Source organism: Staphylococcus sp. HMSC071G07, from assembly GCF_001811435.1.
Taxonomy (GTDB): Bacteria; Bacillota; Bacilli; order Staphylococcales; family Staphylococcaceae; genus Staphylococcus; species Staphylococcus pettenkoferi.
Map to the genome: position 1 here is coordinate 29,284 of NZ_KV804783.1, position 57,671 is coordinate 86,954.

The 57,671-nt window shown below is 39.8% G+C and carries 55 protein-coding genes (1 of these 55 running past the window's edge); 36 read left to right on the plus strand and 19 right to left on the minus strand.

Translation table 11 applies throughout. The features are described 5' to 3' along the window. Nucleotides 1-143 precede the first annotated feature (143 nt). The 4 genes from lrgB to HMPREF2802_RS08945 all read right to left on the minus strand — a co-directional run bounded on the left by lrgB (nt 144) and on the right by HMPREF2802_RS08945 (nt 3,953). A complete protein-coding gene (gene lrgB / locus HMPREF2802_RS08930; RefSeq protein ID WP_002471025.1) occupies nt 144-851 on the minus strand; it encodes an antiholin-like protein LrgB in 708 nt (235 codons plus the stop codon). Further along, nucleotides 851-1,309 (minus strand): antiholin-like murein hydrolase modulator LrgA, encoded by a 459-nt coding sequence (lrgA, locus tag HMPREF2802_RS08935; protein WP_002471031.1) that lies wholly within the window; start codon nt 1,307-1,309, stop codon nt 851-853. Before lrgA ends, lrgB begins: the two co-directional genes overlap by 1 nt. 120 nt (nt 1,310-1,429) lie before the next feature. Beyond that, nucleotides 1,430-2,197 (minus strand): response regulator transcription factor LytR, encoded by a 768-nt coding sequence (locus HMPREF2802_RS08940; protein ID WP_070503780.1) that lies wholly within the window; start codon nt 2,195-2,197, stop codon nt 1,430-1,432. Further along, complete coding sequence (locus HMPREF2802_RS08945; RefSeq protein ID WP_070503948.1) at nt 2,178-3,953, minus strand: sensor histidine kinase; 1,776 nt, start codon at nt 3,951-3,953, stop codon at nt 2,178-2,180. The genes HMPREF2802_RS08940 and HMPREF2802_RS08945 overlap by 20 nt, the downstream gene beginning before the upstream one ends. A 419-nt stretch (nt 3,954-4,372) precedes the next feature. Between HMPREF2802_RS08945 and HMPREF2802_RS08950 the strand changes: the two genes are divergently transcribed. The 3 genes from HMPREF2802_RS08950 to HMPREF2802_RS08960 all read left to right on the plus strand — a co-directional run bounded on the left by HMPREF2802_RS08950 (nt 4,373) and on the right by HMPREF2802_RS08960 (nt 6,886). Beyond that, the gene (locus tag HMPREF2802_RS08950) at nt 4,373-5,764 is read left to right on the plus strand and encodes an MFS transporter (RefSeq protein WP_070503782.1); all 1,392 of its coding nucleotides are present in this window, start codon (nt 4,373-4,375) and stop codon (nt 5,762-5,764) included. Between the two features lie 113 nt (nt 5,765-5,877). Beyond that, on the plus strand, nt 5,878-6,318 hold the full coding sequence (locus HMPREF2802_RS08955; RefSeq protein ID WP_070503785.1) for a DUF805 domain-containing protein: 441 nt from the start codon (nt 5,878-5,880) through the stop codon (nt 6,316-6,318). Nucleotides 6,319-6,403: 85 nt separating this feature from the next. Then, nucleotides 6,404-6,886, plus strand: coding sequence for a DUF1440 domain-containing protein (locus tag HMPREF2802_RS08960; RefSeq protein ID WP_070503787.1), 483 nt, complete (start codon nt 6,404-6,406; stop codon nt 6,884-6,886). Nucleotides 6,887-6,993: 107 nt separating this feature from the next. Here the strand turns inward: HMPREF2802_RS08960 and yidC are convergent, their stop codons facing one another. Continuing rightward, the gene (gene yidC, locus HMPREF2802_RS08965) at nt 6,994-7,815 is read right to left on the minus strand and encodes a membrane protein insertase YidC (RefSeq protein WP_002471015.1); all 822 of its coding nucleotides are present in this window, start codon (nt 7,813-7,815) and stop codon (nt 6,994-6,996) included. Nucleotides 7,816-8,789: 974 nt separating this feature from the next. Then, nucleotides 8,790-10,814 (minus strand): cation:proton antiporter, encoded by a 2,025-nt coding sequence (locus tag HMPREF2802_RS08970; RefSeq protein WP_070503790.1) that lies wholly within the window; start codon nt 10,812-10,814, stop codon nt 8,790-8,792. A gap of 246 nt (nt 10,815-11,060) precedes the next feature. On the opposite strand from HMPREF2802_RS08970, the gene HMPREF2802_RS08975 reads away from it, so the two are divergent. Continuing rightward, nucleotides 11,061-11,870 carry a metallophosphoesterase gene (locus HMPREF2802_RS08975; RefSeq protein WP_070503792.1) on the plus strand — a complete coding sequence of 270 codons (810 nt, stop codon included), beginning with the start codon at nt 11,061-11,063 and terminating at the stop codon, nt 11,868-11,870. 33 nt (nt 11,871-11,903) lie between these two features. Here the strand turns inward: HMPREF2802_RS08975 and HMPREF2802_RS08980 are convergent, their stop codons facing one another. From HMPREF2802_RS08980 to HMPREF2802_RS08995, 3 genes are all read right to left on the minus strand, one after another. Then, complete coding sequence (locus tag HMPREF2802_RS08980; RefSeq protein ID WP_070503795.1) at nt 11,904-12,518, minus strand: C39 family peptidase; 615 nt, start codon at nt 12,516-12,518, stop codon at nt 11,904-11,906. 859 nt (nt 12,519-13,377) lie between these two features. After that, on the minus strand, nt 13,378-14,577 hold the full coding sequence (locus HMPREF2802_RS08990; RefSeq protein ID WP_002471386.1) for a putative multidrug effflux MFS transporter TcaB: 1,200 nt from the start codon (nt 14,575-14,577) through the stop codon (nt 13,378-13,380). A gap of 42 nt (nt 14,578-14,619) precedes the next feature. Then, entirely contained in the window at nt 14,620-15,780 is a 1,161-nt protein-coding gene (locus HMPREF2802_RS08995; protein WP_070503801.1) for a glycerate kinase, read from the minus strand. Between the two features lie 271 nt (nt 15,781-16,051). Between HMPREF2802_RS08995 and HMPREF2802_RS09000 the strand changes: the two genes are divergently transcribed. Further along, nucleotides 16,052-16,435 carry a GtrA family protein gene (locus HMPREF2802_RS09000; protein WP_002471385.1) on the plus strand — a complete coding sequence of 128 codons (384 nt, stop codon included), beginning with the start codon at nt 16,052-16,054 and terminating at the stop codon, nt 16,433-16,435. 199 nt (nt 16,436-16,634) lie between these two features. Next, the gene (locus tag HMPREF2802_RS09005; RefSeq protein WP_049409790.1) at nt 16,635-17,507 is read left to right on the plus strand and encodes a cation diffusion facilitator family transporter; all 873 of its coding nucleotides are present in this window, start codon (nt 16,635-16,637) and stop codon (nt 17,505-17,507) included. Between the two features lie 118 nt (nt 17,508-17,625). Here HMPREF2802_RS09005 and HMPREF2802_RS09010 read toward each other — a convergent pair whose 3' ends face one another. Next, on the minus strand, nt 17,626-17,991 hold the full coding sequence (locus HMPREF2802_RS09010) for an aggregation-promoting factor C-terminal-like domain-containing protein (protein ID WP_070503804.1): 366 nt from the start codon (nt 17,989-17,991) through the stop codon (nt 17,626-17,628). 336 nt (nt 17,992-18,327) lie between these two features. Here HMPREF2802_RS09010 and HMPREF2802_RS09015 point away from each other — a divergent pair, with 336 nt between their 5' ends. The 3 genes from HMPREF2802_RS09015 to HMPREF2802_RS09025 all read left to right on the plus strand — a co-directional run bounded on the left by HMPREF2802_RS09015 (nt 18,328) and on the right by HMPREF2802_RS09025 (nt 21,130). Then, nucleotides 18,328-19,014: a 2,3-diphosphoglycerate-dependent phosphoglycerate mutase gene (locus HMPREF2802_RS09015; protein ID WP_070503807.1), complete on the plus strand. Its 687-nt coding sequence runs from the start codon at nt 18,328-18,330 to the stop codon at nt 19,012-19,014. A 237-nt stretch (nt 19,015-19,251) separates the two neighbouring features. Beyond that, nucleotides 19,252-20,712: an MDR family MFS transporter gene (locus HMPREF2802_RS09020; RefSeq protein WP_070503810.1), complete on the plus strand. Its 1,461-nt coding sequence runs from the start codon at nt 19,252-19,254 to the stop codon at nt 20,710-20,712. A gap of 73 nt (nt 20,713-20,785) precedes the next feature. Then, nucleotides 20,786-21,130 (plus strand): ASCH domain-containing protein, encoded by a 345-nt coding sequence (locus tag HMPREF2802_RS09025; protein WP_070503813.1) that lies wholly within the window; start codon nt 20,786-20,788, stop codon nt 21,128-21,130. 112 nt (nt 21,131-21,242) lie between these two features. On the opposite strand, the gene HMPREF2802_RS09030 is transcribed toward HMPREF2802_RS09025, so the two are convergent. Continuing rightward, on the minus strand, nt 21,243-22,487 hold the full coding sequence (locus HMPREF2802_RS09030; protein ID WP_070503816.1) for an aminoacyltransferase: 1,245 nt from the start codon (nt 22,485-22,487) through the stop codon (nt 21,243-21,245). Nucleotides 22,488-22,759: 272 nt separating this feature from the next. On the opposite strand from HMPREF2802_RS09030, the gene HMPREF2802_RS09035 reads away from it, so the two are divergent. The 3 genes from HMPREF2802_RS09035 (at nt 22,760) to HMPREF2802_RS09045 (ending at nt 24,544) form a co-directional block, all read left to right on the plus strand. Next, nucleotides 22,760-23,134, plus strand: a complete 375-nt coding sequence (locus HMPREF2802_RS09035) for a cystatin-like fold lipoprotein (protein ID WP_049407873.1) — start codon at nt 22,760-22,762, stop codon at nt 23,132-23,134. A gap of 18 nt (nt 23,135-23,152) precedes the next feature. Further along, nucleotides 23,153-23,776 carry a DsbA family protein gene (locus tag HMPREF2802_RS09040; protein ID WP_070503819.1) on the plus strand — a complete coding sequence of 208 codons (624 nt, stop codon included), beginning with the start codon at nt 23,153-23,155 and terminating at the stop codon, nt 23,774-23,776. 252 nt (nt 23,777-24,028) lie between these two features. Further along, complete coding sequence (locus HMPREF2802_RS09045; RefSeq protein WP_070503822.1) at nt 24,029-24,544, plus strand: YceI family protein; 516 nt, start codon at nt 24,029-24,031, stop codon at nt 24,542-24,544. Nucleotides 24,545-24,607: 63 nt separating this feature from the next. Here HMPREF2802_RS09045 and HMPREF2802_RS09050 read toward each other — a convergent pair whose 3' ends face one another. Both HMPREF2802_RS09050 and HMPREF2802_RS09055 read right to left on the minus strand, forming a co-directional pair. Then, the gene (locus tag HMPREF2802_RS09050) at nt 24,608-25,360 is read right to left on the minus strand and encodes a hypothetical protein (protein WP_070503825.1); all 753 of its coding nucleotides are present in this window, start codon (nt 25,358-25,360) and stop codon (nt 24,608-24,610) included. Continuing rightward, nucleotides 25,353-25,691, minus strand: coding sequence for a PadR family transcriptional regulator (locus tag HMPREF2802_RS09055; RefSeq protein WP_070503827.1), 339 nt, complete (start codon nt 25,689-25,691; stop codon nt 25,353-25,355). Before HMPREF2802_RS09055 ends, HMPREF2802_RS09050 begins: the two co-directional genes overlap by 8 nt. Before the next feature lie 310 nt (nt 25,692-26,001). On the opposite strand from HMPREF2802_RS09055, the gene HMPREF2802_RS12375 reads away from it, so the two are divergent. From HMPREF2802_RS12375 to HMPREF2802_RS09135, 18 genes are all read left to right on the plus strand, one after another. Further along, entirely contained in the window at nt 26,002-26,106 is a 105-nt protein-coding gene (locus HMPREF2802_RS12375) for a putative holin-like toxin (RefSeq protein ID WP_371091356.1), read from the plus strand. A 479-nt stretch (nt 26,107-26,585) separates the two neighbouring features. Next, a complete protein-coding gene (locus tag HMPREF2802_RS12380) occupies nt 26,586-26,666 on the plus strand; it encodes a putative holin-like toxin (protein WP_219716237.1) in 81 nt (26 codons plus the stop codon). Nucleotides 26,667-27,035: 369 nt separating this feature from the next. Then, a complete protein-coding gene (locus tag HMPREF2802_RS09060; RefSeq protein WP_070503829.1) occupies nt 27,036-27,515 on the plus strand; it encodes an SRPBCC family protein in 480 nt (159 codons plus the stop codon). A gap of 71 nt (nt 27,516-27,586) precedes the next feature. Further along, entirely contained in the window at nt 27,587-27,769 is a 183-nt protein-coding gene (locus HMPREF2802_RS12175; protein WP_308409853.1) for a hypothetical protein, read from the plus strand. A gap of 228 nt (nt 27,770-27,997) precedes the next feature. After that, nucleotides 27,998-28,816 (plus strand): formate/nitrite transporter family protein, encoded by an 819-nt coding sequence (locus tag HMPREF2802_RS09065; RefSeq protein WP_070503950.1) that lies wholly within the window; start codon nt 27,998-28,000, stop codon nt 28,814-28,816. A 687-nt stretch (nt 28,817-29,503) separates the two neighbouring features. Continuing rightward, nucleotides 29,504-30,034, plus strand: coding sequence for a GNAT family N-acetyltransferase (locus tag HMPREF2802_RS09075; RefSeq protein WP_070503834.1), 531 nt, complete (start codon nt 29,504-29,506; stop codon nt 30,032-30,034). Nucleotides 30,035-30,197: 163 nt separating this feature from the next. Next, nucleotides 30,198-30,899: a sirohydrochlorin chelatase gene (locus HMPREF2802_RS09080; RefSeq protein WP_070503838.1), complete on the plus strand. Its 702-nt coding sequence runs from the start codon at nt 30,198-30,200 to the stop codon at nt 30,897-30,899. A gap of 89 nt (nt 30,900-30,988) precedes the next feature. Further along, a complete protein-coding gene (gene nirB, locus HMPREF2802_RS09085) occupies nt 30,989-33,391 on the plus strand; it encodes a nitrite reductase large subunit NirB (RefSeq protein WP_070503841.1) in 2,403 nt (800 codons plus the stop codon). 1 nt (nt 33,392) lies between these two features. After that, nucleotides 33,393-33,707 carry a nitrite reductase small subunit NirD gene (gene nirD, locus HMPREF2802_RS09090; RefSeq protein WP_070503844.1) on the plus strand — a complete coding sequence of 105 codons (315 nt, stop codon included), beginning with the start codon at nt 33,393-33,395 and terminating at the stop codon, nt 33,705-33,707. Beyond that, on the plus strand, nt 33,698-34,591 hold the full coding sequence (gene cobA / locus HMPREF2802_RS09095) for a uroporphyrinogen-III C-methyltransferase (protein WP_070503846.1): 894 nt from the start codon (nt 33,698-33,700) through the stop codon (nt 34,589-34,591). The genes nirD and cobA overlap by 10 nt, the downstream gene beginning before the upstream one ends. 301 nt (nt 34,592-34,892) lie before the next feature. Further along, nucleotides 34,893-38,576 carry a nitrate reductase subunit alpha gene (locus HMPREF2802_RS09100; RefSeq protein ID WP_070503848.1) on the plus strand — a complete coding sequence of 1,228 codons (3,684 nt, stop codon included), beginning with the start codon at nt 34,893-34,895 and terminating at the stop codon, nt 38,574-38,576. After that, the gene (narH, locus tag HMPREF2802_RS09105) at nt 38,566-40,134 is read left to right on the plus strand and encodes a nitrate reductase subunit beta (protein WP_002471444.1); all 1,569 of its coding nucleotides are present in this window, start codon (nt 38,566-38,568) and stop codon (nt 40,132-40,134) included. The genes HMPREF2802_RS09100 and narH overlap by 11 nt, the downstream gene beginning before the upstream one ends. Then, a complete protein-coding gene (gene narJ / locus HMPREF2802_RS09110) occupies nt 40,127-40,693 on the plus strand; it encodes a nitrate reductase molybdenum cofactor assembly chaperone (protein WP_070503850.1) in 567 nt (188 codons plus the stop codon). The genes narH and narJ overlap by 8 nt, the downstream gene beginning before the upstream one ends. A gap of 1 nt (nt 40,694) precedes the next feature. After that, nucleotides 40,695-41,372: a respiratory nitrate reductase subunit gamma gene (narI, locus tag HMPREF2802_RS09115; RefSeq protein WP_070503853.1), complete on the plus strand. Its 678-nt coding sequence runs from the start codon at nt 40,695-40,697 to the stop codon at nt 41,370-41,372. A 14-nt stretch (nt 41,373-41,386) separates the two neighbouring features. Further along, nucleotides 41,387-41,839: a nitrate respiration regulation accessory nitrate sensor NreA gene (nreA, locus tag HMPREF2802_RS09120; RefSeq protein ID WP_002471452.1), complete on the plus strand. Its 453-nt coding sequence runs from the start codon at nt 41,387-41,389 to the stop codon at nt 41,837-41,839. A gap of 8 nt (nt 41,840-41,847) precedes the next feature. Further along, complete coding sequence (locus HMPREF2802_RS09125; protein ID WP_049409822.1) at nt 41,848-42,882, plus strand: sensor histidine kinase; 1,035 nt, start codon at nt 41,848-41,850, stop codon at nt 42,880-42,882. Between the two features lie 24 nt (nt 42,883-42,906). Next, nucleotides 42,907-43,560, plus strand: coding sequence for a nitrate respiration regulation response regulator NreC (nreC, locus tag HMPREF2802_RS09130; RefSeq protein WP_002471448.1), 654 nt, complete (start codon nt 42,907-42,909; stop codon nt 43,558-43,560). Between the two features lie 405 nt (nt 43,561-43,965). Then, nucleotides 43,966-45,135, plus strand: a complete 1,170-nt coding sequence (locus HMPREF2802_RS09135; RefSeq protein WP_002470973.1) for a nitrate/nitrite transporter — start codon at nt 43,966-43,968, stop codon at nt 45,133-45,135. A gap of 164 nt (nt 45,136-45,299) precedes the next feature. Here HMPREF2802_RS09135 and HMPREF2802_RS09140 read toward each other — a convergent pair whose 3' ends face one another. Then, nucleotides 45,300-45,722: an Hsp20/alpha crystallin family protein gene (locus HMPREF2802_RS09140; RefSeq protein WP_002470977.1), complete on the minus strand. Its 423-nt coding sequence runs from the start codon at nt 45,720-45,722 to the stop codon at nt 45,300-45,302. A gap of 127 nt (nt 45,723-45,849) precedes the next feature. Next, the gene (locus tag HMPREF2802_RS09145) at nt 45,850-46,215 is read right to left on the minus strand and encodes an Hsp20/alpha crystallin family protein (protein WP_070503858.1); all 366 of its coding nucleotides are present in this window, start codon (nt 46,213-46,215) and stop codon (nt 45,850-45,852) included. Between the two features lie 353 nt (nt 46,216-46,568). Between HMPREF2802_RS09145 and HMPREF2802_RS09150 the strand changes: the two genes are divergently transcribed. The 4 genes from HMPREF2802_RS09150 to HMPREF2802_RS09165 all read left to right on the plus strand — a co-directional run bounded on the left by HMPREF2802_RS09150 (nt 46,569) and on the right by HMPREF2802_RS09165 (nt 50,454). After that, entirely contained in the window at nt 46,569-47,198 is a 630-nt protein-coding gene (locus tag HMPREF2802_RS09150) for a nitroreductase family protein (RefSeq protein WP_049409829.1), read from the plus strand. A gap of 153 nt (nt 47,199-47,351) precedes the next feature. Beyond that, a complete protein-coding gene (locus tag HMPREF2802_RS09155; RefSeq protein WP_002470972.1) occupies nt 47,352-47,702 on the plus strand; it encodes a DUF3139 domain-containing protein in 351 nt (116 codons plus the stop codon). Nucleotides 47,703-47,996: 294 nt separating this feature from the next. Continuing rightward, nucleotides 47,997-48,893, plus strand: a complete 897-nt coding sequence (locus HMPREF2802_RS09160; protein ID WP_083307619.1) for an EamA family transporter — start codon at nt 47,997-47,999, stop codon at nt 48,891-48,893. A gap of 280 nt (nt 48,894-49,173) precedes the next feature. Beyond that, nucleotides 49,174-50,454, plus strand: coding sequence for a dicarboxylate/amino acid:cation symporter (locus tag HMPREF2802_RS09165; RefSeq protein WP_049409831.1), 1,281 nt, complete (start codon nt 49,174-49,176; stop codon nt 50,452-50,454). A 373-nt stretch (nt 50,455-50,827) separates the two neighbouring features. On the opposite strand, the gene HMPREF2802_RS09170 is transcribed toward HMPREF2802_RS09165, so the two are convergent. Together HMPREF2802_RS09170 and rsp are read right to left on the minus strand one after the other, a co-directional pair. Further along, nucleotides 50,828-51,169 carry a DUF4889 domain-containing protein gene (locus HMPREF2802_RS09170; RefSeq protein ID WP_002472710.1) on the minus strand — a complete coding sequence of 114 codons (342 nt, stop codon included), beginning with the start codon at nt 51,167-51,169 and terminating at the stop codon, nt 50,828-50,830. A 255-nt stretch (nt 51,170-51,424) separates the two neighbouring features. Beyond that, the gene (rsp, locus tag HMPREF2802_RS09175; protein ID WP_070503861.1) at nt 51,425-53,530 is read right to left on the minus strand and encodes an AraC family transcriptional regulator Rsp; all 2,106 of its coding nucleotides are present in this window, start codon (nt 53,528-53,530) and stop codon (nt 51,425-51,427) included. A 354-nt stretch (nt 53,531-53,884) separates the two neighbouring features. Between rsp and HMPREF2802_RS09180 the strand changes: the two genes are divergently transcribed. After that, complete coding sequence (locus HMPREF2802_RS09180) at nt 53,885-55,324, plus strand: sucrose-specific PTS transporter subunit IIBC (protein WP_070503863.1); 1,440 nt, start codon at nt 53,885-53,887, stop codon at nt 55,322-55,324. A 132-nt stretch (nt 55,325-55,456) separates the two neighbouring features. Here HMPREF2802_RS09180 and HMPREF2802_RS09185 read toward each other — a convergent pair whose 3' ends face one another. Together HMPREF2802_RS09185 and HMPREF2802_RS09190 are read right to left on the minus strand one after the other, a co-directional pair. Next, on the minus strand, nt 55,457-56,398 hold the full coding sequence (locus tag HMPREF2802_RS09185) for a magnesium transporter CorA family protein (protein ID WP_070503867.1): 942 nt from the start codon (nt 56,396-56,398) through the stop codon (nt 55,457-55,459). A 68-nt stretch (nt 56,399-56,466) separates the two neighbouring features. Next, nucleotides 56,467-57,072 carry a TetR/AcrR family transcriptional regulator gene (locus tag HMPREF2802_RS09190; RefSeq protein WP_070503870.1) on the minus strand — a complete coding sequence of 202 codons (606 nt, stop codon included), beginning with the start codon at nt 57,070-57,072 and terminating at the stop codon, nt 56,467-56,469. A 170-nt stretch (nt 57,073-57,242) separates the two neighbouring features. Between HMPREF2802_RS09190 and HMPREF2802_RS09195 the strand changes: the two genes are divergently transcribed. After that, a protein-coding gene (locus HMPREF2802_RS09195) for a YhgE/Pip domain-containing protein (protein ID WP_070503872.1) crosses the window boundary here: on the plus strand, nt 57,243-57,671 show its start. 861 nt of this gene lie beyond the right edge of the window; the window shows 429 of its 1,290 coding nt (coding positions 1-429); it begins with the start codon at nt 57,243-57,245; the stop codon falls past the right edge of the window.

Here is a 57,671-nt window from a genome sequence, read left to right on the forward strand (position 1 = left end):
AATACGCAGTATTGCAAATTAGTAGTAAACATCACATTCCATCGAATGCAAATTAGTACAATACCCCATATTCCAACGACACAAAAAAGCCCCAGGATGACACACATCCCAGAGCCAAACATAATACCATACAACTAGCCGACTCAGACCAAGAACTGAGACAAGATCGGCGCCACAACAACAACTACAACACCCACAAGCACAAGCGCGATACTCGCCATAGACTCCTCAGTCTGACCAAAGTCCTGCGCAGCCGCCACACCTAAAGAGTGACCACTCGTACCCATAGCCAAACCTCTCGCAATCGGGTTCGTAATTCTGAAGAAACGAATCATCTTCGTACCCAACGCATAGATGATAACCCCATTCAAAATACATGCAAGAGAAGTCAATTCCTTAATACCATGGATGCCATCAGACACCGGTAACGCCACTGCAGTAGTAGCCGCTTGCGGTAACATAGAGTTGATGATTTGATCAGAGAACAACGCAATCTTACCAATCAAGATGATCAATACTAATGCGACCGTTGTACCCACAACCAAACTACCAAAGATTTGGAACCAATATTTTTTCAAGACGTCACGTTTTTTATACAGTGGGATTGCGAAACACATCGTTGCTGGTTCTAAGAAGAAGTTAACGATGTCCCCACCAATTTTATAGTTTTCATAACTAATACCTGTAATCTTCAAGAATGCGATACCTACAACCATGCCGACGAATAATGGAGCTAATAAGAAGAAACCATTCGTCTTTTTAAAGAAATACGCGGCAATCGTAAAAGGTACGACTGATAACAAGATACCAAAGTACGGTGTATGTACGATTAAATCAAGAATGTGTGCCATTATTTGTCATCCTCCTCACTCTTAGCTGCTTCCAACGTATCATCTGACTTTCTTGAGAACTTCATCAAGAGTTGAGAAGTGAAACCTGTACATAATAAGAGTAATAATGTTGAAATGATAATCAGTAATATGATTAAAATCGGTTTCGAACTAATTACACCGAGTGAGTTAATTACAGAGATACCGGCTGGAACGAAGAATAGTCCGATGTTATTCGTGAGTGCCGTACCTACTGTTTCAACTTGTCCTAATTTCACTATGCCAGTACATAAAGCGATGAAGAGTAATACCAAACCAACAACTGAGCCTGGCATCGGCACTGGGGAAATGCCTTCGATCACTTTAGAGATAAGCAAGATGATTCCTAGGACAGTAACTTGGTGTAAGAAAGTGTAAGTCTTACTTTCCTTATTTCGTGATGTTTGTGCTGTGTTATTATGAGATTTTGCAGTTGCCATCCATAACATCCTCCCTTTACTATTTCACTTCTATTATAAAAGACAAAGTGCGTTTTCAAGGGCTTTTCAGACTGAAATGCAATAACTATGAGCCGAGTTGCATTAAACGCCTTGTGACTGTCAGTCCAGTCCGAATTGCTGTTTGAATCGCTTCATATAGGAGCGGCTAACTTGGAATTTCAAGTCTCGCATCATCGTCAATTGGTACGTGTAATTAAACCAATGATCGATAGTTTGAATATAGTTTCGGTTAATAATCGTCGCACGATGAATACGGATAAAACGCTTGTCGTTCAGCCGTTGTTCGTAATGACTTAAAGGTTGATTCGTTTCAAAATCACCAGTCGTTGTGTTAATTGTAGTAACTCCGTTATTAACAGAAATCGCTATAATATCTTTCGTATTCAGTAAATGGATGCGATCGTCCATTTCTACGGGAAGTTTATCAAAGTCATACGGTGAAGCGTCATTAGCCTCGCTTTCAACTTCGTGATGGGTTGACGCAGCTTGGTTATGCGGCGTGTCTGATGGAGTGCTTGGCGTAATCTTCGCTAAAGCCTGTTCAATACGTGATTTCTCAAAAGGCTTGAGAATATAGTCTGTCGCGTTTAACTCAAAGGCTTTGACCGCAAAGTTATCGTGCGCTGTCGCAAAGATGATATGTGGGTGATTAGCCATCTGATTGATCTTTGATGCCATGTCTAAACCACTCTCATCCATCAAATTGATGTCGAGAAAGACGACATCATACGTATCGAACAAAAGCAGTTCAAGTGTTTCTTGAATCGTTTCAGCTTCAGATATTTGTTCGAAAGGTTGAATTTCTGTTAATAGATAGCGCAATTCATTGCGTGCTAAAGGTTCATCGTCAACGATGATGGCTTTCATGAGTGAGCGCCTCCTTGTGATGTTGGTATGGAATATCGCAATAGATGCGAGTTCCTTTCTTATTAGAGTCGAAATGGAGCTGTGCTTGATTGCCAAAGAGTCCAGTAAGTCTGCGGTTTAAATTCTCGAGCGCGCTGCCGGTACCTGACTCTGAACTCACACTACTTTTACCTAACTGTGGTAATTTCTCTTCAGGAATACCGTGGCCATTATCCGTCACACTTAAACGCATATGTTGCGCTTTCGTCGATGTTTCTACAAGCACACGATTATTCTTTTTCCGATGGGTAAAAGCATGTTTAATCGCATTCTCCACTAGAATTTGAAGCACGAAAGGTGGAACGTTCGCGTGTTTCGTCTCCGGTGCAATCTTGAATTGAATGTTGAAGCGGTCAGGATAACGCGCTTGTTCAAGTGAAATGTATGCCTCAACTTGCTGGAGCTCTTGCTCTAAAGTGATGATATTATCTCGCGCACCTTGCAAGTTAGAGCGGAAGAATTGACTAAGCTGTAGCAACAAATCTCGAGCTTTCTCACTGTTGATTCGTATCATTGCAGAAATTGTATTAATTGCGTTAAAGAAGAAGTGAGGATTCACTTGCGCTTGTAACGATTTAATTTCCGCATCTCTTAACAATGCGCTTTGCATCTCAGCTTGACCTAGTTCGATTTGGCTAGAAAAGATTTCAGCTAAACCTGATGCCATTTGTTTATCAGAAGTCGTAATCACGGTACGATCGGTAAAATACAGTTTAAGTGTGCCTACTACTTCTTCACGTAAATAGAGTGGAACGACAATCGCTGCCTCTAAAGGACAGTTCGGATTGTTACAACCGATATCTTCACGTGAATAGGCTTCCTTTAACGTACCAGTACGAATGGCCTCTTTAGACAAATTAGTAATAATCGCTTTCTGGGCAACATGGTGATCGCATCCTGCGCCGACATGTGTCAGAATATCACGTCGGTTGGTGATCGCTACTGCCGAAACTTGCATCAAATTCAGTATGATTTCAGCTGCACGTTTGGCAGAACGCTCATTTAACCCAGAGCGGAAGTAGGGTAGCGTAGCGTTTGCAAGCTGTAACACGTCATGCGTTTGAATCGCGCGTGTCTCTTCCTCTTGGCGAATTGTTGAGAGTATGATGGACAAGAAGATTGCCGTACCTATGGAGTTAATCATAATCATCGGTATAGAGATAAAGCTGAACAGATTCCATGACAATTGCGGGTGATGTGAGAAGACGAGGATACAAAGCATTTGGATGACCTCGCTGACTACACCAACCATAGCGCCCTTCAAAGCAGTCGGATACTGATGGGACTGCATCGCTTTACGTCCGAAATATCCAGATAATAACGCGATAAAGATAGATGAAATGAAATACGTATACGCATCAGCGCCTCCTATGTAGACACGGACGAGACCAGAGATAACGCCGACCATCAACGCGACGTATGGTCCACCAACTAAACCTGAGACCCCAATCGTTAACACACGCGTATTGGCCATCGAAGCGTCATGAGGCAAATGTTGGTATAACGTGCCGCTGATGATTTCATTTCCTCGAATTTGTATTCCTGTGAAGTTAGACAAGATAGAGAAACAACTGAAGATAAAGATGAGTTTCACTTTAGCATGAAGTTGTTCTCGTTGATTCATGATATTTTTACAATAATTGATGTTCATTAAGATATAAGCGAGTAGAATAATCAAGCCCATCCGCTCAAGTAAGAGCATAAATAAGTTAAACATCGTGCCACCTGCCATGTTGTGATTACCTTTTATTATACTACATATCAGAGATATATAACAAAACGCTATTAAATTATTTCACTATTGATGTAATTTTTAGATTAAAATTAGAATTTGTTCTTGTGTGAGATGTTAAAAATATTAGCCTTTTTTATATTTAAGTGTTATTTTAGAAATTAGCAAAACATCAAGATTACCAAAATAATTCCGAGCAACATATTATGAATGACGAAAAATGAAAAGATATAACGTCATCATATATTTGGTGAACATGAGCGTTTTGAGATTGTTAGAGCTACAGGTTGAACGAATAAATATATCGCTCAAAAGAGCGTGATGACCGTTAAGTTACATAGTAGCACTAGCAGTTTCGAAACATTTTTATTTATTTTGGAAACTTTATAGGAGGCGAACTTGCAATGGATTCTGGGCGAACCTTTAAGGGAGACAATCGATTGCTACTAGGAATATTTCTCGGAGTGATTACATTCTGGCTCTTTGCCAATTCACTCGTGAATATAGTTCCAACATTACAACAATCATTTAACACGAAACTAGGAACGATTAATGCAGCAGTGAGTTTAACCGCATTACTGTGTGGTTTACTTGTCGTAGGTGCAGGTGGACTTGCCGATCGTTATGGTCGTATGAAGTTAACGTATATCGGTTTGATCTTGAGCGTAATTGGTTCAGGACTGATTATTATTCCTGGATTTGCACCGCTATTAATTATTGGGCGTGCAATTCAAGGTATATCCGGCGCATGTATTATGCCTGCTACACTAGCAATTATTAATACGTATTACATAGGCAAAGCGCGTCAACGTGCACTCACATACTGGTCCATTGGCTCTTGGGGCGGTTCAGGAATTTGTTCCGTCTTCGGTGGCTTCATGGCAACATACGTAGGTTGGCGTTCTATTTTTATCATTTCTATCATCGTCGCATTACTCAGTATGTTTCTTATCAAACATGCACCTGAGACCAAAGCACCGAAATCTGAGAAAGCTGCAGAGAACAAGTTTGACTTTGTTGGCTTGGTTCTATTAGTCATTGCGATGTTAAGTATCAACATGATTATTACACAAGCGTCAGATTACGGATTGATGTCTCTGCTCATTATAAGTATGATTGTCGTCTTTATCATGTCATTCATCGCCTTTATTATTTGGGAACAGAAATATAATAATCCGTTGATCGACTTTGGTTTATTTAAACATAAAGGATATAGCGGGGCGACGATTTCCAACTTTTTACTTAACGCGGTATTTGGTACCACACTCGTGGCCAATACATATTTCCAATCCGGACTGGGCTTTAACTCATCCCAAGCAGGCTATATTACTTTGACCTATTTGATTTCAGTTCTCATTATGATTCCGATCGGTGAGAAAGTGCTGCAGTCGATGGGAGCGAAACGTCCAATGATGATTGGCGCGCTACTCAACGGTGTCGGCATCGTCTTATTGATGCTCGTCTTCTTACCACCAACATGGTACGTCGTTGTGAGTATCATCGGCTATCTCATTTACGGTACAGGTTTAGGTATGTACGCAACACCATCTACAGACACAGCCGTTTCAACAGCGCCAGATGATAAGGTTGGCGTGGCTTCTGGTGTGTACAAGATGGCTTCGTCATTAGGTAACTCATTCGGTTTAGCCATTTCAGGTACGTTGTTCTCAGTGATGGGCGATAAATTCAACATCCAACAAGGGATGACGTATGGCCTTGGTTTCAACGTCGTTTGTGCGTTGCTCGCGTTCATTTTAATCTGGGCCTTAGTACCGAAGAATCAGTTTAACCACTGATGAGGGATTGCAGTATTAGGTAAAATGTGCGGAGATTATACGTGGTTCGCTGTGTATGATATAGTGAAACACAACGTTCAAGTATACGACGTCATTGCAGAGGTGAATAAGAAATGATTGAAGGATATAAAGCATTCTGGCAAAACTATATTAATTACAAAGATAAGACGTCGCGCCAACATTTCTGGACGCCGATTATTCTACACATTATCGCGATATTTGTAGTAGCCGTGTTAGGGCTTATTAGCTTTCTGGCAGGCTCGATTCTACTCAGCGCGCTACTCTTTGGATTGATTGGGCTCTTCATGTTAGCGACAATTATTCCAACAATCACACTTACAATGCGTCGCTTTCATGATGCAGGACGCCAACCACGAATGGCATTCATCTTGTGCATCGTAACGATTATAGGAGCGATTGCTTTCGATTTAAGTAGACATGATGGATTAGCCATCTTCTTTGCGTTGATTATATTTATTTGTTTAATCCTCATTCTGATTGAGACGTTAAGACCCTCAACACAGAGCGCGTCTGATCGTTTAAAATGGTTCTAGCAATATAAGTCATTTGAAATGCATAGAGTAAGGTATAATACGGGTAGATAATATAATGAATCCTGAGAAGATAGAGGTGTTTCAAATGGCAAATATTTCGGTGAAACGTGTCGCACTCACTGGCATTGCAGGTGGCTTGTTGGCCGGTGCAGTGAAGATTGGATGGGAGAGTCTATTCCCACCACGCACGCCACAACGAGAAGAAGAACCCCCGCCTTTAACATTTTTAAAAAAGGTCAATGTAGGGGATAAAGTGTTAGATTTCCGTGTGGTTTATAATCGTAATCCTATTCCGGTGGCCGTGATGGGTGTACATTTCGGATTCTCCATGGCCAACGCGTTAGTCTACACATTAATGGCCGAACGTTGCACTACAGTAACGAAAGGTTATGGTAGTGTGTTTGGTATCGCAGTCCACGTAGCATTTCACGATGTATTATTACCATTATTAAAAATTACGCCGAAACGTAAAGACTTACCACCACAAGAACTCGTGTCTGAATTCTTTGGCCACATCGTTTGGGCGAAAACGATTGAATTAGTTAGACGTGCTATTAAAACGAAATAGAGATGTATTTTAGCCAACGCGAGGGGAGTGAAGTTCCTGTCGGGTTGGCTTTTTTGTGTAAAAAAGCTCTAAAATGAGGCGAAATCATTTTAGAGCAAGAAAGGCATTTACTCATGTTGCTCCTCTTCGCTAAGATGACCTGTGCGTTGGGCGAGTTCGCGTGCTTCTCGCCGAGCCTTTTTACCATAATACTGATGTGCAAAGTGAACTTGAATAATCAAGAATAAACCACTAAACGTCCAGTAAAGTCCGAGGGCTGACGCGGAATGTAACGCCACGAAGCTAATAAAGATTGGTGACGCAATCATCATGATGTAGTAGGGCGTGCGCTGACCTTTCGGATAATGGATGAGGTTAGCGATTGGCTGGATGAAATAAATCACTGCTGCAATAATCGTGATGAAGATTTCAGGTTCCGTTAAGTTGAACCACAAGAAATGTGGATGCGCATTGATGCCGCCTGCCGTTGGATACTTCAACACTGCGATTAAAGCGAACAGCAATGGAATTTGAACGAGTATCGGTAAGCAACCGAGCATACTCTTCCACGGACTGATACCAAACTGTTTGTAGGTTGTGACGAGCTCTTGGTGTGCGTTGTTCTTCTCTTCTTGGTCTTCGGCGTTTTTGATGCGGGATTTAATCTTGTCGATCTTCGGTTTAATGATGTTGGTTTTTTCGCGCATCATGTGTAAATTCTTGGTTTGCATGACCATGAATGGGAGTAGGATGATTCTGACGATGAGTACGATGGTGATGATCGCGAAGCCGTAGTTACCGTTGTATAGGTGGCCTAGGCTGTGTAGTAGATGGTCTAGGGGACTGACGAAGGTGTTGTAGAAGAAGCCGGTGCGGTCTTCTGGGTTTTGGTAGTTGCATCCTGTGAGTAGGATGAGGGTTGTGATGAGTAGTAACCATTTTTTGTGCATATGGCTGGGCCTCCGGGTTGGTTTGTTTGTCTTCTCACTCACTGTATCATAGGAGGTGGGTTTATTAAAATGTATCGTGGGATTTAGGTGTAATTGTAGGGTGTTGTGACTAATTTGTATTCGTAAGAATTTAAAGTTGGTTACTAATTTGCAATACTGCGTATTGGGGGTGGCGACGCTTTCCGCAGGCATGGCTTGAGCCTGTAGTCTCAAGACGCATGCTATTCCTGCAGGAGTCGCGCCATCCCCCTTTAACTTGTATTGCGTAAAAGTATAGAGAATAGCTAATCACGTACTAATTTGCAAATGTAATAACCCACTCCCAATCATACACTTTTATTTTGTATTGGTATTAATTTTAGTGTCTTCTACTAATTTGCAATACTTCGTATCGTGAGGTGGTGACGCTTTCCCAGGTGGTCACGTTCAACTAATTCATAACGCTTGTTACGCGTTATGAATGGATTTTCACTGTGCCCTTGATACCTCGGGAGTCGCACCACCTCTTTTTTACTCGTGTTGCAGGAGTTCGAAGTATAAATTGTTTGCTTCTAACTTTGGAAAGTAAAATTCACTCAATCAACACCACAATTTCTCTGTTGTTTGTTTAGGTTTAATAGAGTGTTTCGAGGGTGGTAGTGTTTCTATATAAGTTGATGTCTTATGGGATTTGAGTTTTAGAATATCGAGGAAAAATAAGTTTGCTTAATTAAGTGATAAAAATATTAAAAAATTAACTCTTCATCTACGTTAATTGGGGTAAAATGAAGTATTCGAAAGAGATGAAACTCTAATATTGTCGTTAAATAGCTACCATAGTTAAATAAAGATGTTTATGAAATCTTCTAATTATAGTTAAAGAAGAGGCTGGAACACTAAAAGAAAATGGTGTATGAAGGGAGTAAAACATTGAAAATAAATATCTTCGATTTTGTCCCAGCTTCTTCTCTTTAATTCAGTATGTGTATGCTCTTTTATTCACTAGCCACGACGATTTCGTTGTAGTTAATATTTTCGCGAACTTGGGTCGCAATGGTTTGATTCACGTGGCCTTGTGCGACGAGTTCGTCTAGGTATTGGCGTTGTAGGTATAAACCTTGCATTTTCTGTTCTGCGGTTTGAAGTGGTGCTGTTTTTGTATATTTTCTGTTACGTCTACGTAATAGGTTGAAGCGGTTGTAGTATTCGTAAAGGACGATGCTTACTTCGAAGACGTTTTCGTTCGTTTGTTCTTTGGTCAAGCGTAACGCGATGTTGTGGTGAACGATACGCATGACTTTCATCACTTCTCGCATGTTTGTTTTAAACTCGGCAAGTTGTTGTTTGGATTCTGGTTTGTTCTTTGCGCGATAACGTAAGGCGAACATCTTGATACGCATTTTGAATCTCTGCACGAAGGTTGATTCGCGATAATGCACAGTGTTTTCAATCGCTGTGTGATATTTTTGTAGGACGGCGCGATCGATTTTATCTTGTTCCACGAGTCGTTCGAGTGTTTCTGTTTCGACTTCTGATGCGAGGTCTTCTAAGCGTTTCACTTCTTTCGCATTTTTGTTCTCCGGCTCAATTTGCAGGAGGAAGAGTAGTTCATCGAAGTACGAGGAAATAATCGCACTGTAGTTTTCATCTTTGTGTTGTTTACCTTGTTCTCTGAAATAGCTAATCACGCGTTCGAGAATATAGATTTTAGTCGTTTGATAGCTCATCGTTTGTTGTTCTTTACGTGATGCTGAAGGTGTGATGAGTGGTAATATAACTTGGGCCATGACTAAGCTGATTAAGACCATTAATGATGCGATGAATAATAGGTCATTTTTAAAAGTAAAGGCATGATGGTCAGCAAGCATGGTTGGCAATGTTAGGGCCATCGAGAGTGAAATGGTACCGTGAATGCCACACATCGTCATAACTAAAGCATAAGAACCACGTCTCGGCGGCGTATCGGTCTCCTCGTCTAAGTAAGACTGAATATTTCGCGGATAGTAAAAGTCTTTGAACCAAATGTAGACCCAGACGAAACGCACGATGTAAATCGCTAAGGCAATGAGCAAGGTGGTAATAATCAAGAAGTGAATGTTCTCTGGTTCATGCTCAACGATATCGATAACTACCTTAGGAACAATGTAGCCTAACACGACAAATACGAAACCATTCAATGCGTAACTGAGTGTATCCCAAATTTGGTTGTAACTCATTTGTAGCTCGGTTTGGGCACGAATTAAACGGTCATGTTCGAAACCATGAACCAATCCAGCTACTACAACTGCAATGATACCGGAAGCGTGGAGCTCTTCAGCCAATAGATACACTGCGAAGGGTGTTAATAACTGAATAAAAATGAGTGTGTTACTGTCTTTCAATCCTTTATTTGCGGAAAGATAGACACGTAAACGTACGATGACAAAGCCGATAATAAATCCAATCAGCACACCAATAATTGTAGAAATAATAAATTGGCCGATCGCATTTAAGGCAGAGAAAGCGCCTGTAACTAGCGCAGTGACTGCAATTTTAAATGAAATGATACCGGCAGCATCATTCAACAGCGACTCGCCTTCGAGTATCGACATGGCACCTTTGGGCAGGACTTTGCCTTTCGTAATCGCTTGCACAGCAACCGCGTCAGTTGGACATAGGATGGCCGCAATCGCGAAGGCAGCTGGCATCGGTAAGTGTGGCCAAATCCAATGGATAAAGAAGCCAACACCAATGACAGTTGTGAAGACGAGTGCCATCGCCATCAATATAATCGGCTTACGATATTCAAGTAGCTTGGTACGAGAGACATGCGTCCCTTCGACGAATAGTAGTGGCGCGATGACCGCCATCATAAACACTTCTGAATCAAATTCGAAGTGGAGTGGGATAGGTAGGATAAATAGACAGACACCTAGGGCAATTTGGATAAAAGCCATAGGTACTTTCGGCAGTCGATTATGTATGATTGAACTGATGACTACCGCGAGTATAAAGATTAAAAATGCTTCTAATAAATACATAGGGTCTCCTCATCTGTGTAGTGTATTACTCAATATTTTAGCATTTAATGTGGGGAAGTACTATGTGATATGACTCCGAAATTGCGAGAAGTCATTTTAAATTGATAAACCTAGAAAGAAATTGAGAAAGTGTCTAAAGTGAGCGCATTCACGTGCAATAATAAATATATGAGTTAAGCAGTTCGATAGGTGGAGAATGCATCTAACCTTTATAATGTGACTATCATGAGAAAGGGGAAGTGTGTGATGAAGATAGGATTGATTGCAGATTTACATGTGGATCGACATAATGAACTGACGCCTAATGACTATGCGACAGTGTTGAGTCAAAGTGTAAGGCAGCACGAGGTGGATTTACTCATCATAGCTGGAGATATCGCTAATCGAGATGACATCGTGGTGGACTTTATTCATTGTCTGGAACAGTTCACAAATATAACCATTCGCTTCGTCCCAGGTAATCATGATTTATGGACCTCAGAAGATCAACCTTCTACAGCAGAGATACTTCAACGCTATCGTGAAATGGACGAATGTCTAGTAGGTTCACCTTATATCATTAACGACGCGTGGGCGATAGTAGGTAACACAGGTTGGTACGATTATAGCTATGCGAGTTCGAAATTCACACAAGAACGTCTAGCACGAGGTAAATTCTACGGCGCTACTTGGCAAGACAAAGAACGCATTGACTTGCCTTACAAAGACTTAGAGCTGGCAGAACGCGCAGTTGAACATACTAAAGAAGACCTTGCGAAAGTAGGACCTCGCCAAATTATTCTCGTCACACACGTGGTCACGCATCCGGAATTCGTCGTCCCACTTCCACATCGACTCTTTGACTTCTTTAACGCCTATCTCGGCACTTCGAAATTTGCGGACATTTATCATCATTATCCGATTCGCTATAGTGTGATGGGTCACGTACATTTTAGAAAACGACTCAACGACCAAGGTATTGAGTACATTTGTCCTTGCCTCGGTTATCCACGACAATGGCGCACGTCCGATATTTCCCGGGAAATGACTCAGACATTACAAGTGATTGAAATCTAGTTAAGTGAAGTTATTTTTAAAAGGCAAAAACACTTAACGAGTTGGCTGAATATAAATACACATACGACCAGGTGCATCATAACTTTGCTGCATACGAGCTTTAGGCATACGAATAACTTGGAAGCGGTTCGGAATGAACGCCGGGACGTAGACAGAGTGAAACCACTGACTCCACAACGGGTCAATGTAATAGTAATATTGATCGTCATAACCGATTAACACAGTGGTATGAATATTCGAAGTGAGTTGCTCCTTCGTGCCATCCATCTTAAACCAACGAAGCGCAGGCGATTGACCCAGCACGGTATGGTAAATCAGAACAGGCTGCCCCGCATCGATAATCGTTTCCAGTTCATCCAGAGTCTTGCCCGTGCCATCTTTAAAGCCATCATGAAACTGCTTAAGATGAGGTACATACGCCTGAGGAAAGATCGTTTGATGAAACCCAAACTTCACCAACAACTGATGACCCACATAACCCTTACGCGGATTATTACGATGCTTCGGCCAATCCTTCATTATTGTCGTCGCCTTAATACGACGATGATTGTATTGTAAGAGCATAGCAGCCGCCACACCTTCACACCCCATGACCATAGGGATAGGAAACAGCTGGCTTATCGGTTTAACAGGCAACATGCGCTTCATCTAATCTCCCTCTTTCCTGTCCAATTAGTATATTTATTATAGATGAAACAGATGGTAAAAGTATAGAGCTAAGTGATTCGAATAGAATACTTTATATTAATGACAAGTCATTGATAAAATAATTGAATTTAACCTCAACACTAAATAGGAGAATGGCACTTTTCAAAGATGCCATTCTCCCTAAATTTCCATATTTAGATTTAGTAAGAAACATTTATATTCAATCCTAAACACATAGATAGAGTGGAAGTGTATGAATGATGAGTATATAACAGATAAGTAAGAAACACTTCATTCCTAGAAACACTCTATTAAAACCAAACATATAAGAGAAAGTGTGTTGGTTGTGGTTAATGTGATATTTGGTATTATAGGAAAATATTAAAATGTCTAGATACAATTGCAAGACGAGTATAAAAGAGGTGGTGCGACTCCCGAGGTATCAAGGGCACAGTGAAAATCCATTCATAACGCGCAACAAGCGTTATGAATTAGTTGAACGTGACCACCTGGGAAAGCGTCACCACCTCCCAATACGCAGTATTGCAAAATAGATCGAAACACTATATTAAAAACAAACAACTAAGAGAGAGTGTGTGTTGTGTTGATGGCAGTTTATCTAGTATTTAGCATTTTAGAAAGAATGATATTAAATTACAGAATACATGCAATACAAGTTAAGGGGGATGGCGCGACTCCTGCAGGAATAGCATGCGTCTTGAGACTACAGGCTCAAGCCATGCCTGCGGAAAGCGTCGCCACCCCCAATACGAAGTATTGCAAATTAGGAACAAACACCATATTCCTACGAATACAAATTAGTACAACACACTACAATCCTACCAACACACATTTCACCTTAACCTAAACGACTACGCCGCACATTCAACATCACCTGCAACGCCACAATCAACACAGACGTCACAAGCAACAAAATCACATACGGCTGCACACTATTCTCCCCCTGAATACCAACAAGCGGACTCACAGCACCACCCAAGATAAACTGGAACAAGCCCAGCAAACTCGAAGCATTACCACTACCGCCCGAACGCGACTCCATCGCCAACGCAAAACTCAACGGGCCAATCCCCGTCACCGGACACACATTCAAGAAGAAACCAAAGATTAACAGCCACAACGGCAAATGCGCCGTCACCGAAGCAATAATCAGCGCCACACCCGCCATCTGCACAATCGTCAACGTAATCAACAACGTCAAACGGTTAAAATACTCAACCAACAACGCAGTCAGCTGACTAATAATAATTAAACCAATACCATTCATCGTGATAATCACACTAAACTTCTGTGGCGATAAATGATACATATTCGCCGTAATAAACGGTGCCGCCGAAGCAAAGCTAAACAACATAACATACGTTAAACCTTGAATAAACATTGGCAATAAGAAGCTCGGTTTCTTTAATAACGTTCCATAATCCTGAATGATTTCAGGGAAATTCAAGCGCGCTACATTCTGTTCGCGCGTTTCTTCCATTTTATAACCAGCAAGTAGTAGAATAATTAAACTAATCACCGCAAGAAGCACAAAGATCGCTTTCCAGTTTCCTAGTGTAAGCGCATAGCCTCCGAGTAGCGGCGCGATAATAGTGACAATACCATTAACGACGAGCAAAGCAGAAATAGACTTCGCCAGTTTCGTTCCTTCTTGCTTATCACCGACAGACGCTTTCGCGATAACGATAGCGCCACCACCTGTCATCCCTTGGATAAAACGCAAGATTAAGAAGAACGGAAGTGTAGATGTAAAGATTGCCACGACTGACGCAATGACATAGATCGCTATAATCGTTAAAGCGACTTTCTTACGTCCAAATGCATCAGACAATGGACCAAAGAGGAACTGTCCGATCGCTAAACCAATCATAGCGGTAGATAAAGTTAATTGGGCTTCCGAAGCAGTGATGTCGAAACTACTTTTCACATTTGTGAGTGAGACATTGTACATATCAATCGTCAGAGGTCCAAATGTCGTCATGATACCTAAGACGATGATGAGCATCAATGGGAAGCGTTGTGAAAGTGGTTGATTCATGAGATTACTCCTTTACACGTGACTAGTCAGAGCGTCACTAAATTAATTGTTACTATTGTAACTTAAATTCAGAATACGTGCTACGTTCTCTGAGGTATATTCTAAATTTAAAGGGCCATTTTTCAAAGCAGTGTCTAAACTCACATTACGCTGTAACATACTGAAAGCCGCAGCAATCCCATGTTCGTACACTGCCTGATAGCCATTACCCAACACGCCATTGATAGCGATGACAGGTACATCATGACGTTGAGCGACTTGTGCCACACCTATAGGCGTCTTGCCATAGATAGATTGGTAATCCATCTGACCTTCACCTGTAATGACGAGATCGGCATCTTTCACGCGATGCTCAAAGTTGGTTTCTTGTAAGACGACTTCAATCCCAGGCGTCAGTTGTGCGTGTAAAAAGGCGAGGAGTGCTGTACCTAAACCGCCAGCAGCACCGGCACCTGGAATATTTTTAACATCTTGAGAAAGATGAGTCGAGATTTGAGAATGATAATGAGCTAACGCTGCTTCAAGTTGAGAGAGCATAGCATCGTCAGCACCTTTCTGACGTCCATATGTATACGTCGCACCGTCCTTACCAAGCAACGGGTTGCGAACATCACAAGCGACGGTAATATCAACTTGTTTCAAACGTGAATCAAGTTGAGAAGTATCGATAGTTTGAATATCAGCTAGTGCTATACCGCCATGTTTAATCGGTTGATGTTGATCGTCTAAGAAATGAATACCGAGTGCACGCATCATGCCGACGCCGCCGTCATTTGTTGCGCTACCTCCAATACCTAGAATAATACGTGTTGCGCCACGGTCTAACGCATCTTGAATTAATTCACCTGTCCCATAGGAAGAAGTACGCGCAGGATTACGTTCTTCTGGGGTTAAGAGATCTAAGCCTGACGCGCTGGCCATCTCAATGACAGCGGTTTGACTATCTGTCGCATAAGCGTAACTACTCATGATTTCACGCATTAATGGGTCATGCACCTCTGCAGTCACACGCTCTGCTTGTAAGGCTTCAGACAATGCTTCTGTCGTTCCTTCGCCACCATCTGCCATAGGAATCAGTGTGTAATCCGTGTGAGCTACTGGATAAACTTTCGCGAAACCGCGTTTGATAGCCTCTGATGCTTCCTTTGCGGACATACTTTCTTTAAATGAATCTGGTGCGATAACAATTTTTTCTAAATTCATAACTTAACCCCCAATCCATACTGCTTGAATTACCGTTCTTGAGTTGCAAAGTAGTTATATCCAGTATAAAGTAATGGGGCACAGAATGAAATGTAGGGCGGTTACAGATTAGTTTTTAGCTATGGTAAAAGTGGGAATAGCTTACTAATATCGACCACGCCGTCTCGATAAGGTGGTATTATATCGTAGTAGAGCTCATCTCTAGAATATTGACATATCAAGCATATCGAGACTGCTATGAACACAATTTAGTCAATGAGGTTATAGTTCAATGAAACTCAATCAATTACATTTAGAAATTATCAAATTTGTTATCGTGGGTGGAATTAATACTTTCAATTATTATGTAGTGTATTTATTGTTACTGAAAGTGTTAAATGTACAGTACTTAGTCAGTCACATCACTGGGTTTATCGTCGCACTCATCATTTCGTATTATCTCAATTGTTATTTCGTGTACAAGGTTCAGCCTACCTTGCGGAAATTTCTACAATTTCCGATTACGCAGTTAGTGAATGTCGGGATGCAAACATTGTTGTTATTCATTTTCGTACGCTTCTTTCATATCAATTCCGTTATCGCGCCATTCGCAGGTTTGATTATTACGATTCCTGTGACATTTATTTTATCGAAGTATATTTTACGCGATCGTTAAGATGAGACGATGCAAAGATGGGTGTGCATAGTTACGAAGACGTTATGATATCAAGTGCAGGAGAGGATAAATCTTTTAGGAGAGGCTAATAAAATTTTTTAACGTTTTATATTAAATAATTTTCCAATAAAAATCGTTGTAAGCGATCAAAGCATGCGTCATAATAGAGTCCTAATCAACTTTAAGGTGGGTGTGAACCATGGGCGAAAGCATGAATTTGAAAGCCGCTCAACGTGGAGCTTATTTAAGTTTAGTCGTTTATATTATACTAGCTGCATTGAAGTATGGCACAGGATTTATCTATCATTCTGCAGCCGTTCGAGCAGACGGTTTAAATAATATGACCGATATCCTCGTCTCCTTAGCAGTCTTGATTGGACTTAAAATCTCAATTAAACCACCTGATCAGAATCACCCTTATGGTCATTTGAAATCTGAGAACATCTCCACGCTCTTAGTCTCATTTATCATTATGTTTGTCGGCGTCCAAGTCCTGATTGAGAATACGCCGAGACTTTGGACAGGAGAACAACACACCCCTAATTTAATGACGATTTATGTCAGTATCATCGGTGGTCTTGTCATGCTGGCTGTCTTTTACTTTAATCATCGTTTAGCACAAAAAACGCAAAGTAGCTCTCTTAAATCAGCATCGAAAGATAATTTATCCGATGCGTTAGTCAGTATTGGTACTGCGGTAGGACTCATTTTCACACAATTTGGCCTTCCTATTGTCGATACGATTATTGCGTTATTGCTTGGTTTACTCATCGTTTATACAGGTTTTGATATTTTACGCGAATCCATCTTTGCTTTAAGTGACGGTTTCAATGAACGGGATTTAGAGTTTTATAAAAGTTACGTGCTCGAGGTTCCTGATGTACTAGATGTGGAAAATATTAAAGGACGCTATTACGGAAGCAGCGTGTTCGTTGACGTGACGATAATCGTGGAAGCTAAATTATCGCTTGAAGCGGCGCATCACATCTGTGACGAAGTAGAGCAACACATGCATGAACGTGGCGTCTCTTACGTCTATGTGCATCCTGAACCTAATAATATTCAAGAGTAATTTGGTAACCTTTGTGGTGGGGAAAATGACGAATCTATCTTTTATAAAAGCAACTCAATATACACATAAAAAAACGAAAGCCGCGTTCGAGTTGGGCTTTCGTTCTTTATTTATAGTATTACCACCAACCGTGAGATTGACGGAATTCAATAGCTTGATCGATTGAACCATAACGTTCTTTAGCGTATTGCACCATGCCTTGCGTTTGTTCAGCTACAGAGCCAGTGCCCCAAGATTCCTTCGTTTGACCTAATCCTCGATAACCTAACTCATTCACTGCATTAGGATCGCCGCCAGATTCAGGCATAACTACATTATCCCAAAGGGCTTTCGTGCCTCCGTTATTGATAAATTCATTGTAAACTGAATCTGTGGATTGTTGTGTCGTTTCAGCTGCATCAGCTGTTTGGCCTTCAGATACTGCACCTACACCAGCTGCAGTGATAGATAAAGTTGCGAATGAAGCGAGTAATAACTTTTTCATAATAAATATCCTCCTATTATGATTTGCGAAATCTATAGAGTTGAATGTCTTGCTCGACTTGCTTAATGATTCAATTTCTTAAATGTGAGTTGTTCTCACCAACACGTTTTACTATAACAGCTCAAATGATGACATGGGTTACATGGAAATTAAAATGTATGCCAGAAATATAAATATCCAAATACAATTATTTCAAAGTATTAACAATGACTGTTAAAGTTATCAATATAACGGGTAAATTTAACAGTAAGGTAACTAAGATGACGTATGAGTATCATCATGTAATAAATTTAATGAAGAGTATCATTCATTTTAAATAAAGAAAGAAGGATTAATATGCCAAAACTCATATTATGTAGACATGGACAAAGTGATTGGAATGCGAAGAACCTCTTCACAGGTTGGGCAGACGTTGACCTCTCAGACCAAGGGCGCGAGGAAGCAATTGAGTCAGGACGTAAATTGAAAGAACAAGGAATCGAAATTGACTACGTGTTCACGTCACTCTTGAAACGTGCGATTAATACGACGTACCACTTACTTGCAGAATCTGATCAACTCTTCCTTCCTGTTGAGAAAAGTTGGCGTTTGAACGAGCGTCATTATGGAGGTCTTCAAGGTCTTAACAAAGATGATGCGCGTAAAGAATTCGGCGAAGATCAAGTACATGAATGGCGTCGTTCATATGATACGGCTCCACCTGAACAAAGTGAAGAACAACGCAATGATTATCTCAACGACCGTCGTTATGAACACTTAGATCGACGCGTGATGCCAGAATCCGAAAGTCTGAAAGATACACTTGAGCGAGTAATTCCTTATTGGAGCGACCAAATATCCCAACAATTGCTTGACGATAAGACGGTTCTTGTGTCAGCACATGGGAATTCACTTCGCGCTTTGATTAAGTATCTTGAAGACGTTTCAGACGAAGACATTGTCGGTTACGAAATTAAGACTGGTAAGCCACTTATTTATGAATTAGACGACGAGTTAAAAGTACAAGATAAATATTATCTATAATTAGATAAATGTAGGGCGATACTTGTGAGAACGTGACTTCTGAGGAGTAGACGCTTTCGACGCTGTCATTTAGGCAGTTGAGGAGCTCGGATACCCATTAAAGAAGGAGACGCATCATGAAGTATCGCTCTATTTTATACATTTTAGAACAAATTGAGTGTATTTGTTGTAGGAAATCTGTATAATGCGTTGATATGACTCAAATGACTTTCTACATATGAAAAAGGAGGACAGCCCATGTCTTTAAAAGCCAAACTGACCATGATTCTCATCATGTTACTCGGCGGGTTCTTTGGACTACTCAACGAGACGCTATTAACGACGGCGCTACCTAGCGTCATGCGTACATTTAACATTGAATATACGCAGGTTCAATGGCTTACCACCGCATTTTTACTCGCAAACGGAGTCGTGATTCCACTATCTGCAATGATCATTCAACGCTATACGACGCGACAAGTCTTTCTCGTAGCGATAGGCATCTTCTTTGTCGGTACGATCATCGCTGGATTTAGTTCGACGTTCACTGTTCTATTAGTTGCGCGAATCGTTCAAGCGCTTGGTTCTGGAATCATGATGCCATTGATGATGACGACGATGCTTGATATTTTCGAACCACATGAGCGTGGGAAATATATGGGGATATTTGGTCTCGTTATCATGCTCGCACCTGCGATAGGACCAACGCTTTCTGGCTATCTCGTAGAGTACTTCAATTGGCGTTCGCTCTTCCACGTGGTGGCACCAATTGCAGCGATTACGTTCTTATTAGCGCTTAAGTTTGTTAAAAATGTAGGTACGAACCGCAAAGTGCCTATCGATATTTTATCGATTGTTCTTTCCGTCTTTGGCTTTGGTGGATTACTTTACGGTACAAGTTCCATTTCACGTGACGGTTGGGATGATCCTATCGTACTCACGACAGTCATTGGTGGACTCATCTTGGTCATCCTATTTATCTATCGTCAGACGAAACTCGAGACACCGCTATTAAACTTTAGTGTGTTTGCGAATAAACAATTTGCTGTAGGGCTCACGATCATGGCCTTTACGATGATTTCCATGATTGGTTCTGAAACCATTTTACCGATGTTCGTGCAGAATATTATGGGTAAACCTGCTCTGGAATCAGGACTCATACTGTTACCAGGCGCACTCGTCATGGGCGTCATGTCCATCGTTGGCGGTATCCTATTCGAGAAATTCGGAGCGAAAGTCCTCGGACTAGTAGGGATGTTAATTGTCATTATCACAACATCTTACTTCGTCTTTATGGACGGCGATAGTTCAGTCGTCGTACTCGCTACAGTTTACGCCATCCGAATGATTGGACTTGCATTAGGCTTGATGCCACTCATGACACATACGATGAACCAACTCAAGCCTGAACTCAACGCTCATGGTTCTTCCATGACGAATACGGTTCAACAAATTTCTGCTTCAATCGGTACGGCCGTGCTCATCACGATTATGTCTCACGTCGCGCAACAATTCAAACCGACGATGAGTGATTACAAAGGTTTAGATAAGAAAGCGATGGCGGCTCAGATTCAACATGATGCCTTGCTCAGTGGTTATCATGGCGCCTTCGTGTTTGCGGTGATTATCTCAATTATTAGTTTCCTTTCTGTGTTTATGTTAAAAGGCAAGAAACAAGCAGATCGCGATGCTGCTCAGAATCGAGCTAAGACGCAGTAGGATAAAAGTGCTATCCGTCAGAATAAGAAACTTGCTATAATGAAGTTGAAATAATCATTTATGGAGGGCCACGATGGAACATAAGATGAGATTATACGACAAACCCTTTCAATTGATGCTTGCAGGAACGAAAACAGTCGAAATAAGATTAAATGATGAGAAACGCCAAGCTGTGCAAAATGGAGATACCATTCAATTCACAAATTTAGAGAATGCAGATCAATCTTTTAAAGTAGAAGTACTAGAGCGTGTACAGTTCGATTCCTTTCAAGAGTTGCTGAAGTATTATGATAATGAAGAAATAGGAGTTCCGGAAGATTATCAACTTTCCCAGAAACTAGCGGAAATTTATCAAATTTATAGCCAAGCGGAAGAACTTGAATATGGCGCTGTGTCCTTTCGAGTGAAGCGAATTTAATTAGGCTCCGTTGTTCAACATATAGAGAGATTAACTAGAAGTGCCCCCTCAATGAATGCGTGAGTTTTCATTGAGGGGGCACTTTATTTAAAACCAAATTTGAAGTTCATTATTATATTTGACGTGCTAATTGACCTAACCGGTAAACACCTGGTTTCACAACTTTAATGAAATCACCGACATATTCTTCGACTTGGGCATTAAAGCCTTTCTTGAACTGTTGCACGCCATAGTCTTCTGCATCTTCTGAGAAATCGCCTGTCACACCGTAGAAGTTGTAACGATCGATTCCGTGGGCTTTCGCAAACTTAATCATTTCCCATTGTAATGCATAAGCACCCATATAGCGGTTGTATGCAGGATTTGAACCGCTAGAGAGATAGTACATTTCGTGGTCATTATATATGTAGACCGCGGAAGCAAGGTTGAGCTCAGTACCATCCGTCTCAATACGTTGTTTCGTTTCATCAATCTTACGCTTTGTACTTTGAATTTGTTGTTCTAATTGTGTGGCTTTCGTCTTCTGTTTTTTAGAATTTGGGCTTTCTTCCAATTGCTTTTGCACATCTTTATACTGTGCTTGAAGTTGTTGCAATTTCACGTCGAGCTTTTGTACGTAATCCTCTAGATTGATATAGGCGAGTTGTAGTAGAATTTGGCCTTCGTACACACGTTGAAGATTGCGATAATACGCTTCGTCGCGGAACGTAAATCCATGCTTCTCTTCAGCCATTTTCATCAGTTCGTAAAATTTCGGCGTTTCGTCTATTGATAATGTGCGAATTTGCACACCCATTTGATCTGTCTTTTTGATATTTCGACGTGTTTGATAGTCCATTTCTTTTAAAAGTTGTTTCTCTGATTTATCTTGTAAATCTAACACTGAAAGCCAGCGAATTTGGCTGATTTTAGAATAGCCACGCGTATATCCTTGATGACGATAACCAAGTTGTTCTAAAGTGCGTATAAGCATCCGACGATCGTAACTTTTAATAATCTCACCATCCGCTGTATGTAGATTCTCTAATATATAAGGATACACACGTACATAAAGGCAGTTATGTTTCTTCAAATAATCTGTAAGTGAACGGAAATAGAAATCAACAAGTTCAATATTTGTATAGTCCATGACAGGACCACGTTGACTGTAGAAATATTTATAGAATTTCAAAGCACGGGCTTCTGAGAATAAACCAGCAGCAATGACTTGACCGTTGTCGTTCTTAACGCCAAGCAGGTGAGCATTACCGTGCTGATGAGTTAAATATCGATAGTTAGCTAAACTTTGTGTATAATGCGAAAAATGGTCTTCCATGTAAGTCGAAAATTCATCTTCTGATAACTGTACAAATTTCATTTCAATCCCCCATGTTTCTCATTCGTATTTTTCGTAAAATAGAGTAGTACAAAAGTAGTCTATCAAATCCGAGAGAACATTACACCTTATTATATAATAAAAGTGTTAATTTTATTTTTACTCTCGGTAAAGATAATTTAAATATTAAATTTAAGTAATAGTATTTTAACTAGATGTGAAAAAGCGTCAGGAAAGTAGAAAACTATTGGCGAAAAACACAGTTATCACTTATCATTACTATACAAGGTATAACAGAAATAGGAGAGATAAGTTTGAAGAGATTGGTATTCACTATAGCAGCTGCAACACTCATCTTAGCAAGTTGTAGCAGCAGTAAATATACGAGCAGCATCGATAAAGCAGTAGATAAACAACAGGCTTACCAACATAAGCTAGCGAAGAGTGAGAAAGGTGACGTAGATAAGAAGTTCGATAAGAACAAAGCGAATATTTACGTCTACGAAAAGGGGAAATACGTTGTGATCGCATACAAGCCATTGCGTGACGATGATGAAGTGCACTATTATGCTTACGAAATTAAAGGCAAGAAAGCTCATTATCAAGAGCACTTTAACGTCAAAGGTTATATGCATAATCATGAAGAAAGCTATAAAGAAGAGAACTTGGATAGTGATGACGCAGATTAACAGAAATCAGGTGAAGTAATGAAGAAAGGGATAGGTTTAATACTTCTCGTCATAAGTACATTGATACTGGTGAGTTGTAATTCACAACAAGACAAAGAGAGTCATTCTTCGCATTATCAGAAAGGGAAAGTGACGATTGTCGAATATGCAGACCTTAAATGTCCTTATTGTAAAAAGGTAGATCAAAACGTCATGCCCAAATTAAAGAAAGACTATCTGCATAATAAAAATGTTGAATACCAATTCGTAAACATGGCGTTTCTCGGTAAAGATTCAATCGTCGGTTCTCGCGCTGAACATGCGGTTAAACGCATTGCACCCGAGAAACATTTACAATTTCTCCATCAACTCTTTGAACAACAACCGAAAGATGAGAAAGCATGGTTAACGGAGAAGCGGTTAGATGCAGAAATTGATAAACTTAATCTTGATGAAGATAAGAAATCACAAATCAAGAAAGCGTATAAGACGAAAGATAGTCAAGCTTGGAAAGATGCCGAGAAAGATCAAGAACGCTATAAGAAACATAAGGTCAAACAAGCACCTACTGTTTATATTAATGGTGAGAAACTTGAAGACCCGTATAAATATGAGAATTATAAAACTAAAATCGATAAAGCCTTAAAAAATAAAGATAAATAGATGGCAAAGCACCAATTTCTATACAGGGCGTGCTGATGAGAAATTAATCATCGCACTCGAGTATGGAAGTTGGTGTTTTTAATTTTGGGGGAATAATGCAAGCGAAGTGAAATAGAATAACTGGAAGTCGAAGTTTTAAGTCATTCGTGAGTAGGGAAGAATACAGTAACAACGTGAGCATCTTCTTTGATATAAAATGAGTATTAGATATAATAAATATATCTCAAAGATATAAAACGAGGAGGAGTTCTAATGACTCAATTTAAATTTGACCCAGCCCATTCTAATGTTGAATTTTCTATCAAGCACTTAGCAATAGCCAACGTGAAAGGTCGCTTCAATGACTTCGATGCAGATATTCAAGGTGATCTTAACGATTTAAGTACGTTGAAAGGTCAGTTCACAATTCAAATTAATTCTATCGACACACGCATTAAAGACCGTGACAATCACTTATTAAGTAGTGACTTCTTCGACGCAGAGCAATATCCAGAAATGACTTTCGAGATTAAAGAAGTATCAGAAGATAAAGTAATAGGCGACGTGACATTGAAAGGTGAGACACAGGAGGAAACGTTCGATCTTCATTACGAAGGTATTAGCAAGAACCCAATGAATGACGCGCAAACAGCTGGTTTTGTTATTAATGGTACGCTTGATCGCGATAAATACGGCATTACTTTTAACCAACAACTTGAAACAGGTGGCTTACTTTTAGGTAAAAATGTACAATTTGAACTTAGTGTAGAGTTCGAAGTTCAAGAATAATTATGTAAATATTAAGAGGAACGATGGCATTGTTTAACCATCGTTCCTCTTTGTTATATCGAATTATTCTTTTCTTTTTCTAAAAGTGATCCAACCACTAATGACGGAGAATAGGAACCAGCCTATTAAAATCAAGATGAGTGAAATCATTGTATAATGTGATCCATAATTTTTACCTGTAGCAAGCATGCCAATAATAGACGGCGCACAGATAATTGCTAATGCAATGGCAGAAAGTTTGTGTTTAACACCTATGAAATATATAGTACACGCTACCCAACAAATGAGACCTAGAATAATACTCGTGCGTGTAGTAGGTTGCCATAACACAGCAAGTGGATGATGCTTAACGAGATAGTTCACACCTAAATAACAAAGAAATAAAAACATAAACCATATTGCGCTACCAATGTAAGCGCCCTTGGAATCTAAATAATGCATAAGTAAGAATTTCAACACATAAAGAGATAAGATGAAACTGAGTACGAAGAAACCAATCTTAAATAGAAATATCAAACTAAGTTGAAAATGTGCATCAAACATGCTCGGTATAATGGTTAAAGCAAGAAAAAATATCAATAGTGAAAAAGCAAATCTATAAATACCTTTAGATAAACGCATTTCTTTAGCGAAGCGGTCTGCATACGATTTCACAGGTTGTTGGATGAGATCGTCAACATTCTCACCATTCTTTTCGGCAGTGGCGAAATGGTCGCGTAATTCTTCGTCCACCGCATTAATTTCATCTTCTTCACGTTCTCGAAATATCAGTTCTAACTTAAGTTTGGTTAGAAAGTCTTCGGCACGTTTATTCAATATCATCGACTCCTTCCATTAAATTATTCATTCCTTGGTTGAGTTGTTTCCATTGATGTTTAAATTGTGCGAGCTCCTGCATTCCTGACTCCGTAATTGAATAATATTTTCTTATGGGGCCGCCATTGTCTGATTTTTTACTAACAGTTGAAACGTAACCTTTCTTATCCAATCTCAACAGAACAGGATAAATACTTCCGAAATTGATTTCAGGAAACTGATGCGCCTTTAGATTATCAAGAATTTCATAGCCGTATGTTTCACCTTGAGAAATTAAACCTAATAATGCGCCATCTAACAGCCCCTTCATCATATGTTTTGAAACTGACATAATATTTCCTTTCGACAACTATCTTTAATTATAAGATAGTAGTTATTTTTTAATTCGTCAATTATCTTATGATAAAAGATAGCAAAGTGAGTAAATATTTTATATTAAACAGAGAAGGCTGACAGATTTTCATCTTCTGTAATAAGCTTCGTGAGCAGTAAAAAATGTGAGTAAAAACGTGGCTTAAAACTTTCCTGGACCTTATGGATTGAATATAATTAAGAGGTAAGCAAGTTGGATAGATGGTGGCTAATCCAAATATAAAGGAGGTCGATGCCTATGCAAGCATCAACTTTACACTTTAGAAAGGATAAGCCTTATGATTACTGTTGAAACCATGTTGCAATTTGGAATTTTCCTTATTGCATGCATTGGCTTAGTAATCAAGATTATTGATTTAAACAATAAAAAATAACCATCCCAACTTTAGTGTTAGGATAGTTACTAACAAATTTTAACGCTACCGTCTTTCGAACGGGCTTACTTGGCACAGGTGTTACTGCACTTGTGCCTTTCTTTAATTAAAGTATACCCTGTTATGAGTTATATGTAAATCATTATGTATATTTGTATTACATTTGAAAAGAATATGATTTTAATAAGGTGAGCTAATTTAAAATACTTTAGATTAGTCATCTTATTAATTAATTTAAGCAATAAAAAATAACCATCCTAACTTTAGTGTTAGGATGGTTACTAAAATGTATCTAATGCTACCGTCTTTCGAAAGGGCTTATTTGGCACAGGTGTTCCCGCACTTGTGCCTTTTTCAACTTAGCTATTGAGCTTCATTTATTCATAAAGCAAGTTGGATAGATATTAAGTCATCTTATTATAGAGGAGAGTGAGGCTTATGAAAGCATCAACCTTATTCTTTAGAAAGGAAAAGCCAACATGATTACAATTGAAACTATGTTGCAATTTGGAATTTTCCTTATTGCATGCATTGGCTTAGTAATCAAATTGTTGATTTAAACGACAAAAAATATCTACCCAACTTTAAGCAAGTTGATGATGTTAATCAATAAAGTGTCTATTAGTCGGTATGACTAACATCTACGTTATTGATCTTGACTAAAGTATACTCTATCCACAGATGATTGTAAATTATAAACATAATTTATATTATAATTCACGTAGGATTATTGAACGAGTTACTATAATTTATTTATCTTATCCAGGCTTCTGCACTCACAATAAATTCCTCCGCAAAAAATCTCACTATTTCTTTCCACTCCTTATGTCTGATTTACCACAAAACGGGAAAACAACGAATAGACTTAAGAATTCTTAAATAAATAAGATCACATTTTACAAAATTATATATACAAGGAGGACATCGCCGTGGGTATCGAAGTAGATCGTAATAAAATTATTTTTAAAAGAAATTTCAATGCAAGCCCTGAAGATATCTTCAAAGCTTATACAAACAAGGATTTATTTGAACAATGGTTCCATCCAGAAAATGGTACGACGAAAGTGTATCGATTCGAAGTTCAAGAAGGTGGTGAAGGTTTCTTCTCAATTGAAACACCTCAAGGAAAGAGTTACACCGTGACAAAATATCAAGAATTTGATCAGCCTACTTATATTGCGTATGAAGACTATTTCGCAGATGAGAATGGCAACATCAATAAAGAAGTACCAGGAATGTACAATACGGTACAGCTCAACGATATCGGCCAAGGAGTGACGGAACTCGTTGCGACATCTGAATTGCCGAACGCTGAAATGGTTCAACAGATGGTAGATATGGATCTTGAAGCAGGCATGAATAGTACATTCGATAATCTAGAAACATTGTTACGCAACCCATCTTCATAAATTAGTCGAAATTGTTTATTAAATGATATAGGTTCTCACTTGAAAACGGTGTATAATGGGTGTGAAAAGAGGTGAAGGGCTTGACTAAACGTTACATCAAAGTCTTAGTGCTTTACGTGCTAAGTACACTCATACCAACACTTGTGACATGTAAACTTGATGGGAAACCATTCCTCAAATGGACTGTTCGTACGTTAGCAGGATATGGGCTTTTCGCATACGGTTTACGTCTTTTCTCTAAATTTAAAAAGTAATCTAAGTACACAATGATATCTTAATCATGTACTTAATTGAAGTCGACCTCTGAGATGGAATAGGTCAGGGACAGTACTATCCTAATCTATCTCGAGCGTCGACTTATTTTTATATCTACAAGAAAGGGTCTAGCGCTCTGACATTTACATTTTACATAAAATAAACATTCCCATCGTGGCTTAAATTCTATACAATAGTGTTTATATATGAAGAATTTGAGGGGGAATATTATGAAAAACAACAAGACTGTGAATGACACCTACACATCAAGGGCGATAGCTGAAAGTGCCATGCATCAATCTCAAATGAAAGATGTGATGATCACAAAGACGCCAGGACGTTACGCAGTGAAAGCGATGATGTCTGGATTCTTACTCGCGATTGTGACGGTCTTTATGTTAGCCATCAAGACGCAATTTGCGGGGACACCAGTAGGGCTGATCAATATTCTTGGGGCAATTTCGTTCAGTTTAGCGCTCGTGCTCATCGTCTTAACGAACTCGGAATTACTGACGAGTAACTTTATGTATGTGACAGTGGGGTATTATTATCGAGCGATTACGATGCGCAAGATTATATACATCGTCTTCTACTGTTTCTTATTTAACATTGTCGGCGGACTCATCTTATTTGGATTGATGCGCTTCACTCATGTGATGACACCAGAGATGATTACTGCGTTGACTAAGACGGTTTCAACAAAGACAGTGGAGTCGACTTGGTATGCGATATTAGTCAAAGGGATCTTCTGTAACTTCTTTATTAATATTGGTATCTATGTATCAATGTTATTTAAAGACGGTTTATCTAAAGCGTTCTTTATTGCCTGTGGTGTAGTGGTCTTCGTGTTTATGGGTTACGAACACGTTGTCTTCAACGCAGGTTTATACGCAGGTATGTTGTTCTATAACTTTGATGGTGCTAACTGGTTACATGTATTGAAAAATATTGTCTTTGCGTTTATCGGTAACTACATAGGTGGCGGTATCTTCGTCGGCTTAGTTTATGCTTATGTGAACGGGCGACGCGATGCTTTTGAAAAATAGAAGCATATGATGACTCAATACGGCTGTGCAACTGCATGGTCGTATTTTTAGTTAGAAAATAATTAAATCTATTTTATTTTTCAATGTTTTGCCTCTCCCTTGTTTAGGGGACCACACTCAACTAATTTCTCTCGCTATTCTAGCTCGAGAAATGGATTTGCGTTGTGGTCTAGTTCCCTCAAACGTGTCGAGTCTACATTGAAAAATACTTATTATTCGCTTTAATTACTATTTTTCTCAACCATCTAGTATTGAAATAATTAAAAAGAGACCTATTACATTAGCTTAATGCACATTCATCATAAGTGTTTGATTTATAAATATCAATTACACAGTAGTTGTCTGACTTCATAAGGTTTAACACTCTCATGAAGTCTAGCTTTCTTTGCGGGGAACAGGAGGACGAAATATCCAATTTCTGTCCAAGCGAGAAATTTTACTAAGTTGAATATAGGCTTATCATAAGTGTTCGATTTATAAGTAACACTTGCGCAGTAGAGATCTGGATTCATAAGGGCTTACACTCTTATGAATCCTAGTTCTCTTTGCGGGGGCAGGATGACGAAATTTTCAATTTCTATCCTGCTCCCCCAATCAAATGCGTTGACTCACAGCATCTGAAATCATAAAGTAGCGTTAAGTTCTATCAACAGACTCACACAAATATGACGAGGAAGAGGTGGCACAATGTCGAACTTAAACATCAGAGTCGCGACGGAAGAAGACGTGAAAGAGCTCTACCACATCATGCACGAAGCTTTCACACCCCTGCGCGAACTTGGAATTGACTGGCCGTCTGTAAACGCAGACGAAGAAATGGTACGCAATAATATGAAGACGACAACGATGTTTGTCTTAGAAGACGAGGAACAAATCATCTCCACAATCTCAGTCCGCTATCTTTGGGAAGATCGCCCGAGCGTAGCAACGTATCCTTTCGTCTGGTGGTTCGCGACCAGACCAGAGTTTGAAGGTCGTGGCTTAGGTAGCAAACTGTTGAAGTACGTTGAAGAAACATTCCTACGTGACACGCTCAAGGTACCAGCAGTCGTACTGGGCACGTCAGGTCGTTTACATCCATGGTTGCTAGATATTTACAAACGTCGAGGTTATCAAGTCTTTAAAGAACATGAGAATGATGATGGTGACCTAGGGATACTCATGTATAAAGAACTCATTCCTGAGGCCTTTGACAGTCAATATTTAAAGAGACCTTAAATCACGTGAGGAATCCTCTCTGAGTACAAGATAACGGGGTGAAAGTGAGCTTTTCTCGTCTATCTTGTATAAGGGGATTCCCTATATTTTTACTTGTATGTGAAAAATATCACAAATTCAATTAATTCTATTCTATAATGAAAATGAAGGGAGTGGTCATGGTATGACGATGAACATCATTGTCGTTCATGGCATGCGAAAAGGAACTTTGAATCAAGAGTTACATCAGTTTATCAACACGATGCTTGAAGATGAAACCTATCAATATGAAGTTGTTTTTCTAGAAAGTGAAACACGCAATCCGTATCGTGTTATTGAGCAGTTGATTCAAAGTGGAGAACGCGATTTCAGAATAATTCCATTTATGATCTTTTCAGGTGCACATTTTTTAGATGATATGCCGGCGATTGTTCAACATTTTAAACAACAATATGACGACGTCTCATTTATGATTTGTGAACCGCTCGGACATCACCCGTTAATGGTTGATATCGTGAAAGACAAAGCGATGGACGCATTAGTGCATACGGATTACGATGCAGTGATACTTTATGTGCATGGTAGTACGAAATATCGTAAACCTGAAGAAGAATTACGTGCGTTCCGTGAGCAGTTGACACTCCCAGTACCAATTCATGTACTCACGTTGTACGGCTCCATCTCCTATAAAGATTATTTAGAAGAAGTTGTTGAAGGGCAGAAGCGTGTGCTCTTTCTACCGATTTTCTTCTATGATGGCTACCTCGTGAACATGACAAAGAAGAGAATTAAACAGATGAATTTAGATTGTCAAATTGATTACACGACGAGTATTAACTTTGACCAACGTTTAAAAGAGATAATCAACGATCGAATCGACGACTAAGTCTTATACGATTTGTAGCAACAGTACAAACCATGGGTCATCAACTCTCGTGACACACTCTAAGTTCGTCCATGTGTGGGGGTTCTACAATGAAAGAGAAGTTAGTAATCATTGGTAATGGTATGGCAGGTATTCGTACAGTAGAAGAAATATTGAGTAGAGATGATACACGATATGAAATTACGGTAATAGGTAAAGAACCTTATCCAAACTACAACCGTATCATGTTGTCCAACATTCTTCAGAAGAAGATGACAGTTGAAGATACAATCATGAATCCATACGAATGGTATGGCGATCATCAAATTCGCATTTTAACTAATGATCCAGTAGTGGAATTAAATCGTCAAGAGAAGGTCATAACGACAGAGCAAGGTATCAAAGTCGACTATGACACATGTATCTTTGCTACAGGTTCGAAAGCCTTTGTCTTACCTATCCCAGGCTCAGACTTACCGAACGTCATCGGCTGGCGGACGATTGAAGATACAGAGCGCATGATTGAGATTGCGCAACATAATAAGAAAGCGGTCGTCATCGGTGGAGGACTGCTCGGTTTAGAATGTGCGAGAGGACTCATGGACCAAGGTATGGAAGTGACAGTGGTTCATCTCGCTGAATGGTTGATGGAAATGCAGCTTGACCGTAAAGGCGGCGAGTTGCTTAAAGCAGATTTAGAAGCACAAGGGATGCACTTCGAACTTCAAGCAAGTACGCAGGAAATTCTAGGTGAAGATAACGTGGAAGGCATTCGCTTAGCTGATGGTAGAGAGATTGAAACAGATCTCGTCGTCATGGCTGTCGGTATTCGTCCGTACACTGAGATTGCTAAAGCAAGCGGTTTAGATGTCAATAGAGGTATCGTAGTTGATGACTTTATGCAAACAAGTGATCCAGCTATTTATGCAGTAGGTGAATGTGCTGAACATCGTGGCACAGTATACGGGTTAGTCGCACCACTTTATGAGCAAGGTAAAGTTCTAGCGGACGTGCTCACAGGTCGTCAAACATCAGGTTATCACGGCTCTACGACTTTTACCTCTTTAAAAGTCTCAGGGTGCGATCTCTACAGTGCAGGTGTGATTAAAAAATCACCAACGATTCATGGCGTGGAAGTCTTTGATAGTATCCATAACACGTATAAAAAAATCTTCCTAGAAGAGGATCAAGTGGTCGGTGCCGTGCTCTATGGAGATACTGACGATGGTAGCCGCTTATTCAGCATGATGCGTAAGCACGACTCTATCGAGGGCTATACACTCACATCGTTACTGCAAAAACCAGGTGAGACGGCTGAAACGAGCATCGCTGACATGCCAGACGATGAAATTATTTGTGGATGTAACGGTGTTGCTAAAGGAACAATCGTCGATGCGATTAAGCAGAAGGGACTCACTCAAGTGAGCGAAGTAACGAAAGCGACCAAAGCAGGTAACTCTTGTGGTAAATGTAAAGGGCAAATCGCTCAAATTCTCGAGTATACTTTAGGAGATAAATATCAAGGTTCCGCACCAACAGGTATTTGTGCATGTACGGATTTAACGCGTAACCAAATCGTGACGCAAATTCGTGCGAAAGGCTTGAAGACATCTAAAGAAGTGCGTCATGTGCTTAACTTTAAAGACAAGCATGGTTGTCCGAAATGTCGTCCAGCATTGAACTATTACTTAAATATGGTTTATCCGCATGAACATCAAGATGAACAGGAATCACGTTTCGCTAACGAACGTTATCACGCGAACATTCAGAACGATGGTACGTTCTCAGTTATTCCGCAAATGCGAGGTGGCGTGACTGATGCAGACCAGCTGATTCGTTTAGGTGAAGTGGCGAAACAATTCGACGTGCCACTCGTGAAGGTGACGGGTTCACAACGTATCGGCTTATACGGTTTGAAGAAAGAGGAATTGCCACGCGTGTGGGAAGCACTCGGTATGCGTTCAGCTTCTGCTTATGGTAAGAAGACCCGTTCAGTTAAAAGTTGTGTCGGTAAAGAGTTCTGTCGCTTCGGTACACAATATACAACACGTCTCGGTATTCGTTTAGAGAAGACTTTCGAATATATCGATACGCCGCATAAGTTTAAAATGGGTGTGTCAGGTTGTCCAAGAAGTTGTGTAGAATCTGGTGTGAAAGACTTTGGTGTCATCGGTGTCGAAAATGGTTTCCAAATTTATATCGGTGGTAACGGTGGTACTGAAGTAGCCAAAGGTCAACATCTCACAACAGTGGAAACCGAAGACGAAGTCATCCGTCTCTGTGGTGCAGTGATGCAATATTATCGTGAAACAGGAATTTATGCAGAACGTACGGCACCGTGGTTGAATCGTTTAGGTTTAGACCATGTGAAAGAAGTCGTATTAGACCCTGAGAAACAACAAGAGCTATTCGAACGTATTATGGAAGCGAAAGAAGCGGTAGCGCAAGAACCTTGGTCAGATATTGTGGCTGACGAACGTAAACAGAAGATATTTGAAGTGGAGCGTGTTTAAGATGAGTACAAAGACCCCAATTAAAGTAGCAGAACTATCTGAATTGACACCTTTAATCGGCAAGAAAGTCATCGTTGGAGATCTAGAGATAGGATTATTTTTAACTGAATCTGGAGAAATTCATGCGATTAACAATATTTGTCCTCACAAACAAGGACCACTGTCAGAAAGTACAGTCAGCGGGGAGTATGTCTATTGTCCCTTACATGATCAGAAGATTGATTTAAACACAGGCGAAGTCCAAGAACCTGATACAGGATGTGTGTCAGTTTACGAGGTGACTGTAGATAATGGAGATGTCTATATATGTCTGTAGCACCTAAAGTGTATCTCGTGGGTGCTGGACCGGGTGACCCAAACTTATTAACACGTCGAGCGGAACACTTGTTATATAAAGCTGACGTCGTACTTTATGATCGTCTGGTTAATCCATTTATCTTGCAGTTGACGCGTCCTGATGCGCAGCTAATCAATGTAGGTAAGATTCCTTATCATCCTACGACGAAGCAAGAAGAAATCAATCAACAACTGATTGCCAGTGCTGAGAAGCATGGATGTGTAGTGAGATTGAAAGGTGGCGATCCTGCGATCTTTGGACGGCTACAAGAAGAGGTTGAAGCACTTGAACAAGAGAACATCGATTACGAGGTAGTACCAGGAGTTACGAGTGCGAGTGCTGCAGTCGCTACCTTGAGTATCGGTCTGACGTCTCGTCGTTTGTCGAACAGCGTGACGTACTGTACTGGTCAAGCAATTATCGACACGCCCGAGCGCTTCGTTTCGATGATGCAGCAAGGCACTTTAGCGATTTATATGGGTATTAAAAGGATTGGACAAATCATGTCGACCATTCAACAAGAGACTGACATAGATTATCCAGTGAATGTTATTTTTCAAGCATCGTATGAACGTGAACAGGTGATTAAAGGTCATGTCTCAACGATTGCATCACAAGTAGAGGACAGTGACGTTGATGGCCCAGGTCTCATTCTCATAGGGCCTGTGTTAGATTTAGAGAAGATGTTTAACACGAAGGTCTCAACACCTGAACTACTTCAAGGCAATCGAACAGCTAACATCGCTCGTGCATTTGAAATTTATGAAGAAGGTCGCACTGCATTTTTAGACATTGATCCTCATTGCGATTATCATCCGTCGCAACTCGCGTTGATTCAGCATATCAAAGAAACGTTATTGTAATTTATATCTATAAATTGAGTGGCACTCTAGCAATTGGAAACAATCCAATTCGCTGGGGTGTCTTTTTCAATTTTAATACCGCTACAAAGTGCATTGCTACAAGGGGTAAGGGAGTTCTATGAGGCAAATAGGCAAATCCCTAATATGAGGGTCTTGTGAAAAAATGTACAATAAATTAACAAGTTATTAAAACATATCATTACTTTTTAATAGATAAGAGTGAAAGGCGTACGGAAAGTAAAAGATTATGCAGTGGCGATTCACTCAGAGAAACAGGGCATGTTTGAGAGGATGTTATGAAATGAAGAAATTTAAAACGAACTTTTTCAAACCAACAGAGAAGTTCAACGGCAACTGGTCCGTATTAGAACATAAGAGTAGAGAATGGGAGAAGATGTATCGTGAGCGTTGGAGTCACGATAAAGTTGTACGTACGACACACGGTGTAAACTGTACAGGCTCCTGTTCATGGAAAGTATTTGTTAAGAACGGCGTGATTACGTGGGAGAACCAACAGACTGACTACCCAAGCTGTGGTCCCGATATGCCTGAGTTTGAACCACGCGGCTGTCCACGTGGTGCGTCATTCTCATGGTACGAATATAGCCCATTACGTATTCGCTATCCATACATTCGTGGCAAATTGTGGGAATTGTGGGTTGAAGCGTTAAAAGAACACGATAATAACACGGTCGCTGCATGGGCGTCTATCGTTGAAGATGATGAGAAAGCACGTACTTACAAACAAGCGAGAGGTAAAGGTGGACTCATCCGTACAAATTGGAAAGACGTATCTAAACTCATCGCAGCACAAATTATTTATACGATTAAGAAATATGGTCCAGACCGTATCGCCGGATTCACTCCAATTCCAGCCATGTCGATGTTGAGCTATGCTTCCGGTGCGCGCTTTGTCAGCTTACTTGGTGGGGAAATGTTGAGTTTCTACGACTGGTATGCCGATTTACCACCAGCTTCACCACAAATTTGGGGTGAACAAACTGATGTGCCGGAATCTAGTGACTGGTACAATGCTTCTTACATTGTGATGTGGGGATCTAACGTACCGTTAACTCGTACACCAGATGCGCACTTTATGACAGAGGTGCGTTACAGAGGAACGAAAGTTGTATCAGTCGCTCCTGACTATGCGGAAAATGTTAAGTTCGCTGACAACTGGCTGGCACCACATCCTGGTACAGACGCTGCCGTTGCGCAAGCGATGACACACGTCATTTTACAAGAATTCTACGAAGATCAACCTTCAGAACACTTCATCAACTATGCAAAACAATACACAGATATGCCATTCGTCATCATGCTCGACGAAGATGAACAAGGACTCAAAGCAGGCCGTTTCTTACGTGTCAATGATCTCGGTCAAGAGACTGCAAATAGCGAATGGAAACCAGTGGTATTCGACGCTTTAACTCAACAACTCGTTGTTCCAAACGGTACGATGGGTCAACGTTGGGAAGAAGGTAAGAAATGGAATCTGAAGTTAGAGACTGAAGATGGTACTAAGATTGATCCAGCACTGTCTATTACTGATAGTGATTACGAGTTACAAACAATCAACTTCCCATACTTCGATAACGAAGGAAACGGAGTATTCCAACGCCCAATTCCAACGCATAAAGTCACATTAGCAGACGGTTCAACACGTTATGTGACTACGATTTACGACCTTATGGCAAGTCAATATGGTATTAAACGATTTGATCATGAACTCGAAGCGAAAGGCTATGACGATGCATCATCTCATTACACACCAGCATGGCAAGAGCAAATCACAGGTGTGAAAGCAGATGTTGTAGCACAAGTAGGTCGTGAATTTGCACAGAACGCAATCGATACGAAAGGGCGTTCTATGATTATCATGGGTGCCGGTATCAACCACTGGTTCAACTCAGATACGATTTATCGAGCAGTATTAAACCTTGTCTTACTGTGCGGATGCCAAGGTGTTAACGGCGGCGGTTGGGCGCACTACGTGGGTCAAGAGAAATGTCGTCCGATTGAAGGTTGGAATACTGTAGCCTTCGCGAAAGACTGGCAAGGTCCACCACGCTTACAGAACGGTACAAGCTGGTTCTACTTTGCGACAGATCAGTGGAAATATGAAGAGTCATTCGTTGATAAATTGAAATCACCACTAGCGAAAGATGTTAAACACAAACACCCAGCTGATTACAACGTCACTGCTGCGAAACTAGGATGGTTGCCATCTTATCCTCAATTTAATAAAAATAGTCTATTATTCGGAGAAGAAGCGCGTGACGAAGGTCAATTTAATAATGAAACAATTATTAGTAAAGCGGTTGAAGCCGTTAAAAATAAAGACATTCAGTTTGCGGTTGAAGATCCAGATGCGAAAGAGAACCATCCGAAGACACTCTTCCTTTGGCGTTCTAACTTAATCTCTAGTTCAGCTAAAGGTCAAGAATACTTTATGAAACACTTGTTAGGTACACGCTCAGGATTGCTTGCAGAACCGAATGAAAGAGAGAAACCAGAAGAAATCAAATGGCGTGAAGACACAGAAGGTAAGCTCGACTTGCTCGTATCACTTGATTTCCGTATGACAGCAACACCACTTTATTCCGATATCATCTTACCTGCAGCGACTTGGTACGAAAAACATGACTTGTCTTCTACAGACATGCATCCATTCGTTCACCCATTCAACCCAGCGATTGATCCATTATGGGAATCTCGCTCAGACTGGGATATCTTCAGAACGTTAAGTAAAGCGGTCTCTGAAACAGCAGAGCAACATCTTACAGGTGTTTATAAAGACGTTGTAACATCACCGCTTGCTCACGATTCGAAACAAGAGATTTCTAACGTGAATGGTGAAGTGAAAGATTGGAGTAAAGGTGAGATTGAAGCGGTACCAGGTCAAACGATGCCAAGCTTCACAGTAGTCGATCGTGATTACACTCAAATTTACAATAAGTTCGTTACAGTAGGGCCGCTTTTAGAGAAAAACAAAGTAGGTGCACATGGCGTTAGCTTCCCTGTTAAAGAACAATACGAAGAACTCAAGAGTCTGATCGGTACTTGGTCTGATGCTAGTAATGACACTGTGAAATACGGACGACCACGTATGGATACAGCGAGACGTGCCGCAGATGTGGTATTGAACATTTCATCAGCAACAAACGGTAAGTTATCACAGAAATCATACGAAGATCTTGAAGAACAAACAGGCATGCAGCTCAAAGATATTTCAAGTGAACGTGCCGCAGAGAAAATCACGTTCTTAAACATTACATCTCAACCACGTGAGGTTATCCCTACAGCTGTGTTCCCTGGCTCTAATAAAAATGGTCAACGTTACTCACCATTTACGACGAACGTGGAAAGACTTGTACCATTCAGAACATTAACAGGTCGTCAAAGTTACTACATTGACCATGAAGTGTTCCAACAATTTGGTGAAAGCTTGCCAGTGTATAAACCAACGTTGCCACCAATGGTCTTCGGTACGAAAGACAAACATGTGGAGGCAGACAAAGACACACTCGTCTTACGTTATCTCACACCACACGGTAAATGGAATATCCACTCAACTTATCAAGACAACCAACACATGTTGACGTTGTTTAGAGGTGGACCAACAGTGTGGCTTGCACGAGAAGATGCCGAAGCACATGATATTCAAGATAACGAATGGTTAGAGATTTATAACCGAAACGGTGTCGTTACTGCGCGTGCAGTCGTATCTCACCGTATGCCAAGAGGGACAATGTTTATGTATCACGCACAAGATAAACATATTCAAACACCAGGCTCACAAATTACAGATACACGCGGCGGTTCACACAACGCGCCAACACGTATACATTTGAAACCGACCCAACTCGTCGGGGGTTACGCACAAATTAGTTATCACTTTAACTATTATGGCCCTATAGGAAACCAAAGAGACGTCTATGTTGCCGTGCGTAAGTTGAAGGAGGTTGATTGGCTTGAAGATTAAAGCTCAAGTCGCAATGGTATTAAATTTAGATAAATGTATTGGGTGTCACACATGTAGTGTCACTTGTAAGAGTACGTGGACCAATCGACCAGGTGCTGAATATATGTGGTTTAACAACGTCGAAACGAAACCCGGCGTAGGTTATCCGAAACGATGGGAAGACCAATCCGTTTACAAAGGCGGTTGGTATTTAAACAAGAAAGGTAAGCTTGAACTACGCTCAGGTAATAAATGGGCAAAGATCGCATTAGGTAAGATCTTCTACAACCCTGATATGCCGATCATTCAAGACTACTACGAACCATGGACATATAACTATGGTCACCTCACTACAGCTAAAGAAGGTCAACACCTCCCAGTAGCGACTGCGCATTCAGTGATCACAGGTAACAAACTTGATCTCGTATGGGGACCTAACTGGGAAGACGACTTAGCTGGTGGCCACATCACAGGTCCAGAAGACCCTAACATTCAACGTATTGAAGAAGATATCAAATTCAAATTCGACCAAACGTTCATGATGTATTTACCTCGTCTTTGTGAACACTGTTTAAACCCAAGCTGTGTGGCTTCTTGTCCATCAGGTGCGATGTATAAAAGGGACGAAGACGGTATCGTGCTCGTCGACCAAGACGCGTGTCGTGGATGGCGTTACTGTATGACAGGTTGTCCGTACAAAAAGGTTTATTTTAACTGGAAAACGAATAAGGCGGAAAAATGTACGTTCTGTTTCCCTCGTATTGAGAACGGTATTCCAACCGTATGTTCTGAAACATGTACAGGTCGTATGCGTTATTTAGGCGTGCTTCTATACGATGCTGACCGTGTGGAAGAAATGGCATCAGTTAAGGATGAGAAAGAACTTTATGAGAAACAACTTGAATTGTTCCTTAACCCATATGACGAAGATGTGATTGAGCAAGCACAAGCAGATGGTGTGAACATGGAGTGGATTGAAGCGGCTCAGAATTCACCAATCTATAAATTAGCGATTGAGTATAAGATTGCGTTCCCACTTCATCCAGAATATCGTACGATGCCAATGGTTTGGTACTGCCCACCATTAAGTCCGATCATGAGTTACTTCGAAGGACAACGTGCGCAAGAGGCGAAACGTAACCCAGATATGATCTTCCCAGCGATTGAAGAGATGCGTTTACCAATTCAATATTTAGCGAGCCTCTTTACAGCTGGCGATACTGAACCCGTGAAGAAAGCATTGCAGAAGATGGCGATGATGCGTAGTCATATGCGTGCGAAAGCGACAAATAAACCTGTAGATTTAGATCGTCTTGATCGCGTAGGTTTAAGCGAAATTCAAGTTGAACAAATGTATCGTCTGTTAGCAATCGCGAAATATGAAGATCGTTTCGTCATCCCAACTTCACATAAAGAAGCTTACATGGATACGTATAGAGCGCAAGGTAGTCAAGGCTACGGTGGCGAGTACTTCGGCTCAAACTGTGAAGGCTGTGGTGTACCAGTAGCTACTGATCCTACGAAGACTGGACAAGAAATCTATAACGAGAACTTCTATGGAGGGATCTTCCGTGATTAACATCCCTAACTTTGTACGCTATCAAGAGACGATAGGTTATTTAGCTAAGCAATTAGAATTTCCTGAGAAACTGACATTGCATCCGAAGACGTTTAAAGATGTAGTCGACATAGATAACTTAGCTTATCCAGACTTAGTAAAGTTTCGTGAAGAGGTACATCAGCTCACATTACTTGAATTTAAACAACTTTATTCAGATACCTTTGATTTTAATAAAAAAGCGCCATTGTACATGACGTATAACAAATTTGATACGCAAAAGGAACGCGGTCAAATGTTGGCGAAGTTAAAGGTTCTATATGAAATGTTTGGGTTGCAGATGGAAGCGAACGAACTCTCTGACTACTTACCACTCATGTTAGAGTTTCTCTATCTTGCAAACTGGAACGAAGATGAACGTGCATTAGGCAATATTGAATTTGTCATCATGGTCATTGAAGATGGTTCCTACGCAATGTTGCAGCAACTCAGATCTGAAGACAATCCATATCAATATGTAGTACAAGCTTTGAGAGAGGTCTTGAAATCTTGTCTACAACCAACGACAGAGGTGGTTTAAGATGCTCAATCAACTTATTTGGGTCATCCTCCCTTATCTATGCATGGCAATCTTCGTGATTGGCCATGCTGCTAGATTTAAATATGACCAATATTCATGGACAGCGAAATCGAGTGAATTTATCGAGAAGAAACAACTCAAATGGGGAAGTTTACTCTTCCACTTAGGTGTCATCCCAGTGGCTGGTGGTCACTTTGTCGGACTTGTTATCCCGGCATCGTGGCTATCAGGCATCGGTGTAAATAATCATATCTATCACATTGGTGCTGTCTACATCGGTAGTATTTTTGGTATAATGACATTAATTGGAATGCTCATGTTGACATTTCGTCGTGTCACACGTACAAACGTGCGCAAGTTAAGCACTGCATCAGATATTATCGTTAACTTTATGCTCTTATGTATTGTGATATTAGGGTGTTATGCTACACTCGTAACCAATGCGACAACACCAGATTTTGATTATCGTCAAACGATCGCGATTTGGTTTAGAGGACTCTTTACTTTAACACCTGATGCAAGCTTGATGACGACAGTCCCATTAGCTTTTAAAATGCATATTATTCTAGCCTTTCTCATCTTTGCTCTCTGGCCATTTACACGACTTGTACACGTGTGGAGTGTACCGATTACGTATGTGAGCCGAAGCTATATTATTTATCGTAAACATAAAGTCTGAACGGAGGAGCGCGTTTGAAATCTACATTAAATCGTCAACCATTTAATTATCAAGCAGCGTTAGAACATATCAGAACTGAATATCAATTTGATTTCGCGAGTATAGCGATGTATGAAAGTGATCAATATCATTCGCCCATCAAGTGGCAATATGTAGATGGCAATCTCAATGATCGCTATAAACTTATCGTCTTGCGTAAAGGGAACGGTCTTGCTGGCAATGTGATGAAGACGGGTAAACGTCAAGTTATCGAAGACGTGGATCAAGCTTTGTCCATGAATGAGAGATTGAAGTATCCCATTATCTTAAGTGAAGCTTTAACGGCGACACTCGCCATTCCACTTTGGTCTGGGCACAACGTGAAAGGTGTCCTACTCTTGGGCCAACGCGACCACAAGCCCATTCCTGTTCATGCGGATCAGATAGATATTAGCGGGAAACTTGGGGAATTTACTGAAGGAATATAGGTGATATGATGTTGGGGGAAGAGCAATTGACTAAGCAGAATTTGTTACAGGACTATTATCAACACACGAGTGAGAAGATTATATTTATAGATAAATATGGCAAAGTAATTGATATGAATCCAGCAGCAAAAGAGGTTATTTCACCTGATAACAACTATAGTCAAATCACACAAACGCTTTGCAATCATTGTAGTACCTATACGGAAGATTATGATTTGCATACTTGTGAACAATGTTTTCTGAAAGAAGAGGACATTGAAGATGCGACATTCCAAGTCTATCTCAGAACCACAGAAGATCAATTTGAACCCTTTACAGCAAGTTATGAAATGATTGACGAGGAGAATGAGATTAGCGCGTTCACGTTACAGAACGTCTCACAAGAAATCGTACGCAAAGAGAAAGTCTATCAACGTACGATGATGAAGAAGACGATTGCAGCTCAAGAGAATGAGCGTAAGCGTATTTCTCGTGAACTCCATGATAGTGTGGTTCAAGAGATGCTTAATGTCGATGTTGAATTGCGTTTGTTGAAATATCAGCAATCGATGGAAGAATTAACGTCGAGTGCTGAGCGGATTGAAGGATTGATGTCACAGCTCATCGATGATATCCGTCATCTTTCAGTTGAACTTCGTCCTTCTTCACTCGATGATTTAGGCTTAGATGCAGCATTTAAGACGTATTTTAAACAGGCAGAAGCCAATTACGGTGTCTATATTGACTACGAGACGAATCTGAATGCGAAACGTTATAACAATACTATCGAGACTGTCGTGTATCGCGTTGTGCAAGAAGCGGTGTTTAACGCGATTAAATATGCAGATGTTTCCAAGATTAATGTGACGTTACATGAAGTAGGTCAGAAGCTGATTGCTGAAGTGGTTGACCATGGTAAAGGATTTGATAAAAGCCATCAACCTCAAGGCACAGGACTTGGGCTTTACGGGATGAATGAACGAGCAGAGTTAATCGATGCAGAAGTAATGATTGACACACAACTTGGTAGAGGTACCATCGTGACACTTGAAGTTCCAATCTAATGCAATATAAAGGGAGTAGTTAATGTGAAGATAATAATAGCGGATGATCATGCTGTCGTACGCACAGGCTTCTCTATGATCCTCAATTATCAAGATGATATGGAAGTCGTAGCTACTGCTGCAGACGGGGTGGAAGCGTATCAGAAAGTGATGACACATAAACCAGATGTCTTGATTATGGACTTAAGCATGCCACCTGGTGAATCAGGACTTATCGCAACGAGTAAGATTAGTGAAAGCTTTCCTGACACTAAGATCTTGATATTAACGATGTATGACGACGAAGAGTATTTATTTCACGTGTTACGCAATGGCGCAAAGGGTTATATTTTGAAAAATGCGCCAGATGATCAGCTCATCTTAGCTGTGCGCACCGTTTATAACGGTGAGACATATATTGATATGAAGATGACGACGTCGTTGGTCAACGAATTTGTCAATAACTCTAAGAATGACGATGCACCGACAAACGATCCGTTTAAGATTCTTTCTAAAAGAGAACTAGAAGTGCTACCGTTAGTTGCGAAAGGTTACGGCAATAAGGAGATTGCCGAGAAACTGTTCGTATCTGTAAAAACGGTAGAAGTGCATAAGACACATATTATGCAGAAACTCAATTTAAAAACGAAACCAGAATTGGTAGAGTATGCCATTAAGAAGAAACTTGTGAGCTTTTAGGCAGCTCATTGTTAATTCCTCTCAAATGACTGAAGTTGATGTTATTTGAGGGGGATTTTTAGTGTGGAGGAAATGTGCAATAGTAATGAAAGTACGATTGTATCCATAGTGACGATTGAAGCATTCTTGATCGAAGTGATTCAGCATTTCAAAGTTCGCATCTTTGTTCTCAACAGGAAAATATTACTTTATTCAACACGAGTTGCACCTGGCATTTAACCACAGTGAGTAGTATAGGGACTTTCCTTAATGTATTAAGGGAGAGTCCCTATGTTCATTTTTTCACAAAGTTACTAAACTAGAAGTGAAATCGGTACTTTGGTTAAGAAATATAGAAATGACCTCCTATTCACGTACTCAAAGTACTGATTCGTTATTAATTATGTTAAATGCAGGTGAATAATGATGAACAAACAAAATGGGAATTTCCAGTTAGGCTTACAGACTTTAAGCTTAATCGTTGGATTTATGGTGTGGAGTATTATCTCTCCAATTATGCCATTTATTTCTAAAGATGTTGCGATTACAGGTAGTCAGCTGTCGATTGTTATCGCAATTCCAGTCATTCTCGGTTCGATCTTACGCGTACCCTTTGGCTATTTAACAAATAAAGTAGGTGCGAAATGGATCTTCTTTATTAGCTTTATTATCCTACTCTTCCCAATTTTCTTCTTGAGCCAAGCACAAAGTGTAGGAATGCTGATGACATCTGGTTTCTTCCTAGGTATAGCAGGTGCGACGTTCTCAGTAGGTGTAACATCTATTCCTAAATATTTCCCTAAGGAGCGAGTGGGACTTGCGAATGGTATTTACGGAATGGGTAATATCGGTACGGCGATTTCATCCTTCTTAGCACCACCAATTGCAGGTGTAATAGGATGGCAATCTACAGTTCGACTTTATCTCATCCTACTTGCACTCTTTGCGATTCTCATGTTCTTCTTTGGTGACTCACAAGAACGTAAAGTACATGTACCTTTAATGGAACAGACACGTAAATTGATGGGTGATTTAAGATTATATTATTTAAGTTTCTGGTATTTTATTACTTTCGGATCATTCGTTGCATTTGGTGTCTTCCTTCCAAACTATCTTGTATCACATTTCCATATCGAAAGTGTGGATGCAGGGATTCGCTCAGGTATCTTTATCGCTTTAGCCACATTACTCCGTCCGTTAGGTGGAATTCTAGGAGACAAACTCAATGCGGTACATATGTTAATCATCGACTTCGTGTGTATCACGATTGGTGGTATTATTCTTGGATTATCCAATAATATCTTGATGTTCACAGTCGGTTGTTTACTCATCAGTGTGTGTGCCGGTATTGGTAACGGTTTAGTCTTTAAACTCGTACCACATTACTTTAGTAAAGAAGCAGGTACTGCGAACGGTATCGTCTCAATGATGGGGGGTCTCGGTGGTTTCTTCCCACCACTTGTGATCTCTCTCGTAGTATCTGTGACAGGTAGTTCACACTTTGCATTTATCTTGTTAGCAATCTTCGCGATTATCGCTCTCGTGACGATGTTACATTTGAGTAAAAGGGAACGAACTTCCGTACGCGTACAATAAGGTTATTTAAAGTTTATTAAACATGAAAAAGCCACACCATTCGCTGTTTTGGTGTGGCTTCGTATTATTATTTTTATTATTTATTCGACGGACAGACGTTCATGATGAACAAGGAATCACTATCAGGAGGGGGGGAGGATTAACCTATATACGTCTGTTTCTGATTAGTCAATTTGAATGTTAGAATTAGAGTTATCTTCTTTAGAACGTTTAGGGAGTGTCACGTTCAACATACCATTGTCATAAGATGCTTTGATGGCATCTTCTTGAATATTGTTGAAGGAGAATTGACGTTTCACATCTCTAACGCTGCGTTCGCGATGAATAACACGACCATTGTCGTCTTCTTCATTATTTTCTTCTGTTTGTTTACCTTCGATTGTAAGCACGTTATTTTCAAAGTTTAAACTAATATTTTCTTTCTTCATACCTGGAAGTTCTGCTTCTACTACATAACTGTCGTCTAATTCCTTGATGTCTGTAGTAATACCACCTGCGCTAGGGAACTGATCAAAGAATTGACGTCCTACATCTTTAAATAAATCACTTGGTTCCATATTGAAAAATGGTTTCATTTCAAAGCCCATAATTATCTCTCCTTTAAATATTTAATCAGGTCAGTTTTGAGGAAATTTGTATATCTATTATTTCCAATGTTTCTAACTCATTTTTTGCTTTCTCAATTTTGCTTTCTCAATTTCGATTTCCTTCAAATTAATCTATCGTAATTTCGGTTTTAGTTTGTTGTTTTGGTAGAGTCACTTTCAATAAGCCGTTGATAAATTGTGCTTTAATTTCTTTACTATCAATATTTTTAAAGATAAATTGACGATTCATATCTGTGATATGACGTTCTTTCACGTGATAATGTGTTTCGTCATTACTGTCATCCTCTTGAGATGCAATAATTGTTAGTACGTTATCTTCGTAATCAATATCTATATCTTCTTTATTAATACCTGGTAATTCAGCTGTAACGATATAATTGTCTTCTGTTTCGTGAACATCAGATTTAATTGTTCTAGGGAATAAACCTTGAATGAAATCTGTTGGTAAATGACGTCTTCTAGTTTGTTCCATGAGTGATCATCACCTCTCCTTTAACGTTACAACTACATTGTATATCAAAGGTCAAAGAAAGTCAACATCAAAATTTAACTTTTTTTGACTAATAGACAAGAGATGCATAACGACAGGTTTCAATTGACTTTTACCATTTAGAAAAGTGTTTGACCTTTGACCTGAAAGATTGAGGTGAGTGTTAAGAATAGTGGAATACGTAATGTCTTACATCAGTATAGCCAACGCCTTTCACTGAGGTAAATTTGTGATGAAACCGTGGAATGGTCCGTAGGCATATCTATTGAATAATGTCATTTGAGGCAGTAGAGTAAGCATGTATTTTTAAAATAGGTAAGAAAGTAGGTAAGAAGATGACTCAAAACAATAACTTTGATCAAATATTGAAAGGGAGAAAGTCCATTAAAGTCTTTGACGAGAATTACAAGATTCCCCGTGAAGAAATGGATGAAATCATAGAGAAAGCAACACTTGCGCCGTCGTCAGTCAATATGCAACCGTGGCGTATGGTGGTAGTTGATACACCTGAAGGTAAAGAAAAGTTGCGCCCGTTGATGAGTATGAACACGCGTCAGAATGATACGTCTTCAGCGATGATCGTCATCTTTGGTGACCTCCATAACTATGAGCATGCAGAACATATTTACGGTAGCCAAGTTGAACGTGGATTTATGACTGAAGAGATTAAGACGCAGTTTCTTGACTGGGTCGTACCTTATTATAAAGGATTAACGACTGAACAAATGACGTCGATTGTTAACATCGATAGCAGTTTGATGGCGATGCAGTTGATGCTCGTTGCGAAGGCACATGGCTACGATACTAATCCGATAGGTGGTTTCGATAGAGCGAACATGGCTGCCTGCTTTGATATGGATCCAGAGCGTTATATTCCTGTAATGGTTCTCGCCATAGGTAAAAAGGCGCAAGAAGGACATAGTTCATATCGTATGCCAGTCGAATCTGTACGTCAGTACTTCTAAGTGTAGTGAGAAACGACTATTTTGTTACAAAGTAAAGTCTTATCTTTCATTCTAATCGTGAATCCGTCATAATGGATAGTGAATATAATGGAAAGATATGCGCTGATCAATGATGTAAGTCACGATGATTGATTGCGCTAAAGGAGTTCTAGAATGAAGACATTTATTAAAATACTTGGTCTATTAGTCTTATCGCTCGTCTTAGCGATTGTGCTCTTCTTTGGTTTACGTACGTATCAAGGTCACAAGAACCTTGAACTTGTCGATAAATATTTGACACAACATCACTTAAAGGACAAAGTGACATCGGAGAAGACACTTTATAGTGCTAAGAAAGGGCTCTATTATAAAGAAGTGAAATTTAAAGACGATCCTGGCAAGACGTATGTCATTCAACCTGTAGCCACTTACAAAGGTATTGTAGTTCAAGGTTTCGATACAGAAACGAAGAAGACAGATAAACATGCGAAACACCACAAATTTGATCCTGACTATAAACCTTGATGTAATGTAGAAGAAATAGTGCAAATGAGTTGTGCTATTGGAAGTATAATGAGAGAAGATTACTCAGCGCTCTGGTGAATTGAGAAGAGGTTTCTTGATTCATTAGGGCGTATTTTTGTGTGCATAAAATGAGTGGTTAGTAAACGACGGCGTGACGCCATTTATTTCGATGCTTCATTGAGTAGTTTCAAGTTACAAAATAATATTTCTATATTCACATTATTCTATTGTGTTGCTAAGAATTAAGGTGTTAAATTAGTATTAATACAATGAATAAGAAGGGTGGCGACTATCTTGAAACAACAACGCCTATTAGGATTTGTCTTAGTTATTACAGGTGCGATACTTTGGGGTGTCGGTGGCGTAATGTCACAATATCTCTTTCAAAAAGCTCATATTTCTGTCAATTGGCTAGTGGCAGTTCGTTTACTCATTTCAGGTGTACTATTAATAATGATTTCTGCACTAACGAACGGTAAACGGACTTTTACTTTATGGCGCTCGAAGCACACCGTTTTTCAAGTGATTGTCTACGGTATCCTCGGAATGTTAGCCGTACATTACACTTTTATGGCATCAATCAATTATGGTAATGCGACAGTCGCAACGTTGCTACAATACTTAGGACCTGTCGTTATCATCCTTTATCTCGTCTTACGTAAAGTCATACCACTTCAATTTAAAGAAATTATGGCAGTGATCCTTGCACTTGTTGGTTCTTTCCTATTATTAACGAATGGCTCAATTTCTGAATTATCCGTGCCATTACCAGCTATTTTCTGGGGTCTTGGATCAGCTTTCGCCCTTGCATTCTATACGCTTTATCCAGCTAAATTATTAGCGCAGTGGGGCTCTGTTAATATTGTAGGATGGGCGATGTTGATCGGTGGTATCGCACTCTCGATCTTCTACCCACCATGGGATGTCGATACGGCAGGATGGACGCCGTTCATTTATGTCCTATTATTCTGTGCTATTATCTTTGGTACGATGTTCGCATTCTGGTTCTTTATCGCCAGTTTACAGTATCTTTACCCACAAGAATCCAGTTTATTAGGTACGATAGAACCATTAACTGCCTTAGTAGTGTCTGTGATTTGGTTAGGCGATAGCTTCGGTCCTTGGCAATTATTAGGTGTAGGGATGATTATCTTTATGGTCGTCTTTTTATCTGTTTTTAAAAGTAAATGATGTAACTCAAATATAGAAATAAGCGATTATAGTTCAAATTAGGTTCATGAATAAAAGCTATCTCTATCATCGAAAATATGAATACGTTGACATAATTAGGGTTGTAGACGATGGAAGTATAGCGGATTCGAATATCGACAATGTCATTTAAATATTCACTTTAAGTGTAATTAATACGTATATAGTTTAAATAGTAAATAAAGAATGATAACTTTGATATGCTAAAATGAGGTTCTTTGGTATAATAAAGGAGGTTGTTAAAAAAGGGGGAAGAACCTACATGAAAATATTGAAAAAAGTCAGTTTACCAATGCAAGTCACAATAGCCCTCGTATTAGGTGTGATCGTGGGACTGTTACTCTATGGTCATACTGAACTCGTCAACTACATTAAACCATTTGGCGATATCTTCTTAAATCTAATCAAGATGATCGTGATACCTGTCGTGTTCTGTTCTTTAGCACTTTCCATCTCAAATATCGGTGAGTCAAAGAAAGTCGGACGCTACGGTGCAAAGACGATTATCTACTTTGAAATTATTACAACAGTTGCAATAGCTTTAGGTATTATCTTTGCGAACATCTTTAAACCAGGTGTGGGACTCGACAAAGATAAACTCCCTAAAGGTGACATCTCTACATACGAAACAAATGCGAAACATGCAGAGCAAGCTTCTTCCTATGGTCATCACTTTATCGATACCATCGTGAACATTGTTCCTAAGAACCTATTTGAAGCTTTAACATCTGGCGAACTGCTACCGATTATCTTTTTCGCGGTATTCTTCGGTTTAGCCTTATCCGCTATCGGTAACAAAGCTGAACCTGTTAAAAGTTTCCTTAACGGAACATTAGAAGCGGTCTTCTGGATGATTAATAAGATCTTGAAATTAGCACCAATCGGTGTATTCGCTTTTATTTGTACGACAATTATGACATTCGGAGCGTCAGCACTTTTACCACTATTGAAACTACTCTTAGTTGTAGTCGGCTCCATGATCTTCTTTGTCGTTGTCGTACTCGGCTTTGTTGCATGGTTATGCGGCGTCAATATCTTCTCTATCATGAAGATCTTGAAAAATGAACTATTGCTCGCATTCTCAACATCAAGTTCAGAATCTGTATTGCCGATCTTAATGCAAAAAATGGAACGTTTCGGTTCACCGAAAGAAATTACATCATTCGTTATTCCTATCGGTTACACATTTAATTTAGATGGCTCAGCATTATACCAATCCATTGCAGCGATCTTTGTAGCTCAAATGTATGGCATGCACATGGGTATCGGAGAACAAATCATGTTGATTCTCACACTCATGGTTGCATCTAAAGGTATGGCAGGGGTGCCAGGTGTATCCATCGTGGTACTCATCACAACGTTCTCAGCAATGCATATTCCAGCCACAGGTTTAGCACTCATCATCGGTATCGACCGTATCCTCGATATGGTACGTACATGTGTTAACGTGATGGGTAACTCACTATCAACAATCGTTATCGCTAAATCAGAAGGCGTGTTTGATAAACAAAAAATGAAAGATTATTTAAATTCTTATTCATAAACAAGAATGACTTGTTCGAAATAAGTTAGCTAGAAATCTATAGTAAACTTGCTTTCAGGTTACCGATTCTCGCTTACTTAGGGGGCTGCATTCAACTAATTTCTTTCGCTTAAAAAGCTCAAGAAATGGATTTTCATTGCAGCCTTGTTACCTCAAGTGTCTCGAATCGTTAGTGAAAGCGAGTTTATACTAATATGACATTGTGAATATAATCATTCTTTATTTATTGAATAAGAAGATATCTTCTATTCGTTTTGAAACAACACTTTCCTATTAAAGTTAGTCTTACTTTAGATTGCTCTTAAAATCGAACAGTTTCTTATAAACTTAAAATGACCACGGCGATACTTAGATCACCGTGGTCATTTAACATTTACATACCGTCCATATGCATTTTATGAATCTTCATCATTAATCCGTGTGGAACATCGTCGTGTTTTACGACTTTCATTTTAGTGAATTTACCATCGTCTTTAGATTTAGATAATTTCACGAAATCACCTTTTTTAGGTGAGAAACCAGATTCTGATGGGAGTTTTACATCTTTTGTGACTTTATGTGTTTCTTCGCTGACGATTTTTTCAGCTGTCGTGTCATCTTTCATGTAACCATAATATGTTTCTTTTTGACCTGACGCGAACATGATAATTACGAAGATAATACACACGATGATCATAATCGCACTTAGCGTTATAGCGAGTCCTTTACCTTTCACCTTAAAATCTCCTTTTTAAATCATTTTAACTTCTTTATATCGAAATTTGCAGGTGTATGCAATGATTTGTACTTTCTCTAAATACATTTTCGCTACAAACTGTAACAATATTGACGTATTCATTTATTGTTAGTAGAAAAAATATCGATGTCAATAACGCAGTAGTTGACTATATTTAAGAAAGCTAACGCTGTCTCAAATACTAGTGAATCTTGCGGGGATAAGGCCACGAAATCAAGATTAATGTCTCTTTCCCTATCGAGGAGGGAAGATACGAATATATTTAATTTCGTCCTTATAAAGCTCAACAATTTGATCTTCTTCACGGTTGAAATCACAGCTGACCAGTTCAGATTTAGGTGTGTTACTCAAACGCATATGCTTAAGAATCTCATCATCAATCAACGTGTGTTGAAGTTGCTCTGGTAGCGCATCATCGATAAAGCCATGGTCACGGTTGAGCGTCTGTGTAAAGCGGAGTGACGCGCTATGATATGGATTAATGAGTTTGAAACGCTGAACATTTGAACTCAAGCGGCGCTGATTCAAGGTATTAAACAATAAGAGGTGTATCGTTTCGCCTTGTAAGCCGATTAAATAATTGGAATGGAAGTGTACTGTTGTGTTTACGAATGGTTTCAGAAATTGATAAATATGCGTAATGGGCTTCTGGATACCATGATGGTTGAGAAGGGCGACAGCTGAACGCGACGATCCTTTCAAATCGAAACTCACGCTAATCCCTCGTGCTAAGAGCTGACTTACGTAGGTAATCATTTCAGAAAGATGCACTTCAGTCGGATTATGCGCATTAATAAATTGCAACTTCGTGATATGTTGATGGATCCATTGACCACTAGAAATATCCAATATATGCGAAAGTGTATCGAAGTAGTCAATCGGTGTTTTGCAATGATGAAACGAAGAATGGAGTTCTTGCAGTAACGTCAACGTTTCACTTTGGTCAATACTAATGAAGTAATAATCACAATTTAGCTGCTTCAAATCATCGGCTGCTTGTTTAATCCCCTCGACTTGTTTAAGCCAGTCTTCAAGTTTCAATGCAAACTGGATTTGAGGATAGCTTTCTCTCAAACTTTTAATAGAACGTTCAATGTCACACTGCGCCATTTCGCTCGCATCATAAATCAGCATCAGCTTCACATGATGATCTGCTGATAGATAACTCGGCTTGTACAAGTACAGTTGCGCAATGAGCGATTCTACACCCTGGACTTCTTCTGGTGTGTGTAAGGTGAGGGCGAAACCGATATTTTGGTTAAAATGTTTATCGATATATTTTAACAAAAGTGGGCGTTGTGCCTCGTTAAAGATAAGCGGTTGTGCTTCCTCAAGTATAATGTAAGGATTCGTTAATGAAGAAAGTTGCATATTTTCTTCATTAATAAAGATTTGACTAAATAAATCGTTCAGGTCCTTAACATGGATGAATGTCTTAAATGATTGCGTTTCCTGTGCGTTCAGTGAACTTGTTAAATTGATCGTCGTATAGTTGAGCATTAACGGTTGTTCTGTAGCAGCGCGCTTTATGTACTCGTGATATACATTTGGGCGAACCTTACTCACGTGGATTGTCATATCTTTAGCAATCGCATGGCGTGACCGAAATTGATGTGGGGGTAGGCCTATCATCTCTTTGAAATGACGTGTAAAGTTATTAACTGTATGATACCCAAGTTGCTCAGCTACGTGTGCTAATGAGTGTTTCTCAGAGAGCAGTGGTTGGAGCGAGAGTGCTACTTTCAAGCTTGAGATATAGTCTTTAAACGAAATGTGCAGTATTCTCTTAAATAGTAAAGAAATGTATGAGGACGACACGAAGAAAGCTTGAGAAATCTCTCCGATAGTCACGTTCTTCTCAGTACGGTCATTAATGTACTTTATGATTTGATTAAGTGTGCTATGATTCGTTCGCACATGAGGAAGATAAGGATAATTGTAGTTAATGAGGGTTTTGCGCTTTAAGATAGACAACATCTCTTCAAGCAGTTTCTGATTCGAAGCTTGTTGATCAGTTTGTGGGCGAAACATCTTCAGAATTAAATATTTCAAATAGTCATGATTCTGTAGCAACGAATTATCGAGATAAGCATTCAGTAACTTTGGATAGATAGACAAGAGGTAATTTAGCGGAAGGGTTAACTCCACGACTTGTTGTCCTCGTTCAATTTGATATAAATCTCCGTGGTTAATGATGAGGATCTCTCCTTCATTAATATAAGCCGAACCATTTAAATAGTATTCTAATTCGCCGTCGAGAGAGAAATAGAGTTTGATGCAGTTCAGACATCGCTGTTGAGGTCTTTCAATGGTATCATGGATGTGTAAAGTAATTTCCATATTCTGTTCTCCTATTATAGTTATTCGGTTAAACTCAAGTGAAGTTAACTTATTATATAACATTTTTGAGTATTTCTTAATACTTAATAGCGATTTTTTTACTAAAAAGACTACTTAATTGCGCAAATTTGATCAGGCGGATAAAAATGTTGGAGTGAAAGTTAAAATTATGAAAGTTTACTATAAAAATCAGCGCGTTTTAAACAACGGGAGATTAAAATATCACACTGCAATCCACAACTTGCGCACAAATCATTTGTGACAATACTGAAAAAACAATTGCTTTCACAATTGGAACCGGTTACAATCAAGATAAGAAGAATATGGAACCGGTTCTATAAAGGAGTGACAAACATGAGCTACAAACAATCAGCTAAAGAGATATTACAAGCAATCGGTGGGGAAGAGAACCTTGAAGCGATGGCCCACTGTGCGACACGTCTACGTCTCGTACTGAAAGACGAAAGTATCGTGGATGAGAAAGCGTTAGGAGAGATGGATGTCGTCAAGGGCACATTCTCCACTGGTGGACAATATCAAATCATCGTAGGATCAGGCACGGTCAATAAGGTGTTTGCAGAGTTAGAGAAACTCACAGGTAAGGAAGCATCCACAACTTCAGAAGTGAAAGATCAAGGCAATCAACGTATGAATCCGTTACAACGTTTCGTGAAGATGTTATCTGATATCTTCGTGCCGATCATACCTGCTATCGTAGCGGGCGGTCTCTTAATGGGACTCAACAATATATTGACAGCCCCAGGATTATTCTACGATGGTAAGTCATTGATTGAGGTGCATGATCAGTTCAAAGGTCTCGCAGGAATGATTAACATCTTTGCGAATGCGCCGTTCACTTTACTTCCTATATTAATAGGATTTAGTGCAACTAAGCGCTTCGGAGGTAACCCATTCCTAGGTGCAGCGCTAGGTATGATACTCGTTCACCCAGAATTGATGAATGCCTACGAATATCCGAAAGCGATGGAAGCAGGCAAGGCGATTCCGCACTGGGATTTATTTGGCTTACATATCAATCAAGTAGGCTATCAAGGTCAAGTGCTACCGATGTTGGCAGCTTCCTATATCCTGGCGAAATTAGAACGTGGATTGCGTAAAGTTATTCCAACCGTACTCGACAACTTACTGACACCACTGATTTCAATCTTCGTTACAGCCTTTGTCACTTTCATATTCGTCGGTCCAATCACTCGTACACTCGGTTATTGGTTATCAGACGGTCTGACTTGGTTATACGATTTCGGTGGGGCAATCGGCGGATTGATCTTTGGTTTCTTCTACGCTCCAATCGTTATCACAGGTATGCACCACAGTTTCATCGCGATTGAGACCCAATTGATTGCCGATAGTTCGCAAACAGGCGGCTCATTTATCTTCCCAATCGCAACCATGTCTAACGTGGCTCAAGGTGCAGCCGCATTAGCCGCTTTCTTGATTGTGAAAGAGAACAAGAAATTGAAAGGGGTCGCATCTGCAGCAGGTATTTCAGCATTGCTCGGAATTACTGAACCAGCCATGTTTGGGGTTAACCTTAAACTTCGCTATCCATTTATCGGTGCGATCATTGGCTCAGCTTTAGGTGCCGCATACATTTCACTCTTTAAGGTGAAAGCCATCGCTTTAGGTACAGCAGGCTTGCCAGGGTTTATTTCCATTAGCGCGAAACATCAAGGTTGGTTGCACTATGGTATAGGTATGATCATCGCCTTTGTTGCAGCATTTGCGATTACGTATATTCTTTCTCATCGTAAAAAGTACAAAGATGTCGCTTAACAATGACATTCATTGAGTAAGGTAAATAGATAGTAATAAAGTAAAATATTGAGATAAAAACAACGCGTTATTTCAGTTCTGCCAATCATGCAGAATAGTGAAATAACGCGTTTTTAATAATAAAGTAACTGGCTAAAACTTTCGTTTCTTCCATAAAAGAGTGCCGACGATCGTAACCAGGATAAGTGACACTCCGATAATGATAAGCCATGACACGTAGCTATGGTCGTCGATAGGTAGCGGCACGTTCATTCCAAAGAAACTAAAGACGAGTGTCGGTAGAGTGAGGAAGACAGTAAATAAAGTCAATGTCTTCATCGTATTATTCATTTCATTAGAAAGTAATGACGAGTAAGATGTCGTAATACTTTCAAGGATATTCGTATAAAGCTCTGTCGTTTCGATGGCTTGGTTGTTCTCAATAACGAGATCTTCAAGAAGTTCCTCATCCTCCTCGTAACGATGCATGGCAGGTAGACGGAACAACTTCTTAATAATATTGTCGTTCCCTTTTAACGCAGCCAAGAAGTAAACTAAACTCTTCTCGACTTCCATCAAATTGTATAGTTGCTTATTCGTCACATTATTCTTCAAACGTTTCTCGATACGTAAACGCGACTTATTGAGCAGGCGCAAATTACGGTTATAGTGATTCGCAATCGTCAGTAGGATATTAAGCGCGAACTGACTGCGATATTTCAAGTTGATTTCACTATCGAAGCGGGCAAAGTTCTCCAGAAACTCATTGTCTGTATCACAAACAGTGAACATACGTTTATTTCCGATAATAATGCCGAGGGGTTGTGTGATAAAAGACAAGACTTTCAAGTTAGAGCTATTTACTACGGGTAAGTCGATGATAATCAACGAATAGCCTGTTTCATCGTCATATTCAATACGTGCACTTTCTTCAGAATCCAGTGGGTCACGTAAGAAATCCTCAGGAACATTAAACTGTTCGATAAGTTGATCGACCTCTTCACGCTCTGGTTCAATCACGTTGATCCAATCCGGTTTCTGATTTAACGTTGTTTCAGTAATCTCAGTGGGTGTTTGTGTATATGCTGTAATCATCAGTGACAGCAATCCTTTCTTATGTTAACTACTTTATTAATATTATCTAATAATGAGTCGTGTGACAACTATTTATTTCGATAATCTGAATGCTCGCTGGCCATGAGACGCAGCGGGCCATTGTAAACAATCTTAAACAAATAATCGACGACGAGATCAGCACTCGGAGGATTGTCATCTCGAACCCAGTGTTTAATGAAAGAAATCGTCGCACCAGCCACGTAACTGTGGAAATAACTCTTCGGTACACCCGAGATCATATCTTGCTGGGTGATGTGTTTTTCCATATTCTTAAACATCGTCTCTCTAATCTTCTCCTCAATACGTGTCGTATGTCCAATGTTGAGTACGACGCGGTAGAATTCAAGATTATCGCCTATATAATAGAGAATATTGCGTAATATCTTCGTAGCAAATTCACGCGCAAATGTTTCTGCATCGATATGAGGGGTAAGAAACAAATCGTAATCGAGACGTTCGATATATTCGTCTTCGATTTGTTCGAGCAGGTCATATTTATCCAGATAATGTAAATAGAAAGTGCCTCGATTGATATCCGCGCTTTCTGTAATATCTTTAATCGTGATCTTCTCAAGCGTTTTATGCTTCAATAAATCGATTAAAGCATATTTAATGGCCTCTTTCGTCTTACGGATACGTCGATCTTCTGTCATAATAACCCTTCTTTATAAGAATTTTTTCGAGTAAATGAACAATATCCAACACGATGTTGATTAATGTACATATCGGTGTGTATTGCATATTGTAATCTCTTTTACAACTATTATAATAGACAACGTAATTGATATTCAACACAATGTTTAATAAAAGGAGGGCGACAGTGATGAATATTTTAAAAAGTAAATTCTTATGGTTAGCACCCATTGTTATATTAGTTATCCTAGGCATCTTCGCCTTAGCATTCTACCCAGCTTTTAACCCTAAACCTAAAGACTTACCTATCGCAATCGTGAATCATGATAAAGGGACTACAATTCAAGATAAAGAGATAAAGATCGGGGACAAACTTGAAGATAAACTCACTGACAGCGATTCAGATACAGTCAAATGGACGAGCGTCAACAGTGAGAAAAAAGCTAAAGATGGCTTAGAAGATCAAAAATATTACGGTATGATCGTACTTGAAAAAGATTTCTCTAAACACGCAATGAGCAAAACTCAAAAAGTCATCATGGACGCGAAAAAACAAGAAATGCAAGATAAAGTGAAATCTGGAGATATTCCAGCAGACAAAGCGAAACAAATGAAAGAA

What these genes read in the sequence shown, in the direction of transcription:
- HMPREF2802_RS09140 (WP_002470977.1), bottom strand. Translation starts at nt 45,722, where the DNA reads ATGGGCTTTGAAATGAAACCATTTTTCAATATGGAACCAAGTGATTTA.
- HMPREF2802_RS09145 (WP_070503858.1), bottom strand. Translation starts at nt 46,215, where the DNA reads ATGGAACAAACTAGAAGACGTCATTTACCAACAGATTTCATTCAAGGT.
- HMPREF2802_RS08980 (WP_070503795.1), bottom strand. Translation starts at nt 12,518, where the DNA reads ATGAAGCGCATGTTGCCTGTTAAACCGATAAGCCAGCTGTTTCCTATC.
- yidC (WP_002471015.1), bottom strand. Translation starts at nt 7,815, where the DNA reads ATGCACAAAAAATGGTTACTACTCATCACAACCCTCATCCTACTCACA.
- HMPREF2802_RS09025 (WP_070503813.1), top strand. Translation starts at nt 20,786, where the DNA reads ATGGAACATAAGATGAGATTATACGACAAACCCTTTCAATTGATGCTT.
- HMPREF2802_RS09030 (WP_070503816.1), bottom strand. Translation starts at nt 22,487, where the DNA reads ATGAAATTTGTACAGTTATCAGAAGATGAATTTTCGACTTACATGGAA.
- HMPREF2802_RS08960 (WP_070503787.1), top strand. Translation starts at nt 6,404, where the DNA reads ATGGCAAATATTTCGGTGAAACGTGTCGCACTCACTGGCATTGCAGGT.
- HMPREF2802_RS09055 (WP_070503827.1), bottom strand. Translation starts at nt 25,691, where the DNA reads ATGTCAGTTTCAAAACATATGATGAAGGGGCTGTTAGATGGCGCATTA.
- HMPREF2802_RS09010 (WP_070503804.1), bottom strand. Translation starts at nt 17,991, where the DNA reads ATGAAAAAGTTATTACTCGCTTCATTCGCAACTTTATCTATCACTGCA.
- HMPREF2802_RS08995 (WP_070503801.1), bottom strand. Translation starts at nt 15,780, where the DNA reads ATGAATTTAGAAAAAATTGTTATCGCACCAGATTCATTTAAAGAAAGT.
- HMPREF2802_RS09000 (WP_002471385.1), top strand. Translation starts at nt 16,052, where the DNA reads ATGAAACTCAATCAATTACATTTAGAAATTATCAAATTTGTTATCGTG.
- lrgA (WP_002471031.1), bottom strand. Translation starts at nt 1,309, where the DNA reads ATGGCAACTGCAAAATCTCATAATAACACAGCACAAACATCACGAAAT.
- HMPREF2802_RS09125 (WP_049409822.1), top strand. Translation starts at nt 41,848, where the DNA reads ATGTTGGGGGAAGAGCAATTGACTAAGCAGAATTTGTTACAGGACTAT.
- lrgB (WP_002471025.1), bottom strand. Translation starts at nt 851, where the DNA reads ATGGCACACATTCTTGATTTAATCGTACATACACCGTACTTTGGTATC.
- HMPREF2802_RS08940 (WP_070503780.1), bottom strand. Translation starts at nt 2,197, where the DNA reads ATGAAAGCCATCATCGTTGACGATGAACCTTTAGCACGCAATGAATTG.
- HMPREF2802_RS12380 (WP_219716237.1), top strand. Translation starts at nt 26,586, where the DNA reads ATGATTACAATTGAAACTATGTTGCAATTTGGAATTTTCCTTATTGCA.
- HMPREF2802_RS08955 (WP_070503785.1), top strand. Translation starts at nt 5,878, where the DNA reads ATGATTGAAGGATATAAAGCATTCTGGCAAAACTATATTAATTACAAA.
- HMPREF2802_RS09080 (WP_070503838.1), top strand. Translation starts at nt 30,198, where the DNA reads ATGACGATGAACATCATTGTCGTTCATGGCATGCGAAAAGGAACTTTG.
- HMPREF2802_RS09015 (WP_070503807.1), top strand. Translation starts at nt 18,328, where the DNA reads ATGCCAAAACTCATATTATGTAGACATGGACAAAGTGATTGGAATGCG.
- HMPREF2802_RS09135 (WP_002470973.1), top strand. Translation starts at nt 43,966, where the DNA reads ATGAACAAACAAAATGGGAATTTCCAGTTAGGCTTACAGACTTTAAGC.
- HMPREF2802_RS08990 (WP_002471386.1), bottom strand. Translation starts at nt 14,577, where the DNA reads ATGAATCAACCACTTTCACAACGCTTCCCATTGATGCTCATCATCGTC.
- HMPREF2802_RS08945 (WP_070503948.1), bottom strand. Translation starts at nt 3,953, where the DNA reads ATGTTTAACTTATTTATGCTCTTACTTGAGCGGATGGGCTTGATTATT.
- HMPREF2802_RS09150 (WP_049409829.1), top strand. Translation starts at nt 46,569, where the DNA reads ATGACTCAAAACAATAACTTTGATCAAATATTGAAAGGGAGAAAGTCC.
- HMPREF2802_RS09190 (WP_070503870.1), bottom strand. Translation starts at nt 57,072, where the DNA reads ATGACAGAAGATCGACGTATCCGTAAGACGAAAGAGGCCATTAAATAT.
- HMPREF2802_RS09180 (WP_070503863.1), top strand. Translation starts at nt 53,885, where the DNA reads ATGAGCTACAAACAATCAGCTAAAGAGATATTACAAGCAATCGGTGGG.
- nirB (WP_070503841.1), top strand. Translation starts at nt 30,989, where the DNA reads ATGAAAGAGAAGTTAGTAATCATTGGTAATGGTATGGCAGGTATTCGT.
- HMPREF2802_RS09165 (WP_049409831.1), top strand. Translation starts at nt 49,174, where the DNA reads ATGAAAATATTGAAAAAAGTCAGTTTACCAATGCAAGTCACAATAGCC.
- HMPREF2802_RS08975 (WP_070503792.1), top strand. Translation starts at nt 11,061, where the DNA reads ATGAAGATAGGATTGATTGCAGATTTACATGTGGATCGACATAATGAA.
- HMPREF2802_RS09185 (WP_070503867.1), bottom strand. Translation starts at nt 56,398, where the DNA reads ATGATTACAGCATATACACAAACACCCACTGAGATTACTGAAACAACG.
- HMPREF2802_RS09005 (WP_049409790.1), top strand. Translation starts at nt 16,635, where the DNA reads ATGGGCGAAAGCATGAATTTGAAAGCCGCTCAACGTGGAGCTTATTTA.
- HMPREF2802_RS09100 (WP_070503848.1), top strand. Translation starts at nt 34,893, where the DNA reads ATGAAGAAATTTAAAACGAACTTTTTCAAACCAACAGAGAAGTTCAAC.
- HMPREF2802_RS09155 (WP_002470972.1), top strand. Translation starts at nt 47,352, where the DNA reads ATGAAGACATTTATTAAAATACTTGGTCTATTAGTCTTATCGCTCGTC.
- HMPREF2802_RS09075 (WP_070503834.1), top strand. Translation starts at nt 29,504, where the DNA reads ATGTCGAACTTAAACATCAGAGTCGCGACGGAAGAAGACGTGAAAGAG.
- narI (WP_070503853.1), top strand. Translation starts at nt 40,695, where the DNA reads ATGCTCAATCAACTTATTTGGGTCATCCTCCCTTATCTATGCATGGCA.
- HMPREF2802_RS09020 (WP_070503810.1), top strand. Translation starts at nt 19,252, where the DNA reads ATGTCTTTAAAAGCCAAACTGACCATGATTCTCATCATGTTACTCGGC.
- HMPREF2802_RS08970 (WP_070503790.1), bottom strand. Translation starts at nt 10,814, where the DNA reads ATGTATTTATTAGAAGCATTTTTAATCTTTATACTCGCGGTAGTCATC.
- rsp (WP_070503861.1), bottom strand. Translation starts at nt 53,530, where the DNA reads ATGGAAATTACTTTACACATCCATGATACCATTGAAAGACCTCAACAG.
- HMPREF2802_RS09040 (WP_070503819.1), top strand. Translation starts at nt 23,153, where the DNA reads ATGAAGAAAGGGATAGGTTTAATACTTCTCGTCATAAGTACATTGATA.
- HMPREF2802_RS09045 (WP_070503822.1), top strand. Translation starts at nt 24,029, where the DNA reads ATGACTCAATTTAAATTTGACCCAGCCCATTCTAATGTTGAATTTTCT.
- nirD (WP_070503844.1), top strand. Translation starts at nt 33,393, where the DNA reads ATGAGTACAAAGACCCCAATTAAAGTAGCAGAACTATCTGAATTGACA.
- cobA (WP_070503846.1), top strand. Translation starts at nt 33,698, where the DNA reads ATGTCTGTAGCACCTAAAGTGTATCTCGTGGGTGCTGGACCGGGTGAC.
- HMPREF2802_RS08950 (WP_070503782.1), top strand. Translation starts at nt 4,373, where the DNA reads ATGGATTCTGGGCGAACCTTTAAGGGAGACAATCGATTGCTACTAGGA.